This window comes from Acidovorax sp. T1, assembly GCF_002176815.1.
Lineage (GTDB): Bacteria > Pseudomonadota > Gammaproteobacteria > Burkholderiales > Burkholderiaceae_C > Acidovorax.
Genome location: NZ_CP021650.1, coordinates 1 through 53,370 on the forward strand (window position 1 = coordinate 1; position 53,370 = coordinate 53,370).

60 protein-coding genes and 1 pseudogene (1 of these 61 only partly in view) are annotated in these 53,370 nt (G+C 65.8%); 28 read left to right on the plus strand and 33 right to left on the minus strand.

Annotation, left to right across the window (positions count from 1 at the left end; translation table 11 throughout):
* Positions 1-241: 241 nt before the first annotated feature.
* Genes CCX87_RS19835 through traJ form a run of 7 tightly spaced genes read right to left on the minus strand, consistent with a single transcriptional unit; the run spans position 242 to position 12,170 of the window.
* Positions 242-4,588, minus strand: a complete 4,347-nt coding sequence (locus CCX87_RS19835) for a zincin-like metallopeptidase domain-containing protein (RefSeq protein WP_011117147.1) — start codon at positions 4,586-4,588, stop codon at positions 242-244.
* A 3-nt stretch (positions 4,589-4,591) separates the two neighbouring features.
* Positions 4,592-4,981, minus strand: a complete 390-nt coding sequence (locus CCX87_RS19840; RefSeq protein WP_006122510.1) for a protein TraD — start codon at positions 4,979-4,981, stop codon at positions 4,592-4,594.
* Between the two features lie 21 nt (positions 4,982-5,002).
* Positions 5,003-7,066, minus strand: coding sequence for a DNA topoisomerase III (locus tag CCX87_RS19845; protein ID WP_011114056.1), 2,064 nt, complete (start codon positions 7,064-7,066; stop codon positions 5,003-5,005).
* A gap of 11 nt (positions 7,067-7,077) precedes the next feature.
* Positions 7,078-7,614 (minus strand): conjugative transfer signal peptidase TraF, encoded by a 537-nt coding sequence (traF, locus tag CCX87_RS19850; RefSeq protein WP_006122512.1) that lies wholly within the window; start codon positions 7,612-7,614, stop codon positions 7,078-7,080.
* Positions 7,611-9,524, minus strand: a complete 1,914-nt coding sequence (locus tag CCX87_RS19855; protein ID WP_000694765.1) for a type IV secretory system conjugative DNA transfer family protein — start codon at positions 9,522-9,524, stop codon at positions 7,611-7,613. The genes traF and CCX87_RS19855 overlap by 4 nt, the downstream gene beginning before the upstream one ends.
* Entirely contained in the window at positions 9,521-11,761 is a 2,241-nt protein-coding gene (gene traI / locus CCX87_RS19860) for a TraI/MobA(P) family conjugative relaxase (RefSeq protein WP_011117146.1), read from the minus strand. The genes CCX87_RS19855 and traI overlap by 4 nt, the downstream gene beginning before the upstream one ends.
* Before the next feature lie 34 nt (positions 11,762-11,795).
* Positions 11,796-12,170, minus strand: coding sequence for a conjugal transfer transcriptional regulator TraJ (gene traJ / locus CCX87_RS19865; protein WP_000426567.1), 375 nt, complete (start codon positions 12,168-12,170; stop codon positions 11,796-11,798).
* A gap of 373 nt (positions 12,171-12,543) precedes the next feature.
* Between traJ and CCX87_RS19870 the strand changes: the two genes are divergently transcribed.
* Genes CCX87_RS19870 through CCX87_RS19880 form a run of 3 tightly spaced genes read left to right on the plus strand, consistent with a single transcriptional unit; the run spans position 12,544 to position 14,107 of the window.
* Complete coding sequence (locus CCX87_RS19870; protein ID WP_001127128.1) at positions 12,544-12,942, plus strand: TraK family protein; 399 nt, start codon at positions 12,544-12,546, stop codon at positions 12,940-12,942.
* Positions 12,942-13,667: a nucleotide-binding protein gene (locus CCX87_RS19875; RefSeq protein ID WP_001062597.1), complete on the plus strand. Its 726-nt coding sequence runs from the start codon at positions 12,942-12,944 to the stop codon at positions 13,665-13,667. Before CCX87_RS19870 ends, CCX87_RS19875 begins: the two co-directional genes overlap by 1 nt.
* The gene (locus CCX87_RS19880) at positions 13,667-14,107 is read left to right on the plus strand and encodes a conjugal transfer protein TraM (RefSeq protein ID WP_000718516.1); all 441 of its coding nucleotides are present in this window, start codon (positions 13,667-13,669) and stop codon (positions 14,105-14,107) included. The genes CCX87_RS19875 and CCX87_RS19880 overlap by 1 nt, the downstream gene beginning before the upstream one ends.
* A 202-nt stretch (positions 14,108-14,309) precedes the next feature.
* Here the strand turns inward: CCX87_RS19880 and kfrC are convergent, their stop codons facing one another.
* The 13 genes from kfrC to CCX87_RS19945 all read right to left on the minus strand — a co-directional run bounded on the left by kfrC (position 14,310) and on the right by CCX87_RS19945 (position 22,579).
* Positions 14,310-14,963 (minus strand): IncP plasmid survival protein KfrC, encoded by a 654-nt coding sequence (gene kfrC / locus CCX87_RS19885; protein WP_000826922.1) that lies wholly within the window; start codon positions 14,961-14,963, stop codon positions 14,310-14,312.
* 28 nt (positions 14,964-14,991) lie between these two features.
* Complete coding sequence (kfrB, locus tag CCX87_RS19890; protein WP_000664557.1) at positions 14,992-15,339, minus strand: IncP plasmid survival protein KfrB; 348 nt, start codon at positions 15,337-15,339, stop codon at positions 14,992-14,994.
* A 170-nt stretch (positions 15,340-15,509) separates the two neighbouring features.
* Positions 15,510-16,541, minus strand: coding sequence for a DNA-binding protein (locus CCX87_RS19895; RefSeq protein WP_011117145.1), 1,032 nt, complete (start codon positions 16,539-16,541; stop codon positions 15,510-15,512).
* 179 nt (positions 16,542-16,720) lie between these two features.
* Entirely contained in the window at positions 16,721-17,770 is a 1,050-nt protein-coding gene (locus tag CCX87_RS19900; protein ID WP_011114060.1) for a transcriptional repressor gene korB, read from the minus strand.
* Positions 17,767-18,531 carry a ParA family protein gene (locus CCX87_RS19905; RefSeq protein ID WP_000855329.1) on the minus strand — a complete coding sequence of 255 codons (765 nt, stop codon included), beginning with the start codon at positions 18,529-18,531 and terminating at the stop codon, positions 17,767-17,769. Before CCX87_RS19905 ends, CCX87_RS19900 begins: the two co-directional genes overlap by 4 nt.
* Positions 18,528-18,830, minus strand: a complete 303-nt coding sequence (locus CCX87_RS19910; protein WP_010890110.1) for a transcriptional regulator KorA — start codon at positions 18,828-18,830, stop codon at positions 18,528-18,530. The genes CCX87_RS19905 and CCX87_RS19910 overlap by 4 nt, the downstream gene beginning before the upstream one ends.
* Before the next feature lie 113 nt (positions 18,831-18,943).
* The gene (locus CCX87_RS19915) at positions 18,944-19,474 is read right to left on the minus strand and encodes a DUF2761 domain-containing protein (protein ID WP_011117143.1); all 531 of its coding nucleotides are present in this window, start codon (positions 19,472-19,474) and stop codon (positions 18,944-18,946) included.
* A gap of 1 nt (position 19,475) precedes the next feature.
* Positions 19,476-19,805, minus strand: a complete 330-nt coding sequence (gene kleE / locus CCX87_RS19920; RefSeq protein WP_010890113.1) for a KleE stable inheritance protein — start codon at positions 19,803-19,805, stop codon at positions 19,476-19,478.
* Between the two features lie 144 nt (positions 19,806-19,949).
* Positions 19,950-20,165, minus strand: coding sequence for a DUF2688 domain-containing protein (locus CCX87_RS19925; RefSeq protein WP_010890114.1), 216 nt, complete (start codon positions 20,163-20,165; stop codon positions 19,950-19,952).
* Positions 20,166-20,223: 58 nt separating this feature from the next.
* Positions 20,224-20,460 carry a stable inheritance protein KleA gene (kleA, locus tag CCX87_RS19930; RefSeq protein WP_000041932.1) on the minus strand — a complete coding sequence of 79 codons (237 nt, stop codon included), beginning with the start codon at positions 20,458-20,460 and terminating at the stop codon, positions 20,224-20,226.
* Between the two features lie 159 nt (positions 20,461-20,619).
* Positions 20,620-20,877 (minus strand): transcriptional repressor KorC, encoded by a 258-nt coding sequence (gene korC, locus CCX87_RS19935; RefSeq protein ID WP_011117141.1) that lies wholly within the window; start codon positions 20,875-20,877, stop codon positions 20,620-20,622.
* Between the two features lie 16 nt (positions 20,878-20,893).
* Positions 20,894-22,099, minus strand: a complete 1,206-nt coding sequence (locus CCX87_RS19940) for a protein KlcB (RefSeq protein ID WP_011405605.1) — start codon at positions 22,097-22,099, stop codon at positions 20,894-20,896.
* Between the two features lie 51 nt (positions 22,100-22,150).
* Positions 22,151-22,579, minus strand: coding sequence for an antirestriction protein (locus CCX87_RS19945; protein ID WP_001095942.1), 429 nt, complete (start codon positions 22,577-22,579; stop codon positions 22,151-22,153).
* 168 nt (positions 22,580-22,747) lie between these two features.
* Between CCX87_RS19945 and CCX87_RS19950 the strand changes: the two genes are divergently transcribed.
* Together CCX87_RS19950 and CCX87_RS19955 are read left to right on the plus strand one after the other, a co-directional pair.
* On the plus strand, positions 22,748-23,017 hold the full coding sequence (locus tag CCX87_RS19950; protein WP_001260984.1) for a ribbon-helix-helix domain-containing protein: 270 nt from the start codon (positions 22,748-22,750) through the stop codon (positions 23,015-23,017).
* A complete protein-coding gene (locus tag CCX87_RS19955) occupies positions 23,014-23,328 on the plus strand; it encodes a type II toxin-antitoxin system RelE/ParE family toxin (protein WP_011117139.1) in 315 nt (104 codons plus the stop codon). Before CCX87_RS19950 ends, CCX87_RS19955 begins: the two co-directional genes overlap by 4 nt.
* Before the next feature lie 1,322 nt (positions 23,329-24,650).
* Here the strand turns inward: CCX87_RS19955 and trfA are convergent.
* A complete protein-coding gene (gene trfA, locus CCX87_RS19970) occupies positions 24,651-25,871 on the minus strand; it encodes a plasmid replication initiator TrfA (protein WP_011114072.1) in 1,221 nt (406 codons plus the stop codon).
* Positions 25,872-25,917: 46 nt separating this feature from the next.
* Positions 25,918-26,259: a single-stranded DNA-binding protein gene (locus CCX87_RS19975; protein ID WP_000019167.1), complete on the minus strand. Its 342-nt coding sequence runs from the start codon at positions 26,257-26,259 to the stop codon at positions 25,918-25,920.
* 113 nt (positions 26,260-26,372) lie between these two features.
* Between CCX87_RS19975 and CCX87_RS19980 the strand changes: the two genes are divergently transcribed.
* The 18 genes from CCX87_RS19980 to CCX87_RS20065 all read left to right on the plus strand — a co-directional run bounded on the left by CCX87_RS19980 (position 26,373) and on the right by CCX87_RS20065 (position 41,245).
* A complete protein-coding gene (locus CCX87_RS19980; protein WP_010890126.1) occupies positions 26,373-26,735 on the plus strand; it encodes a transcriptional regulator in 363 nt (120 codons plus the stop codon).
* Between the two features lie 309 nt (positions 26,736-27,044).
* Positions 27,045-28,007, plus strand: a complete 963-nt coding sequence (gene trbB, locus CCX87_RS19985; protein WP_000132020.1) for a P-type conjugative transfer ATPase TrbB — start codon at positions 27,045-27,047, stop codon at positions 28,005-28,007.
* A 16-nt stretch (positions 28,008-28,023) separates the two neighbouring features.
* Complete coding sequence (gene trbC, locus CCX87_RS19990; RefSeq protein ID WP_011114046.1) at positions 28,024-28,488, plus strand: conjugal transfer system pilin TrbC; 465 nt, start codon at positions 28,024-28,026, stop codon at positions 28,486-28,488.
* Positions 28,489-28,491: 3 nt separating this feature from the next.
* Entirely contained in the window at positions 28,492-28,803 is a 312-nt protein-coding gene (locus CCX87_RS19995; protein WP_001207961.1) for a conjugal transfer protein TrbD, read from the plus strand.
* A complete protein-coding gene (locus CCX87_RS20000) occupies positions 28,800-31,358 on the plus strand; it encodes a VirB4 family type IV secretion/conjugal transfer ATPase (RefSeq protein ID WP_011114047.1) in 2,559 nt (852 codons plus the stop codon). Before CCX87_RS19995 ends, CCX87_RS20000 begins: the two co-directional genes overlap by 4 nt.
* Positions 31,355-32,137: a conjugal transfer protein TrbF gene (locus tag CCX87_RS20005; protein WP_006122481.1), complete on the plus strand. Its 783-nt coding sequence runs from the start codon at positions 31,355-31,357 to the stop codon at positions 32,135-32,137. The genes CCX87_RS20000 and CCX87_RS20005 overlap by 4 nt, the downstream gene beginning before the upstream one ends.
* Positions 32,138-32,154: 17 nt before the next feature.
* Positions 32,155-33,054 (plus strand): P-type conjugative transfer protein TrbG, encoded by a 900-nt coding sequence (gene trbG, locus CCX87_RS20010; protein WP_006122480.1) that lies wholly within the window; start codon positions 32,155-32,157, stop codon positions 33,052-33,054.
* 2 nt (positions 33,055-33,056) lie between these two features.
* Entirely contained in the window at positions 33,057-33,545 is a 489-nt protein-coding gene (locus CCX87_RS20015) for a conjugal transfer protein TrbH (RefSeq protein WP_006122479.1), read from the plus strand.
* 4 nt (positions 33,546-33,549) lie between these two features.
* Complete coding sequence (locus CCX87_RS20020; protein ID WP_011114050.1) at positions 33,550-34,971, plus strand: TrbI/VirB10 family protein; 1,422 nt, start codon at positions 33,550-33,552, stop codon at positions 34,969-34,971.
* A gap of 20 nt (positions 34,972-34,991) precedes the next feature.
* Positions 34,992-35,756: a P-type conjugative transfer protein TrbJ gene (trbJ, locus tag CCX87_RS20025; protein WP_010890135.1), complete on the plus strand. Its 765-nt coding sequence runs from the start codon at positions 34,992-34,994 to the stop codon at positions 35,754-35,756.
* 9 nt (positions 35,757-35,765) lie between these two features.
* A complete protein-coding gene (gene trbK, locus CCX87_RS20030) occupies positions 35,766-35,993 on the plus strand; it encodes an entry exclusion lipoprotein TrbK (protein WP_000644148.1) in 228 nt (75 codons plus the stop codon).
* A gap of 10 nt (positions 35,994-36,003) precedes the next feature.
* Positions 36,004-37,722 carry a P-type conjugative transfer protein TrbL gene (trbL, locus tag CCX87_RS20035; protein WP_011114051.1) on the plus strand — a complete coding sequence of 573 codons (1,719 nt, stop codon included), beginning with the start codon at positions 36,004-36,006 and terminating at the stop codon, positions 37,720-37,722.
* A gap of 17 nt (positions 37,723-37,739) precedes the next feature.
* Positions 37,740-38,327: a TrbM/KikA/MpfK family conjugal transfer protein gene (locus CCX87_RS20040; RefSeq protein WP_010890138.1), complete on the plus strand. Its 588-nt coding sequence runs from the start codon at positions 37,740-37,742 to the stop codon at positions 38,325-38,327.
* 13 nt (positions 38,328-38,340) lie between these two features.
* Positions 38,341-38,976 carry a transglycosylase SLT domain-containing protein gene (locus CCX87_RS20045; protein WP_011114052.1) on the plus strand — a complete coding sequence of 212 codons (636 nt, stop codon included), beginning with the start codon at positions 38,341-38,343 and terminating at the stop codon, positions 38,974-38,976.
* Positions 38,977-39,004: 28 nt separating this feature from the next.
* Entirely contained in the window at positions 39,005-39,271 is a 267-nt protein-coding gene (locus tag CCX87_RS20050; RefSeq protein ID WP_010890140.1) for a hypothetical protein, read from the plus strand.
* Positions 39,271-39,969: a TraX family protein gene (locus CCX87_RS20055; RefSeq protein ID WP_011114053.1), complete on the plus strand. Its 699-nt coding sequence runs from the start codon at positions 39,271-39,273 to the stop codon at positions 39,967-39,969. Before CCX87_RS20050 ends, CCX87_RS20055 begins: the two co-directional genes overlap by 1 nt.
* A gap of 15 nt (positions 39,970-39,984) precedes the next feature.
* Positions 39,985-40,416: an OmpA family protein gene (locus CCX87_RS20060; RefSeq protein ID WP_001665065.1), complete on the plus strand. Its 432-nt coding sequence runs from the start codon at positions 39,985-39,987 to the stop codon at positions 40,414-40,416.
* A 154-nt stretch (positions 40,417-40,570) separates the two neighbouring features.
* A complete protein-coding gene (locus CCX87_RS20065) occupies positions 40,571-41,245 on the plus strand; it encodes a DNA methylase (protein WP_011178411.1) in 675 nt (224 codons plus the stop codon).
* Between the two features lies 1 nt (position 41,246).
* On the opposite strand, the gene CCX87_RS20070 is transcribed toward CCX87_RS20065, so the two are convergent.
* Positions 41,247-41,906: a recombinase family protein gene (locus CCX87_RS20070; protein WP_011178412.1), complete on the minus strand. Its 660-nt coding sequence runs from the start codon at positions 41,904-41,906 to the stop codon at positions 41,247-41,249.
* Between the two features lie 372 nt (positions 41,907-42,278).
* On the opposite strand from CCX87_RS20070, the gene CCX87_RS20075 reads away from it, so the two are divergent.
* From CCX87_RS20075 to CCX87_RS20100, 5 genes and pseudogenes are all read left to right on the plus strand, one after another.
* On the plus strand, positions 42,279-42,506 hold the full coding sequence (locus CCX87_RS20075; RefSeq protein ID WP_031943320.1) for an antitoxin MazE family protein: 228 nt from the start codon (positions 42,279-42,281) through the stop codon (positions 42,504-42,506).
* Positions 42,506-42,826 carry a type II toxin-antitoxin system PemK/MazF family toxin gene (locus tag CCX87_RS20080; protein WP_021561444.1) on the plus strand — a complete coding sequence of 107 codons (321 nt, stop codon included), beginning with the start codon at positions 42,506-42,508 and terminating at the stop codon, positions 42,824-42,826. Before CCX87_RS20075 ends, CCX87_RS20080 begins: the two co-directional genes overlap by 1 nt.
* A gap of 235 nt (positions 42,827-43,061) precedes the next feature.
* Complete coding sequence (locus CCX87_RS20085; RefSeq protein ID WP_021561445.1) at positions 43,062-43,625, plus strand: recombinase family protein; 564 nt, start codon at positions 43,062-43,064, stop codon at positions 43,623-43,625.
* Between the two features lie 262 nt (positions 43,626-43,887).
* Positions 43,888-45,080 (plus strand): IS3 family transposase gene (locus CCX87_RS20095; protein WP_087748592.1). Its coding sequence is split into 2 segments (ribosomal slippage): positions 43,888-44,149 and positions 44,149-45,080, totalling 1,194 coding nucleotides; the frame shifts between segments, so codons are not numbered across the junction.
* 38 nt (positions 45,081-45,118) lie between these two features.
* Positions 45,119-45,352: pseudogene (locus CCX87_RS20100) on the plus strand (polyphosphate kinase 2); the annotation flags it as partial.
* A gap of 4 nt (positions 45,353-45,356) precedes the next feature.
* On the opposite strand, the gene phnE reads toward CCX87_RS20100, so the two are convergent.
* The 10 genes in view from phnE to CCX87_RS20150 are tightly spaced (at most 48 nt apart) and all read right to left on the minus strand, a layout consistent with a single transcriptional unit that may run on beyond the window.
* Complete coding sequence (gene phnE, locus CCX87_RS20105) at positions 45,357-46,157, minus strand: phosphonate ABC transporter, permease protein PhnE (protein WP_087748594.1); 801 nt, start codon at positions 46,155-46,157, stop codon at positions 45,357-45,359.
* Between the two features lie 22 nt (positions 46,158-46,179).
* Positions 46,180-47,127: a phosphonate ABC transporter substrate-binding protein gene (gene phnD / locus CCX87_RS20110; protein ID WP_087748595.1), complete on the minus strand. Its 948-nt coding sequence runs from the start codon at positions 47,125-47,127 to the stop codon at positions 46,180-46,182.
* A gap of 48 nt (positions 47,128-47,175) precedes the next feature.
* Positions 47,176-48,045, minus strand: a complete 870-nt coding sequence (gene phnC / locus CCX87_RS20115) for a phosphonate ABC transporter ATP-binding protein (RefSeq protein WP_087748596.1) — start codon at positions 48,043-48,045, stop codon at positions 47,176-47,178.
* Between the two features lie 44 nt (positions 48,046-48,089).
* Positions 48,090-48,905 (minus strand): endonuclease/exonuclease/phosphatase family protein, encoded by an 816-nt coding sequence (locus tag CCX87_RS20120; protein ID WP_157667159.1) that lies wholly within the window; start codon positions 48,903-48,905, stop codon positions 48,090-48,092.
* 28 nt (positions 48,906-48,933) lie between these two features.
* Positions 48,934-49,623 (minus strand): DapH/DapD/GlmU-related protein, encoded by a 690-nt coding sequence (locus CCX87_RS20125; RefSeq protein ID WP_087748598.1) that lies wholly within the window; start codon positions 49,621-49,623, stop codon positions 48,934-48,936.
* 13 nt (positions 49,624-49,636) lie between these two features.
* Positions 49,637-50,839: an alpha-D-ribose 1-methylphosphonate 5-triphosphate diphosphatase gene (locus tag CCX87_RS20130; RefSeq protein ID WP_198314824.1), complete on the minus strand. Its 1,203-nt coding sequence runs from the start codon at positions 50,837-50,839 to the stop codon at positions 49,637-49,639.
* A complete protein-coding gene (gene phnL / locus CCX87_RS20135; protein ID WP_087748599.1) occupies positions 50,836-51,591 on the minus strand; it encodes a phosphonate C-P lyase system protein PhnL in 756 nt (251 codons plus the stop codon). The genes CCX87_RS20130 and phnL overlap by 4 nt, the downstream gene beginning before the upstream one ends.
* Positions 51,588-52,379 (minus strand): phosphonate C-P lyase system protein PhnK, encoded by a 792-nt coding sequence (gene phnK / locus CCX87_RS20140; protein ID WP_087748600.1) that lies wholly within the window; start codon positions 52,377-52,379, stop codon positions 51,588-51,590. The genes phnL and phnK overlap by 4 nt, the downstream gene beginning before the upstream one ends.
* Entirely contained in the window at positions 52,376-52,861 is a 486-nt protein-coding gene (locus CCX87_RS20145) for a GNAT family N-acetyltransferase (protein WP_087748601.1), read from the minus strand. The genes phnK and CCX87_RS20145 overlap by 4 nt, the downstream gene beginning before the upstream one ends.
* Positions 52,858-53,370: the 3' portion of an alpha-D-ribose 1-methylphosphonate 5-phosphate C-P-lyase PhnJ gene (locus CCX87_RS20150; protein ID WP_087748602.1), read on the minus strand. The gene runs 402 nt beyond the window's last position; the window shows 513 of its 915 coding nt (coding positions 403-915); its start codon lies beyond the right edge, outside the window — the gene reads right to left on this strand; its stop codon occupies positions 52,858-52,860. The genes CCX87_RS20145 and CCX87_RS20150 overlap by 4 nt, the downstream gene beginning before the upstream one ends.

Genomic DNA, 53,370 nt, shown 5'->3' on the forward strand with positions numbered 1-53,370 from the left:
GGAAAGTCAATGAAATCAACGGTCTACCCAGACCACCCCCGCGCCAGTGCTAGCTTTGCGTACCGTCACTTATTGCACTGAAAACGAGGAGACCCCGAGCGAGGCGAAAAAAAACCGCCTCGGGGTGTCCGAGGCGGCAAGTCTGCATGCGGTTCAGGGAGGAAGAAACCGCGCCGGCGATCAGGGAGGAAAACCGCGCGGCCTGATGTGCAGCTCGGCCACTTTAGCCGGATTTTTCGACTTATCCGATGCGAGCGGCCCGCCGTGGGCGCTGCTCGATCTGCTGTTGCTTTTTCTCGACGTGCTTCTGCTCCTGGTGCTGCTGCTCGTCGCGCTGCACCTGGCTGATGGCCGCGCCGATCTGCCGCTTCACGCCCTCGATGCCCAGCTCGCTCTTGTGCGCCAAGTCGTTGAAGTCGGTGTGCTGCTTCATCGTGGACAGCGCCGCGATCTGCGCGCCGCTCAACATCGACGCCTTGAGCTTGGCCGCCTCGTCGCCGGCCAGCTCGACCTTGCCGGCGGCGGCGTCGGCAAGGCGCTGCTCGGCGCGCAGGTGGGTCTTGAAGCTGTCGGGCGTGATGGCGGGCAAGTCGCGCGGGTAGGTGTTCTCGGCCGGCGCGAAGATCGGGAAGATCGCCTTGCCGCCCACGGCCTGGGCGGCCGCCTCGGCCTTCTCCCGGCCGGGGTTGTTGCCGTGGGTCATGACCAGGTGCCGGTCGTCGTCGCCGGCGATGATGACCGGCTTGTCCGGGAACTTGGCGTGCAGCGCCTTCGCCACGGCCTCAAGGTTGCCGCTGTCGAAGGCGGCGACCGTGGCGTGGCCCACGGCCTCGGCCACCTGGGCCGCCGTGGCGTAGCCCTCCGAGATCACCAGCGCCGGCGCGGCCGCCAGGGCGTCCATGCCGCCGACCGGGTGGAAGCATCCTTCCTTCTTCGAGTCCTTGGCGAACCGCTTAGTGCCGTCCTCCTGGATGTATTGCATCGTCCATTGCTTGCCCTCTGCGTCGAAGGCCGGGATGTAGGTCTTCTGGCCTTCGCGGTCGGTCATCACGCCGGCCTGCGCCTGGATGCCTTTGGCTTGCAGGTAGGGCGTCGGCTGCTCGATGGGCACGAGGTCGGCCATCTGCCGACCGACGCGCTGCGCGGTGGCCTCCTGGGCCTTGTCCTGCTCGACGGCTCGCTGTGCCAGCTTCTCGGCCGCCTCGGCCTGGAGCTTGGCCTTCTCCTGGTCGCTCAAGGCGTAGCCCTTGCTCTTCCAGGTAATGTCCGTGCCGGTCTTGTTGTTGATGATCCGCCCGGCCGGGTGCCCGTCCAGGTGGCCCACGTAGAAGCCATCGAGCGCGCCCTTCTTGCCGCCCTCGACCGGCACGCGGTGCCGCTTGCCATCCATGATCGGGTGATCGCCCTGGGCGTTGCTGCCGGTGAACAGGCCGGCGCTGCGCATGGCCTCGGCGAACTCTTCCCTTGGCGTCATCGCTGGCCCTTGCTGGGCCTGCACGTTCTCGGGCTTCCAGCGTTCGAGCTTCGCCGCGTCGGCGCGCGGGCCGACATACCAGGACTTCGCGGCCTTGTCCCAAAGCGCGCCGGCGGCCTTGGCCGCGTTGCGCTGCTCGTAGGGCACGGCCAGGTACTGGCGGGCCTGCTGGGCCTGCTGCGCGGGCTTCTGCGCCTCGCCCTGGGCTTCGGGTGCCGGCTGGGCCGAACGCGGCTCTACGGCCGCTGTAGCGGCTCCCTGCGCCCATTTGGCGAAGGGAGCGGCATCGGTGCCCGGCGGCACGTACCAGGACTGTTGCTGCCGATCCCAACGCGCCCCGAGGCTCTTGGCCTCGTCCTTCTCCTTGTACGGCACGTTGATGTACTGCCGTTCGGGCTTCTCGGCCTGCGGCTGCGCCTGCTGCCGCTCGCGTTCCTGGCGCTCCAGCTCGGCCGCGCGGCGCTGCGCGTCGCTGTCGTTGAGCATGGCCGACGCCTCGGCGGTCTTGCGTGCCTCTTTAGCGGCTGAAATGTCCTCTTCGGTCGCGTTGGGGTCGCGCCGTACACGCTCTTCCTGCACGCGGGCCAGCTTGGCGGCGCGCTCGTGCTGGTTGTCGGTGCCCAGCGCATCGACCAGGTGCAGGCGCTCGGCCAGAGCCTCGGCCTGGCCCTCGGTGCGGGTGCCGGCGACGAAGGCAAAGGCGTCCTCGCCGAACTGCGCATCGGCCTTGCGCGCGTAGACCTGGAACGCCTGCGGCTCGATGCCGGCCTGGGCGGCATCGACGGTCTGGCCGTCCTGCTCGGCCACGCCGACGATGCGCAGCTCTCCGCTCCAGTCGGGCGGCAGCTCAACGCCAAGGTGTTGACGGGTCGCGTCGGCGAACGCCTGGCCGTCGATCTCGCCGGCGGCGAGCTGCCGGCGCGCGGCGGCGGCCTGCTCGATGCCCTGCACCGCGTCGGCAGGATGGGCGGCCAGCAGGGCGGCCGCCTGGTCGTTGGTCGGTGGGGTCATGTTCGCCTCCTGGTCTGCGACGGCCGCTTGCTGCTGGGTCAGCGCCGGCAGGGCCATCAACTGGTCGGGCGCGTAGTTGTTCAGCTCGTCCAGGCTGCGAACCTGGTGGGGTTCACCGTCCTGGTCGTGGAACGCAAAGATGCGCTGGCCGTCGCTCCACCTGGCTTCGGCGTCGATGCTCGACACGATCTGTTCGCCGTGCTGCTGGAGCTGCTGCGCGAGGTGGAGCTGTTCGGCCATGTTGGCGAACTCTTGCGCCAAGCCCTTGCGCTCCAGGTAGGCGTTGTCGGTGTCGGTGTGGCTCGGGTCGATGCCGAACACCGGCGACAGCCGGTCATGCGCGACCGCGTAGAACTGCTCGGGATCGGTGCCGGTGATGCTGCCCACGGTTTCGAGGCCACGGCTGCGCAAGGCGTCTTCCAGGGTGTCGCCCTGGAATGCCTGGTAGTGGCTGAAAGACACGTCCGGGTTGTCCAGGACTTCGGCAATGTCCACGGCCAGGGCCTGGGCCACGGCTTCGTCCTGGGCCTGGCTCTGCTGCTGGTCTTGCTCCTGAACCTGCTTCTGCTCGAAGGCCAGCACGTAGTCGTGAATCTTCTCGGCATCGGCGGCCGCGCGGAACACCTCCAGCGGCTCGTCTTGCAGCGCCTTGATCCACGAACCCACATAGGCGGCGTGCTGGCCCGGATCGTGGCCGATGCCCAGCTCGTCGCCGACGATCATGGAAGCGATCTCGGCGCGCAGCTCTTCCTTGGCGTACCCCTCGCTCCCGAACGGGTGCGCCAGGTCGCGGTCAAGGCGCGAAGCGTGGCCCGTCCAGTGGCCCAGCTCGTGCAGCGCGGTCGCGTAGTAGCGGTCGGAGCTGGGGAACTGGCCGCGCTCCGGCAGGGTGATGCTGTCGGTCGAAGGGCGGTAGAACGCCCGATCACCGGCGGCGTGGGTGATCGTCGCGCCCGAGGCTTTCAGGATGTGCTCGGCGCGCTCGACGGCGTTCCAAGTCTGTTCCTTCTTCGGCTGGAGCGGCGGCAGGCCGTCGATCTGCTCGCCGTTGAACACGGTCGCAAAGAACACGCGCGGCCGCTCCAGCATGACGGTTTCCTTGACCGGCTGGCCCTTCGCATCGAGGACGGGCCGGCCGCTGTCGTCCAGCTTGTCTTGCTCTTCGCTGAACTTCCAGTATTGAACCGGCGTGCCTTTCTCGCCCTTGCGAACCTGCGCGCCCACGGCGGCGGCCTGCTTGTAGGTCATCCAGCGCGCATCGCTGCGGCCCTGGGCCATCAGGTGGATGGCGTTGATCCCTTTGTACCGCTTGCCGGTGGTCGGGTTCATCGGCAGGTAGGCGTTGGGTTCGCCCGGCTCCCACGGCTTTTGCCACGGTGCGGTGCCGGCCTTGAGCTGCTCGATCAGCTTTTCGGCCACGACTTCGTGAAACGGCTTCTTCGGCTCCATGTTCTCGTCCCTTCGGAATAGCTCGTTGAACTGAGGGAAGTTCTGCTGTGTCCGGGAACGGTCGCGCAGGCCCTGGGCGACCATGCACACGATGTTGTGCAGGTCGTCGGCCTGCATGGGCCGCACGCGGGCGATGCAGGTTTCCGTGAATGACTGTTGGCCGCGCTGCTGCACCTGGTCGGCGACCTGGTGCTGGCTCGGCTCGATGCCCTCGCAGTGCAGGGCAAACACTTCCTCGGCGCGCACGTCCAGGGACTGGCCGGCATAGCGCCGGTTCACGTCATCCCATAGCGGCTTGAGGGTGGGTTCGTTGCGGGCGGCCGCCAGGCCGTCCAGCAAGGCGCGCTTCTCGCCCGGCGCGAAGGTGTTGGCCCCGTAGTGGCCTAGCACCTCGTGCCGCAGCGTCATCAGTAGGTCGCTGGCGCTCTCGACGTTCTGCAAGGGCACGTCCACGCGGCCACGGTAGGCGCGGCCGGCGTGCAGCGTCTCCTTGGGCACGTAGCCGCCCTTCATGTCGGCCGGCACCTCGGCCGCTCGCGGCCCGTACAGCTCGGCCGCGTCCTCGCGGAACTTGTAGGCCAGCTCCAGCGCGCCGGGGTAGTCGCGGACGAAAGCCCGCGTCACCCCTTGCGCCTCGGCTTTCGTGATCGGCATGGGTCAGCCCTCCGAAGCCTTGCGCGCGGCGGCCTGGGCAACCGTCTCGCCGGGCCGCAGGTCGTACAGCTCGCGGGCGTTCGTGGTGGTGATGAACGGCGGGATGTCGGCGCTCGGGCCTTCGTCGTCCAGGAATGCCGGCTCCAGCGCGCCATCGACTTCCACCAGGTCGTCGCCGCTCGCGGCGGCGTCCTGCTCGGACAGCGCGTCCTCCACGAACGCGCCCACGCGCTCGGCTTCGTCGGGGTCGAACTCGACCTGGAAGCCGGGCGTCAGCGCGTCGGCCATCTTCTCGCGCACGGCCTCGCGGCCGGCGGCGTCGTCGTCAACCGGCGGCAGGACGGCCAGCGGCTCGTCGTGGGCGGCGGTGTTGGTGGTGGTTTGCTCGTTCATGGTCGATCTCCTTCGCTGTGGTCATTCGGATGCCGGGCCGTTGCGGCCCTTGCTGTAGTCGGGCCGACCCTTGAGGTCGGGGTAGGTCTGCTTGCATGTGGGGAAGTTGCTGCAACCCCACCAGAATTGCCCCTTCTTCTTGCTCGGCCGGCGCGACAAGCCGCTGCCGCAGGCCATGCACTTGTGAAGGGATGACACCGGCGCGGCTTCCTTGCCGCCGGCGATGGTCACGGCTCCGCTGTTGGCCTTCGCCACCTGGTCGCGGATGAACGTCTCTTGCTTCGTGATGAAGGCGTCCAGGGCGGCCGTGCCCTGCTCGACGCCTTTCAGCATCCGCTCGTAGAGCGCGGTCAGCACCGGGCTTTTCACAACCTCGGGCAGCGCGTCGATGACGCTGCGGCCGAGGGTCGTGCTGATGATCTGCTTGCCTTTGACGGCCAGGAACTCGCGCCGCTTCAACTCGGAAATGATCGACGCGCGGGTGGCCGACGTGCCGATGCCGTCGCCCTCGCGCAGCATCTTCTTGTGCTCGGCATCGCTGACGAACTTGTGGATGTTCTCCATCGCGCGGATCAGCGTGCCCTCGGTAAAGCGCGCTGGCGGCTTCGTCTTGGCGTCCTTGCGGGTGGCGTCCGTGCAGGTCACGGCGTCGCCCTGGGCCATCGACGGCAGGGCCTGCGTGCCGCTGTCGTCGTCCTCGTCCTTCTCGCCTTCCTCGTCGGCCTGGCTGTACACGTCACGCCAGCCGTTGCGCGTGACTACCTTGCCGCTCGCGGCGAAGTTCTCGCCCGCGATCTCGACGCCCACGGTGGTCTGCATGTACTCGTGCAGCGGGTAGAACTGCGCCAGGTAGGCGCGCACGATCAGGTCGTAGATGTTGCGCTCGCGCTCGCTGAGGGCGGCCTTGCTGCCCTTCTGCATGGTCGGCACGATGCCGTGGTGCGCGGTGATCTTCGAGTCGTCCCACGTCTTGGACTTGATACGCGGATCGGCACCATCGACCAGGCCGGCCAGTTCGGGGTTGACGTGCTTGATCGCCTCCAGCACGCGCGGCGCGTCGGCGTGCTGCGACTCCGGCAGGTAGGCGCAGTCGGTGCGCGGGTACGAGGTCAGCTTGTGCGTCTCGTAGAGCGCCTGGCAGGTGTTCAGCACGTCCTCGGCGCTGTAGCCGAACTTGGCCGAGGCCAGTGCCGTAATGTCGGACAGGGCGAAGGCCAGCGGCTGGTTCTGCTTCTTGGCCTCCTGTTTGTACGCGGCGATGGTGCCCGGCTGGCCCTTGACGGCGGCCACCAGGGCGTCGGCGACGGCGGTATCGACAAGGCGGCCTTCGCTGTCCAGGCCGGCTTGATCCTCCTTCGCCTTCCATGCGGCGGCGAAGCTGCCGCCGGCGTGCTGCACCACCGCCCGGATGGTGTGGTACGGCACGGCCTTGAATGCCTCGATCTCGCGGTCGCGGGCGACCACGAGGGCCAGCGTCGGCGTCTGCACGCGGCCCACGGTCAGCAGGGCGCGCGAGCCGCCGCGCTGCGCGCGCAGCGTGTACGCGCGGCTGAGGTTCATGCCGATCAGCCAGTCGGCGCGCTGCCGCCCGCGTGCAGCGTCGGCCCAGCCTGCATAGGTGGTGTTCTCCTTCAACGCGGCCAGGCCGCGCTTGACGGAAACGGAGTCCTGCGCGCTCACCCAAAAGCGGCGCACCGGCTTGCTGTTGCGGAAGTGCTCCAGCACTTCGTCAACCAGCAACTGGCCTTCGCGGTCGGGGTCGCCGGCGTTGACGATCTCCTTGGCCTCCTTGAGCAGCTTGCCGATCACGGCGAGCTGCTTCTTCGCGTCGTCCTTGGGCTTGAGAATCCAGCTCTCGGGGATGATGGGCAGCTCATCGACGCGCCAGACCTTCTTGCCGGACTGGCCGCGCGGCACGTCATCGGGCGTGTACTCGTCGGGGTCGGCCTGTTCGAGCATGTGCCCGAAGCACCAGGTCACTTTGTCGGTGCCGCACTCGATGAAGCCGTCGCCCTTGCCGGTCGCGCCCAGCTCGCCGGCGATGGCCTTGGCGACGGACGGCTTTTCTGCGATGAAAAGGCGCATGGTGTGTCTCCCTACCAGGTGATGACCGGACGGATCACGGTCTTGATTTGCGAACGATTGATCGGGCCGAAGTAGCGGCCGTCGAAGGATGTGGCGCTCACGTCCGACATAAGCAGCACCTCGGAATTGCCGAGCGTGTAGCTGTTGGACTGATAGCGCGGCAGCGGCCGACCGGCCTTGTCGGCCTTGATCGGCGCGCTGAGGGGCAGCAGCTCGCCGTTGACGCGCACGCCGTCATCGGCGACGGCGACGGCATCGTCTTTAGCGGCTAAAACGCGCTTCATCATGTAGCCGTAGCCGCCCTGGCAGAAGCCGGCCCCGATGTAGCCCCTCTCCTTGGCGTCATCGAACACGCCGAGCTGCGGCGGGCAGAAGAGGACGTAGGCCCCCTTCTCCACCGGCGCGCTGCTCGTCCAGTACAGGCCGACCGGAATGCTCTTGGTGGTGTTCACGCGGGCACCGGCGGCATAGCCGCCGGCGGCCAGCAGCAGGGCGGCCACGCCCGCGATGACGACGCCTGCCGCGATGCGTTTCAGGATGCGGCTCATATCGTGATGCCCTCCCCTTCCGTCTCGGCCTGTGCGACGGCGCGCAGGCGGTCGCTGACCTTGGGCGCAGGGATCGCGGCGCGTGCCGAGAACACTGGGTCTTTGAAGTACAGGGGTTGCTTGCCGTAGATCGCCGGGTAGCCCGCGACGTAGATCACCATGTCGCCGGCTTCTTCGATCTCGCCCTGGGCGTTCTTCTTTGGCCCCGGCATGCGCAGGCATTCGTCGGGCGTCAGCAAGGGCCGCTGCACTTCCTGGTAAGTGCGCGACACCTGGCCCAGCATCGCCGCCGTGCGGCGGCCGCTGGTCGTGATCTGCTCCTTCACCACGGTGGTCTGCCCGGTGAGGCGGGACAGGTGTTCGGCCGTCTCGACGCGGTTGGGCGGGTAGGCGTTCTGCACGTGGCAGTTCGACGTGATGCTTTCGTCGTGGCCGTAGCCCGTCTCGCGGCTCTTGAGCTGGTTAATGTCCTGGCAGATGAGGTAGCACTTGATGCCGTAGCCGGCCACGAAGGCCAGCGACTCTTGCATGATCTCCAGCTTCCCGAGGCTCGGGAACTCGTCCAGCATCATCAAGAGCCGGTGCTTGTAGTGCGCCACCGGCCGGCCGCCCTCGAAGTCCATCTTGTCGGCCAGCAGGCGCACGATCATGTTCACCATGACGCGCACCAGCGGCCGCAGGCGGGCCTTATCGTTGGGCTGGGTGACGATGTAGAGGCTTACCGGGTCGTCCTCGTGCATCAACTGCTTGATGCGGAAGTCCGACCGGCTGACGTTGCGGGCCACCACGGGGTCGCGGTACAGGGCCAGGTACGACTTGGCCGTGGACAGCACCGATCCGGCTTCTTCCTCGGGCCGATCCATCATGTCGCGGGCCGCCGAGCCGATGGCGTGATGGTTCTGGCCGTCTACGTGCCCGTAGGTCGCCATTTCCATCCAAAGCTCGCCAATGTCCCGGTTCGGGTCGGCCAGCATCGCATCGACGGACGGCAGCGTGGCGGTGCCGCCATCGTCCTTGGCCTTGTACAGCGCGTGCAGGATCACGCCGACCAGGAGCGCGAAGGCGGTCTTCTGCCAGTGCGAGTCCAGGCCCTTGCCGTCCGGGTCAACGATCAGCGTGGCAAGGTTCTGCACGTCACCCACCTCGTATTCGGTGCCGAGGCGGATTTCGTCCAGCGGATTCCAGCAGACGCCGCCCGAGGTGCTGGCCGGCTCGAAGCGCAGCACCTTGTTCTTGGCGTGCTTCTGCCGCCAGCCGGCGGTCAAGGCCCACAACTCGCCCTTCAAGTCGGTGATGACGCTGCTCGCGCCCCACGACAGCAGCGTGGGCACCACCAGGCCGACGCCCTTGCCCGAGCGCGTGGGCGCGTAGGTCAGCACGTGCTCGGGGCCGCTGTGCCGCAGGTAGAAGAAATTGCCGTCCTTGTCCTGCCAGCCGCCCACGTACACGCCGGTAGCCGTGGGTGCGGCCTTGCCGGTGACGATCTCCAGGACGTTGCGCTCGCGTGGCAGCAGGCCGGCCGCCTGAATGTCCTTCTTCTCGGCCCAGCGGGCCGAGCCGTGCAGGTACTCGTTCGCCTTCGAGCTGTTGGACGTGACGACCTTCGCCACGGCCACGCCCAGCAGGCCCACGGTCGAAACCAGCATCCCCATGCTGCCGGCCTTCATGATCTCGTCCGGGTACTGGCTGTACCACTTGTACGTCCAGTGCAGGATCGACCAGGGCGCGTACACGTGGCCCACGTTGGGGCCGAGGGTCGCGTGATAGGCGAACGTGTGGGCGAAGAACTGCGTCGCGGCCTGGAGGCCGCCGACCATCGAGGCCGCGCCCAGCACCGGCAGCAGCTTGCTCGGCTTCGGTTTGGCGGTTCGGACTTGCGGCCCTACCGCGTTGTTCATCTTGATCTTCATCTACTCCTTCCTTTCGACGTTTTGATGGAGCCTTTCGCGGTGATCGAGACGGCATCGCCGACCGCGATGCGCGTCAAGCGCCGGGCCGTGGCCTGGTCGATGGGCATAACCATGACCTCATCACCTCGTTTCAAGAGGGCCAGCGCCTGGCCCTCGATAGTCCTGGTGCCCTGGAACGTGAGCGCACCATCACCGGCAGTATATCGGGAATGCTTCGGTATATCGAAACCTTTTAGGCGCTTTGCCTCGCGTTCGGCGATGTACTTGTCGGCGGCGGCGACGCCCGGCGGCGTCTGGCCTACTCCTGTTCCTGGCCGAGAAATTCCCCGTCGCAGTGCGTGATCTGGTTGGGTTCCTTGCTGCTCCACGTGACGAGGAACATCACGCGGCAATAGCACTTCACTTCCGCCGGCGATGCGAACCACACCGAGTTCGGACAGTGCTCGCAAACGGTGCTGGCTTTGGGGCGGCGGTTTTCTTCCAAGGCGTCCAACGTCGGGCTTCCGGTGGACGGTGGCGGCGTGAAGGCCGGCGTCGGCGCGGTCGCCTCGGCCGGCGGCTGGCCGGCCGTCGCCTGCTCGGGCGACGGCTGCGGCTCCGGTAGCGTGCTGGTCGGCAGCGGGCCGCTGTCCAGGGCCGCCAGCGCCGCGTCCAGTTCGTCCTCGATGCTCTGGTCTTTCGGTTCGCTCATGGGTGTTCTCCTTGTTCAAAAGCGCCTGCCGCCGGCTCTCAAGAGCCGGATCGGTGAAGGTGATGGGTAGCTGGGAATCGACGGCGGCGCGGATCATCTGCGCCTTGAACTCCACCGTGCCGTTGACGGTGATGCGGTTGCCGTAGCGTTGCATCGCCAGGCGCAGGGCTTCTTGCAGCCCTTCGCGCGTGGCCTCGCGGGAGACTTGCAGGCGGTCACCGTCATCGCGCACGGCGCTCATGCCGGCGCGGAAGATGATCGTCCCCTTCTTCGTGATGTTGTCCACCGCCGGCGCGTGGCCGGGCTTCGCCTGGCCCTCGCCCCGGATGGTGTTGCCCTTGAGGCCCTGGGCCGCCTCGCGGGCGCGCAGGGCGGCCAGGGCGTCGGCGCCGCCGTGCTGCGCCTCCTTCTTGAGCCAGTCGGCCCACGTGCGCCGGCGGTGCTCGGCGTAGAGGGCCGTGCGCTCCTGCTGGAACTGCTTGTTGATCGCCTGGATTTCGCTGCGCAGGGCCTTGCTCGCCTGGGCGTACAGCAGCTTCTTGTTCGCGCGGCCCTCGCCGACCACCTTAATCGTGGCGCGGCGCAGGCGGTTCGACCTCTTGGCCGCCTCGATCAGCCGATCCTTGCGATGCCGGGCGCGCTCCAGGGCCTGGGCGCGCGCCGTGGTCAAGTTCTGCTGCTCGGCCTTGTACTTCGCGTACAGCTCCACGGTGTTGACGCGAAGGCGGATGGGGTCTTTGCGGTACTGCCGCTTCGCGGTGGTTTGCGCCTGCCGTTCGGGCGAAGCCTCGAACGGGCCAAGCCGCGCCTCCAGGCTCGGCTTGGAAAGGTCGCGGGCTACTGTGCTCGCCTTCACCATCGTTCCGTCGCCGGCCTCGAACACGAGGCCATTGGCGCGGACGCGCAGCTCCATTCCGTTGTCGCGCATGACCTGGTGCAGTTCCTGCCAGGACTGCGCGCCCTTGATCTCGTCCAGGCACTCGCGCTTGACCCAGCCGACCAGGCTTTCAACGCCGGCATGCCGCTCCATGTCGGCGGCCCGGCCCTCCGCGCCGCGCTTGCGCGGCTCGTGGTTGTCGCGCTCCAGGCCGTAGTCGCGCTCCAGGGCCGTGCAGAGTTCCGCCAGCGCCCGGTGCGGGTAGTACGGCTCGTGCATCGTGTGCCGCGTCGGGTGAATCTTGTTGATGGCGATGTGGATGTGCAGGTTGTCGGTGTCGTTGTGGACGGCACTGATTCGCTGATGCTCGCCATAACCCAGCCCGACGCAGATGCGTTCCTCAATCGCGCGCAAGGTGTCGGCGCTGGGCTGCTCGCCGGCCCGGAAGCTGACGATCAGGTGGTAGGTCTTGTCGCCCTTCGCGCGGGTGTTCGTGTGCTGGGTCGCCAGCACCTCCGTGATGGCGTCCTGGATGGAACCGGCTTCGCAGTTCGTCGCCTGCACGTGGCCCAGCCGGTGGTCTTTGCTTTGGGCGTCGGTGATGTAGTTCGCCAGGCCCGCGAAGTCGCTCTTGCCAAGCGAGCGCATCGGCACGTGCTTGGCGATCATGGCCGCCCCTCCGGCTTTTTAGCCGCTAAAGAAGTCAAGGCTCGGCCCTCGGCTGAACCACGGCCTTCATGATCCGGCTCATTTCGTCCTGGGTGGCCTCGATCCGGCCCAGCAGGGCCAGGATGGTCGCCTCGCCGAACTGGAGCGTTCGCACGTCATCGGTCAGCCAGAGCTTGAGCAGGCCGCCAAGGCGGCCAAGGTCGCCGTTGACGCGCACCAGCTCGCGCACGTGCTGGTAGTCCATGACGCCCTTGATCTGGTAGCCCTGGCCCACGTCGCGCAGATAGCGCGCCACGCTGACGCCCGCCCTCTTGGCGTTCGCCTCGATCTCGTCTTTCTCTTCGGGGAACACCGGCACCCGCAGGTGCTGCCGCCGCCGGCGGCCGTGTTCCTTTTCGTCGTTCTCCATGCCTCGCCTCGTCTCTCATGCCGGCGGTAGCCGGCTGCCTCGCAGAGCAGGATGACCCGTTGAGCGCCCCCGGCGCGAATAAGGGACAGTGAAGATAGATAACCGGCTCGCCGGTTAGCTAACTTCACACATCCTGCCCGCCTTACGGCGTTAATAACACCAAGGAAAGTCTACACCAGCCATTACGATTTATCCGCAACTATCGCGCTATCAGGCCGCAAAAGCAGCAACGGATATAGCGAAACCCGCCACAATGGCCCATAATGCCGCTATCGAAGCGTGCCAATGCACGCCGATAGCGGACTTTTTGCGTTTCCGTAGCGCCGCTTAGTAGCGTTACATTTGCGATGAGAGGATTAGATGGACGAACACGATGCCAAAGACCTACCCCGAAGAGCTGGCTGAATGGGTGAAGGGACGGGAAGCCAAGAAGCCGCGCCAGGACAAGCACGTGGTCGCGTTCCTGGCCGTCAAGAGCGACGTTCAAGCGGCGCTCGATGCGGGCTATGCGATGAAAACGATCTGGGAGCACATGAAGGAAACCGGCCGGCTGCGCTGTCGGTACGAAACCTTCACCCAGCACGTGAAGCGGTACATCAAGGCCGCGCCGGTAGCTTCCCCGCCGCCTCCCGCCACTCCCCCGGACAGCCAGCCCAAGGGCGCGAAGCCCGAGCCGAAGGCCGCCCCGCCGGCCTCGGAATCCAAGAGTGAGCCGCCCAAGATCGGCGGCTTCACGTTTGATGCGACTCCAAAGAAAGAGGATTTACTGTAATGGCGAAAATTCACATGGTTCTGCAAGGCAAGGGCGGCGTCGGCAAGTCGATGATCGCGGCCACCATCGCGCAGTACAAAGCCGGCAAGGGACAGAAGCCGCTTTGCATCGACACCGATCCGGTGAACGCGACGTTCGAGGGCTACAAAGCCCTCAACGTGCGCCGGCTCAACATCATGGACGGCGACGAGATCAACACCCGGAATTTCGACGCCCTGGTCGAGATGATCGCGTCGGCCGAGGGCGACGTCATCATCGACAACGGGGCCAGCTCGTTCGTGCCGCTGTCGCACTACCTCATCAGCAACCAGGTGCCGGCGCTGCTCCAGGACATGGGCCACGAACTCGTGGTGCATACGGTCGTCACCGGCGGCCAGGCCCTGGTGGACACGGTGAGCGGCTTCGCCCAGCTCGCCAGCCAGTTCCCGGCCGAATGCCTGTTCGTGGTCTGGCTGAACCCGTATTGGGGGCCAATCGAGCACGAGGGCAAGGGGTTCGAGCAGTTGAAGGCGTACACGGCCAACAAGGGCCGTGTGTCCGCCATCATCCAGATTCCGGCGCTGAAAGAGGAAACCTACGGCCGCGACTTCGCCGAAATGCTCCAGGATCGGCGCACCTTCGATGAGGCCCTGGCCGATTCGGCGCTCACGATCATGACGCGGCAGCGGCTCAAGATCGTGAAAACCCAGCTCTTCGCCCAGCTCGAAAACGCGGCGGTGCTCTGATGGCGGCCGACGACAAGATCGAGGAGCTGATACGGGAGATCGCGGCCAAGCACGGCATCGCCGTGGGCCGCGACGATCCGATCTTGATCCTCCAGACCATCAACATGAAGCTGATGCAGGACAGCGCATCGGCCCAGCAGGAAATCTTGGACGCCTTCAAGTCGGAACTGGAGTCCATCGCCCACCGATGGGGTGATGACGCCAAGGGAAAGGCGGAAAGGACGCTCAACGCGGCGTTGGCGGCCAGCAAGGACGCCATGACGCGGGGAATGCAGGAGGGCGCGAAGGCGGCCGCCGAGGCCGTGCGGCGTGAGGTTGAGGCGGTGACGGCGCAGCTCGTCGCGCCGATCCGCGAGGCGCGGCGCGTCGCCATGATGAACATGGTCGCGGCCGGCATGGCGGTCGTGGCCGCCGGCCTGGCCCTGTGGGCCTCGCTGTAGATGGCGATGCGGGATCTCATCGTCAGAACTGGCGATGGTCGACCGCGCCGGCGGCATCGCCAGGTTCGGCGATGCTGGCCAGCTCCCGGCATCGTCGCTTGTGACGATGCTGCAGGATGATTCCGCCAGGCCCTCGGCGGGCCTCCCTCGCCAGAAATGGCGATGCTCGAGAAAAAAGCCCGGCGACCGCCGGGCTTCGTTTTTATGCGGGCCTGGCTGACAGGCCCAAGGACTGCGATCTCCCTGGCCGCTCCTGGGCCTGGGATTGCTTGCGCTCCTGCTCCTGCTTGCGCATCAGCAGCTCATGCCGGCGGGCGGCCTCGCGCATGGCATCCCAATCGGAAGCCAGCTCGGGGTTCTCGGCGCGCATCTTGCGCGTCGCCAGCTCTTCGATCTTCGGCGAGTGCAGGCCCATGCCTTCCTTGATCTCGCGGACGGCCTCCAGGCGCGCGTGAAGCGTCTGCAAGCGGGCCTGCTGCTGCGCCTGCTGGTTCTGCCAGGCTCGCTTAGAGCCGGGCAAGGAAAGCCGGCCAGGCGCGGACGCCTGGGTCTGCTGCAAGCGGGCCTGCTGCCGGTCGATCAGGTTTTCTAGCCTGTCCTCGATGTGCTCCACCTGGTCGTGCTTGGCCTGCACGTAGAGCGCCAGGGTTTCGGGGTAGGACTGCTCGACCGGGGCCGCCTCTAGGGTGGCCTGCTGCTCGATCTCGGCCGCCTGGGCGGCCTCCAGCAAGTCGGCTCCGGTGTCCTCGCGCGAAGCGCCGAAGGCGGCACCGCCGAGGGTGGCCGGCGCGCTGACGCGGGCCGGCTTGGTGGCGCGGCTCTCGGTGCCGCTGCCGGGGATGGTGAGTCGTTTCAAGGGCGTGCCTCCTTTTTAGCCGCTAAAGCTACATGGAGCGCCCCCGCGTCAGTTTCGGGGCCTCTGCGGCGACTGCCGCCTTGCCCTGGGCGTTGTAGCTGATGCTCTTTGCGCTCCCAATTTCAGGTACTTTATCGAAATCTGACCGAGCGTGCATGACAAAGTTCTTGCCGATCTGCTGGTACACGTTGGTGGCGTCGGCATGAACGATCACGCCGGCGTGGGTCTGCTTCTTGTCGGCCGCTTGGGCCGTGTACAGGTTGTAGATGCCGGGCTTCAACGCGCCCGCCTTGTCTACTTTCTGATTCGTCCAAGCGCCGTCCTTTTCGGCCTGAACGATGCGTTGACCGTTCATGACCAAGAGGCGTTCTTTCATCGGGCACTCCTATGGTTGCCGTGGTTCTCAAAAGGGTGATGGTGGCCCCATGCAAGCCGCGCTCCAACAAAAAAGCCGACCTCGGCAAAGCGAGGCCGGCTCTTCCCAGCGGCCGGGTTGTGCGTTTTGTCAGGGTTCCAGGGTAATTTTAAGGAAAACCAACCGATTTATCAGGTCTTTTTGCGTCCGCCGCTGGTCGGATCGGCCGCCCGGCCTTGCGCCATGACGGTTTCCAGGGCCTCCAGCCGGCCGCGAAGCCCGGCCGCTTCCTCGCGGGCCTGGGCAGCGTCGCGCTTCGCCTGGTCGCGCTCGCCCTGGGCGGCGGTCAGCCGCTCGGCCTGGCGGTGTGCCTCGGCCGCCATCGCCTTGCGCTGCTCCTGGTGGGCCTGCTCGGCCGCCTCGGCCTTGGCCTGCACCTTCACCAGCTCCGCGCGCACCTGGTCGCGCTCGGCGGCGGCCGCCTCGGTGGCCTTCCGCTGCTCGGCCTGAGCGGCGCGCGCCTGGTCGGTCGCCTGGTTCGCCCGCTCCAGGTCGGCACGCAGCTCGCCGGCGCGGCGCTCGATCTCGGCGGTACGGCTGTTCGCGGCCGCGAGGTCGGCCCGCAGGGCCTCCACCTGGTCGGCGCTGGCCGTGGCCCTCTCCTGGGCCTTGTCGCGCTCTGCGCGCGCCTGGCGGGCTTCCTGATGGGCGTGATCCAGCTCCGTGCGCAGCTCGCCGGCCCTGGCCTCGGCCGTGGCCGCGCGCTCGCTGGTCGCCGCGAGCTTGCCGCGCAGCTCGTCGGCCTCGCCCTTGGCGGCCGCCTCGACGGCCTCCAGGGCCGCGACGCGGGCCTTGGCCTCGTCCAGCTCGCCGGTGAGCTGGTCGGCCAGCTCTGCGGCTTCCTGGCGCGCTGCTTCCGTCTCCTGGCGCACGGCCTCCAGCGCCTCGCGCTCGGCGGCCAGGCGGTTGTTCGCCATTTCCAGCGCCACGGCCCACAAGTCGCCGCCCAGCTCGGCCAGCTTGTCGGTGATCGCCTGCGGTGCCGGCTCGCGGATCGGGGCGGCCTGGCTGGCCTTGCGTGCGCGCCACTCGTTCATCGCCTCGCTGATGGTGGTGAAGCTGCCGCTGCCGAGCTGCTTGCGCACGTTCGCCAGCGTGGGGTTCTGGCCGGCCGCGTCCAGTTCGTCGGCCACCGCAAATATCTGCTCCTTCGAGATCGCCATGTCGGGCCTCCTTTGGCCGGTTGTATGTTGTAGCGTGTAGCATACTACAACATACAACACTACGCAAGCGGTTTAGCTGAACTTTTTTTAGCGGCTAAAACGCGGGCAAAAAAAAGCCCCGCTCGATGGCGGGGCGATGGGTGGGGGTCGGTGGTCGGCGATGCCCGGCGCTGGGCGTGTCAGCCCTCCAGCAGCGCGACAAGCTGCACGGTGCCAAGGTCGGCCTCGAACTCCTGGCCGTCATCCTCGTATTTGAGCCAGGCCCAGCCCTCGGCCGGGGGCCGGCGGTTGAGGATCAGCCGTGCCGGCCGGTCGTCGTGCTTGACCTGGATGATGGCCTTCTTGAGCTTGTCGGGGTCGGCCTCCTTCGGCTCCTTCTTCCCCTTGGCGTCATCATCCTGCGGCCCCTGCTCGCCGTCGCCGGCCTCGGCGTCGGTCTTGCCGGTCAGCGCATCGACGGTGTTGGGATCACGGTCGCCGTCCTCGTGACTGCGCTTGTCCTCCAGGAACTCGCGCAGCAGCTTCACCGAGCCGCGCGTCAGCTCCTGGCTGTCGTCGGCCAGCCAGGCGGCCACCTCGTCGGGGTTCTTCTTGTAGGCCGTCACCAGCTCGTTGATGACAGTCACGTCCTTGCCCCGGCCGCTATTGAACGCCTCGGCAATGGGTTCGGGCAAGTCCAGCAGCGTGACGTGCTGCGTGACGAAGGCCGGCGACTTGCCGATCTCCTTGGCGATCTCGCCCTTCTTCTTGCCCTTCGCCAGCTCGCGGCCGATGAAGTCGGCGATCTCACGCGCCGTCAGCTCATTGCGTTGCAGGTTCTCGATAACCTGGTCGGCCTCGTTGTAGTCGTTGTCGATGAAGGCCGGGATCGTGGTCTTGTGCGCCCACTTCGAGCCGCGATAGCGCCGCGCGCCGTGGTTGATGAGGTAGCGCCCCGGTGCGTCCGGGTTCTCGCGCACGCTGATGGGCGACTTCACGCCGCGCGCTTTGATCGTCTCGCCGATCTCCGCGATGCTCTCCGGCGAGAAGCCGGGGTTGTCGGCCGTGCGCGGCTGGTGCGGGTCTTCGTCGATCAGGTCAAGCGGCAGCTCCTGCGGGCCTGCGCCGCCGGCGTTGGCCGCCGGCTGCTCGTTCAGCAGGCCGGCCAGGTCGCCCAGCCCGTCCAGGCCCAGCCCGGACGATTGCGGCTTGTCCTGCTCCTTCTTCTTGGCGTTGGTCTTGGCGCTCATTGCGCGATCTCCATCTTCGTGAACACGTAATCCGCCAGCGCACGCACCTCCTGGGTGGCCTTCCGCGCGGCGGTCTTCTTGATCTTCCACACCGGCATCTGCTCGCCCAGCGCCTCGGCGATGCTGTCACGCGCGCCGATGCTGAACGGCAAGATGAGCTGCGGGTATGCCTGCTGCAACGTCGCCAGGTTGTTGACGTGGCGCGGCTTCCGCGCGTCCACCTTGTTCGGCACCATGCCGAGGAAGCGCAGCTTGGGGTTCTGCTTGCGCAGGTTGCTGATGACCGCGACCATCTTCTTCATGCCCTGCAAGCTGTACGCCTCCATTTCGATGGGCGACAGCATGTAGTCGGCCGTCAGCACGGCCGCCGTCATGGCGACGCCAAGGGAGGGGGCCGTGTCGATCAGGCACACGTCGAAGAACTCGCCCAGCGCGGCCACACTGGCCCGCAGCGCGGCGGCCGCCTGGGAAAGCTCCATCTTGTCCAGGTTCGCCAGGTTGGCGTCTGCCGCGATCAGCGCCAGGCTCTCGCCCTCGCGCTTGCCGAACCAATACCGCAGGTCATCGGTGTCGCCGGTGAACAACTGGCTGGCGAGGTAGCCCGATTGGTACGCCGACAGCGTGAACGATGCGTTGCCCTGGGTGTCCAGGTCGATCACGGCCACGCGAAGGCCGCGCTCCAGGAAGTCGAATGCCAGGTGGCAGGTGGCGAACGTCTTGCCTTGACCGCCCTTCTGAATTGCCGTGACCAGTGTTTTCATGACTTGGGTTCCTGTTTCCTCTTGGCGTCTGCTTCCCACTTCTTGACGATGAACGCTTGATGCTCCGGCAGTACCGCCGTCACTCGCTCGAAGCCCTCGGGGAGCTGTTCCCCTGCTGCTGCCCATACGCGACTGACCGCCTGCGACACCGCCCCCTTGGTCAGCCCCAGCGAAGTGACAAACTCCGCCTGGGGCCGGCCATCGACCAGCACGCCGCGCGCTATGTCGATGGTCTGCTGCCCGATCTCCAGCCCCTTGATGGCCGTCTGGAATTGGGCTTCGGTTAGCCGTTTCTTCATGGATTGCACCCATAACACTCCACACCCGGTTTGTTGAACAAATGGCGGTGCCAGCCGCCGACCATGTGCAGAAGTTTAGCTAAACCATGCGAAGCCGTCAAGCGTTTTAGCGGCTAAAAATTTGTTCGCGCCTTGTCGATGGCCGATGCCGTTGCGGCCGTCGCCCGCGCCTGTCGCCAGTGGTCGGAATCCACCGCGCACGCGCAAAGCGTGGCCCCGTCCTGGTCGTAGAACACGGCCGGCCGGCCCTCCACCTTCGCCTCGATGCGCAGCGCCTTGGCAGGCAGGCCCAGCCCGTCCGCGATGACGGCCAGGGTGGCGCGCTGCAAGGCCAACTCTTCCCCCTTGGCGTCAATGAGCTGTGCCGCATGGGCGGCACTCAGGAAGAACGTCATCAGCGGGCCTACGGTGCGCGTGCCGCCGCTGGCAAAGCACACGTCGAAGGAACCGCCGCCCACGTGCGGATCGACGCCCTCCACGAGACGCCAGGGGTCAAGGCCCCATTCTTCGGATTGCGCGCTGTACCAGTAGGCCGGCGCGTCGCCGTTCAAGTCGCTGTCCGCGTACTCGCGCACCAGGACGGCCACGCGGCCAGTGGTCGGCTCCACGAAGCCAGGCGGGTAGGGGAGGGTCTGCTTTGCCATGTCAAAGCCCTTTCGGTTTGTAGATCGAAACGAAGTAGGTGATCGCGGTCAGTGCCGCGAAGTACGCCAGGAACGACCAGCCGGCATACACGCCAGGCGTGTTCCAGTGGTAGAGCATCCGCACGAACTGGAAGAAGGTGATGATCGCCAGCACCCACTTGAGCACCGGCCAGACCAGCACGGTCGCCACCCATACGAACTTGACCAGGCCGGCCACCAGGCCCCGGCCTTCGGCCTTGGGTGCGGCAGGCGCAGCAGCGGGCGCGGCAGGCTGCACCGGCTCGGGAGCCGGCGGCTTGCTCGCCCTGGGGAACTTGACGATGTTGGACATGGCTTGACCCTCCACGCGGTTACGTGTTGAATGCTGGATGCTCCCACTCGGAAGCATGGTTACGGTGTGCCAGCACCAGGCCAAGCGCCCCGGATCACTCCGGGGCGTTCCTCCACCTGGGGCCGTCGAACGTGTGGAATGCCGTCATTGCAGCGTCGCTCCGCTCATGCGTCGCACGGCCGCCGCCAGCAGCATTTCCGTCAGCTCGTTATCTTCCTCCGGCGTGATGCAGCCGCCGCAGATGCTGCCGAACTTCTCGCGGGCATCATCGGCGCCGATGATGGTGTGGCTCAAGGTTCGGATGCTCTTGCCGCAGCGCCGGCAGCACGTCTCGATGATCTCGATCTTGCCTTTGCTCATGGGACTGTTTCCTCTTGGCGTTCCGTTGATGACCCGGCCGAAGCCGGGCCGCCTTCCCTTACCAGCCGACGCTGCGCTTGGCCTGCTCGACCGCTTGGCTCGACCATTCGCCCTTGGCACTGGCCTCCAGGCTCAAGGCGGCGAAATAGGCTTTGCCGCGCAGCTCTTCCGCCTGCTTCACCAGCTCGGCCGCCTCGGCCATCGTGGCCTCGATCTGGTCGCGGCGGGCTTGGAAGTCGGTGGCTTCCACATTCGGCAGGGCGTCAACCCAAGGCATGATCTTGTTCTTGCTCATCGGAACCTCTCCGGTAATCGACCTGGGCGGAATGCCCGGCCTTCAAGTGCTATATTAGGACAAAATGTCCTAGCCTGTCAAGCACTTTAGCTAAACTATTTTCGCTTTACCGTAGTCCGATGCCTAGCACTTTAGCCGCTAAAGCCTCTTTCCCTGGCGTCAAGCCTCTTTCCAGATCAGCCCGAGGCCGGCGTAGTCGCACAGCAGCGCCCACGCGGCATAAGGGATCGGCGTGTCCTCGCCCACCCATCGCCGGATCGTCCGGTCGCCCTTCGGGCCGAGGCCCAGCACCTTCGCGGCTTTGCCGCCGGTGAGGCCCGCCAGGCGCAGCACCTCGCGCACCTCTTCGCCGCTCGGCTGCGCCCACCGCTCGGCCGGCTTCAAGCACTCCAGCCGGATATTGGCGTCGTTCGTCATTCGTTTCTTCTCCTGGTCACGTGATAAGCCGCAGTTGGTCGAATCCGTAGATCGACTGAATGCAGCTCGGGTCTGAATCCACCACACGGCGGCCCGCGCGGTTGGTCTTGTATGTCACCGGCCGGTCGTCATGCGCCCACACCTGGCGGGTGTCTGGATGCACCTTCACGATGATGACGCGCTTGCCGATCTCCTTGGCGAACACCGGATGGTGGACGCTCACGATCTCGCACCGTTGGCCTGGTGCGGGCGTGAACTCCACCAGGTCGGCCGGGCCTGCATCGCCATTCCTGGCGGTGCTGCAGGATGCTTCGCCTGCGCCCGGCATCGTCGCTTCTGGCGATACAGGCCCAGCCTCGGCCTTGCAATCGTCAGCTTTGGCGGTGCTGCAGCGCATCGCCGTTTCCGCCGATGCGGGATCTCGCTCGCGGCCCCCGGCCTTTCCCTTGGCGTTCGACCTGGCGGCCCTGGCCGCCTTGACCTTGCCCGCCGCCTCGGCCGCCCAGCGCCGCGCGATGAACGCCTTGTGCGCCGGCAGCACCACATCGACCAAGACGAAGCCCGGCGGGATCGTCACGGTCGCCGGCTCGCGCCGCGCCGGCGGCACCAGGCCGGCCAGCCAATCGGGCAGGGGAGCGTCGGCCAAGCGGTCGCGGTAGTTGGCCTCGATCAACACCGGCCGCTTCTTCTCGGCCAGCATGGCCGTCAGGATGCCGCGCGCAACCTCGTCCACGGTCATGCAGCCCCGCGCCGTGTCGAAGTGCGAGCGATAGCCCGTCGCCGAGATAAACGGCCTGTCCAGGTCAACCGCGTGGAACTGAAAATGCGCGTTGAGCGGCCCGCCATAACCGGCCTCGTACTCCACCAGGGCGCGCACGTCGCCCGCCACGGCCAGGAACTGGCCGCGCTGGCCCCACAAGGGCACGTCCCCCGGCACCGCAGCGCAATGCCGCTCGATGACGCGGCCGGCGGCCTCGTCGTCGGCCATGCACCCGAAGTTCGTGCCGCCGTTCAGCTTCCAGATGATCGCCTCGTATCGGTCGCCGGCCAGCTCGGCCGCCGCCCCGTCGCCGCGCATGACAGCCGCGTCGATCTCCACCACGGCCGCAACGGCCGCAGCCAGCAGGCCGTCACGGTCTGCCGGCAGCTCGGCCAGCAGCTCGGCCGCCGGCGCGCTCCAGTCCTGGCCCGCCTGGGCCGGTTGCTTTGTTCGCTTCGCCATCGCTTGACGTGCTCCTGGTGCAGCCCCGGCCGGAGCCGGGGCCGCCCCTCATCAGTCAATAGCCCGGTAGATCGCAGCGGCCTCGGGGTGGCCGGCCGCGAAGCCGCGCAGGAAGTGATAGCGGTCGATCAGGGCGTCGGCCGCGTCCGTGCCGGCGATCTCGGCCGCGAGCTGGCCGAGCGCGAACAGGGTTGCGACAATGCCGGCGGCGTCGGCCGACAGTTCGCCCCGGAAGCCGTTGCCGTCTACCTCGATCTCCAGGCGCTCGGCCAGGTCGGGGGCCAGGTAGAAACCGCCGTCCGACAGGGTGTAGTAGTGCCAATACGCGCCGTTGTAGCGTTCGCAGAGCCGGCGCAGCCAGGCGTACACAAGGGCCTCGCCGCGCATCATCAGGCGCGGGCCGAAGTAGGTAGGCAAGAAGTCGAGGCGCTGGGCCTCGGCGACCAGGGAAGCGGTGACGGGTTGGTCTTGGGTGTTCATCGGAACTCTCCGGTAGTTGACCTGGGCGACATGCCCGGCCTTCAAGACGTATATTAGGACAAAATGTCCTAACCTGTCAAGCACTTTAGCTAAACTTTAGCCGCTAAACTGGACTTCGTCCCCTTGGAGTGATAGGATTGAATCCTATTGAACCGAATGGAGGCCGCCATGCGAACCACCCAGCAACTGAGCATCACCCTGCCGAACGACATGGCCGACGTGGTGAAAACGAAGGTCAAGACCGGGGAGTACGCGAGCGAAAGCGAGGTCATCCGCGACGGCCTGCGTGCGCTACTCGCGCGTGATCGCGCCGTCGAGTCCTGGCTTCACAACCAGGTCGGCCCGGCGTATGACGCCCTGAAAGCCGATCCCTCCCGAGCCGTCACCGCCGACCAGGTGCGCGCCCGCCTGGCCGCCGAGCATGCGAAGGCGCAATGAGCTACGCGGTCGTCTTCTCGCCCGAGGCCGAAGAGCAGCTTGCCGAGCTGTACCGCTACATCGCGGCGGCGGCGTCGCCTGACGTTGCCGCTCGCTACACCGAGGCAATCGTCACCTATTGCGAAAGCCTGCGCACGTTTCCACTGCGCGGCACCATGCGCGACGATGTGCGGCCCGGCCTGCGCATCACGAACTACCGCAAGCGCGCCGTGATCGCCTTCGATGTGGCCGGCGATCTGGTTTCCATCATCGGCGTGTTCTACGGCGGGCAGGACTACGAGTCGATCCTGCACGACGACGCGGACGACTGAATTCCCCCGCTTCTTGACACTTGAGGGGCGCAATCACGCCCTGGGCCTGGCAGGCCGACCCCTCCCTTGGCGTTCAACCTTGCGGCCTTCGAGCTGGAGCCATCTTCCGACTTGGCGACGGCGCAGGAGTCACCGCGGCCTTGACAGTTGGGGAGTCCAGAGGGGGCCTTGGCCCCCTTTGGAAGAGCACGAACTTCTGCCAGGCGCTTGCGCCTGGCTATGGTCAGCCGTAGCGCCGTAGGCGCTCCATTCTTGGGGTGAAGGCCGTAGGCCGAGGGGCAACGCCCCTGGGGGGATGGGAGGCCGCTTTAGCGGCCGGGTGGGATCGAGAAGGGGGGGCACCCCCCTTCGGCGGCCGATTATTCTGCGGGGCACCTTGGGCCGGTTTGCCGCTTTTTTCGACACCCGGTTATAACAACTAGGTTTAATATAAAGGTTATGAAGGGTTAAAAGCCGGTTAGCTTGACCGGAAAACGCGCGCAAGCCGTTGATACGCCAAGGAAAAGGCTCGAAGGGCCGCCCCTCAAGTGTCAATGGATAAGCCCCTCAAGGGTCAATAGTCTGCCCGTCAAGTGTCAAGGATCGCGCCCCTCATCTGTCAGCACCCCCGCCCCTCAAGTGTCAGTACGGCAAGGGCCTTGCCAACAGGCTTATCCACAACTTCTGTGGATAAAGCCAGCCCGATCAAGCACATAGGCCGCCTCGACGGCCTCCGGCGCGGCTCCAGCCGGCCGATTTCGAGGCCGGCCCCTCATCTGTCAGCATCGCGCCGGGGTGCGCTGCCCCCCAAGTGTCAAGAAACGCCCCTCAACTGTCACCAGCCGGCGTTTTGTCCCCAAACGATCCACAAGGCCGACCAGGCAGCGCCGGCCCTCTATGGCCCCGAGAAGGGGCCAGAAAGGCCCGCCAGGGCCTCGTAGCCTAGCGGCGAGGGCCACCGGCCCGGTGAGCGTCGGGAAGGCGCTGGAAGCCCGCCAGGGGCGAGACGGGCGGCCGTGGCCGCCTGGCTCGATGCGTAGCACGACATAGCCGGTTCTCGCGGCCGCCGGCCGGGAGAATCCCCCGCAGCTTGGCCCCTCAAATGTCAAAGAGCGGATCTCATCGTCGGAAGTGGCGATGGGGCCCTCGGGGCATCGTTGGATGTGGCGATGGTCGACCGTGGCCAGGACGTGGCCAGGACGTGGCCAGCCTCGCCGGAAGTGACGATGCTGCAGCTCGACGTGCGCGAGCTGGTGCGCGGTACTGCCTCGCCGGAAGTGGCGATGCTCGAGAAAAAAAGCCGCCTCGATCTCGGGCGGCTCCAGGGGAGGGCAGGGGGGCGATCACCGCTTGCAATGCACCAGGTCGTCGTTCACCCACGCACTTTCGACCAGGCCGTTTTCGCGCAGCTCGTCGCACGCTTCGCCTACCTGCTCGCGCCACTTCTTCGGCCGGGTGGAATCCGAGCCGCACATCAGCCGGAACGTCTCCAGCTTAAGCGGGTACGGCTCCTTGTGGGTGGCGAAGTAGTCGAACATGCGCCGCGCGGTGGGCGACAGCTTGCGGTACTTCTCCCACACGAATTTCGTGTAGTGGTCGCCGGCGAACAGCACCACGATTTCGGCGTCGATCTCGACCTGGCAGCGCGACGTGCGCTTGCCGCGATCCAGGACGCGGAAGCGCCGGATCAGCGACACCGATTCGAGCCGGCCGATGCGTTGGGATGAGAACTGCATGGCCGACGCCTGGAGCCGCGTCAGGCATTCCTCGGCCCTTGTGTAGTACCGACCGTTGATTGACCAGTCCAAGTCCTGGCAAAGCTCGTAGAACGTGAAGGAAACCGGCTCTCCGAGCGCGGTGCGCTTCGCGTACTCCAGCACCTGGGCGAATACCAGCTCGTCGTCGTCGGCGCGCAGTTCGATCCCGGTGTAGGTGATCTCCACGTCTTTGTTGACGTGGTAGATCGACTGGCCTTGCAGCGCGGCGCGCGGCACCTTCTTGTTGCGGACGGTGAAGATCGCCGACCGCCCGAAGTCGTTGGGCAGTGCCCGCATGTGATCCGGCCAGGGAGCCAGGTCGAACAGCGAGAGCTGCATGTCCTTGATCTGCTGCTTCGTGTGCTTGAGCAAGGCCGTCTGCTTGGCCTCGCTGACCTTCTCGGCCAGCTCACCGCCGGCCGTTCGCTTCTTGGTCGCCATCGCACTACTCCGTTTGTCCTGGGCCAGCGCGCCGATCTGCTCGGCCATCTTGTTCACGGCGGTGCGCGGTTCGGGCGGCAGGCCCATCGTGCGCGCAAGCTCGGCCGATTCCTGCGCCATGCGCTCGGATCGCTCGACGGCGGCACTTGCCGGCGTCGGTAGCTTCGGCGGCAAAGCCGCCTCGTTGTCGCCGGCCGTGGCCGGCAGCTCGAAGAGGGAACCGGCGGGGCGGAAGGCCCCGCCGGCGCTGCCCGAGTCCCTGCGAGCGGCGGCGGTACGGGCGGCAAGGTCGGTGGCGTCGGCTTCGCTAAGCCCGCCCTCGATGAGCTTGCGCCTGTATTCCTGCTCGTTGAACTCGTTCTGCATCTAATCTCCCTCCTAGCATACTGCCCGGCCGTGGCCGGGCCTGGCCTTACTGGCCGCCGCCTGGCGCTTTGGTGTCCAGGTATTCGATTTCCTCGGCGATGAAATCGAACCCGTATTCGGTCTTGCCGTCCTTCTCGTACTTCGTCGGCTCGATGCGGCCCTGGACGAACACCTTGGAGCCTTTGCCCAGGTACTTGCCCGCGTTCTCGGCCAGGCCGCCGAACGACTTGATGCGGAAGAAGTCCGTCTGCTCCTGCTTCGCACCGGCTGCGTTGCGCCACACGCGATTGACAGCCAGGTCGAAAACGGCGCGGGCGCTGTTTTCGCTATGGCGAACGTCGGTATCGCGGGTAAGATTACCGATAAACTGGAACAGGTTGTGGCTCATTCGTCATGCTCCTTTCGCTAATGGAGTCGTCAGTTTAGCTAAACCTGCGTCCGTGGTCAAGAACTTTAGCGGCTAAAATTTTCTGCCGCCCGCACCGAGAAGGCATACGGGCCTTGTACAACTACATCTTCTTCACGAACGTGCTCCGGCTGCTCGATGAGCGGCACATGACGAAAAAGGAGCTATCGGACAGGTCGGGGGTTTCGATCTCCTTCCTGTCCGATCTCACTACTGGCAAAGCCAACCCCTCCCTAAAGGTGATGGAGGACATTGCGCAGGCCCTTGAAACTCCCCTGCCGCTCCTGCTTGAATCGACCGACCTGGACAAAGAAGCCCTTGACGCCCTGGCCGGCGGCAAGGCACCCCGAAGCCTGCCGCCAGGCTTCGAGCGCGTGGCGGCCGTGCTGCCAGAACACCAGGCGTTCATCGTCAAGAAGTGGGGCGAAGCGACAAGGAAGAAACTTAGAGGGAGTTGACGCCAGGATGTGAGAAGGGAAGGGAAGCGGCGCGGAACTGAGCCACAAGAGCCAGCCAAGTTTTAGCCGCTAAAGCCCGCCGGGGTGGCTCAACCCCCGGACAACCCATAACGCAAACGCCACGGGTTCGGCGCGAGGGCGCACGGAGCATGCGCCGCGTTGTCGCCTCTTTCGCCCCTGCAATCCGCGATGCAACGTCGCGGCCGAAGTCACCCTTGTGCGCTTCGGTGTTGCGGTCGAAATTAGTTCGGTATATCGTATGAGCCTGTATAGAATGCGCGAAACGCAACGGCATACAGGGCATACGGAATGACCGACCAGAAACCAGAACACAACAGCATCAAGGAACGGGCGAAGAAGAAGCTCGAACGCGACATGGGGCCGGAGCTGCTGGCCGCCCTCAACGATCCCAAGACCGTTGAAATCATGCTCAACGCGGACGGCAAGCTCTGGCTCGAACGCCTGGGCGAGCCGATGAAGTGCATCGGCACGCTGCGCGTCGCGCAGGCGCAAGCCATCATCGAAACCATCGCGGGCTACCACGGCAAGGAAGTCACGCGCTCCAAGCCGATCCTGGAAGGCGAGCTGCCCCTTGATGGCAGTCGCTTCGCCGGCCAGCTCCCGCCGGTTGTGCCCGCACCCACCTTCGCCATTCGGAAGAAGGCCGTCGCCATCTTCACGCTCGATCAGTACGTCGAACGCGGAATCATGACCGCGCCGCAGCGCGAGGCATTGATTGCAGCGGTGCGCGCGCACCGGAACATCCTTGTGATCGGCGGCACCGGCTCGGGCAAGACCACGCTGGTGAACGCGATCATCAACGAGATGGTGATTCAAGACCCGACCGAGCGGGTTTTCATCATCGAGGACACCGGCGAAATCCAGTGCGCCGCCGAGAACTACGTCCAGTACCACACCAGCATCGACGTGAACATGACGGCGCTGCTGAAAACCACCCTCCGCATGCGCCCCGACCGAATCCTGGTCGGCGAGGTGCGCGGCCCCGAAGCCCTTGATCTGTTGATGGCCTGGAACACCGGGCACGAAGGAGGTGCTGCAACCCTGCACGCAAACAACGCCAAAGCTGGATTGGATCGGCTCGCCATGCTCATCAGCATGCACCCCGATTCCCCGAAACCCATTGAACCGCTTATCGGCGAGGCGGTTCACGTGGTTGTTCATATCGCCCGCGTCGAAGGCTCGCGGCGCATCCAGGAAATCTTGGAGGTTTCCGGGTTCGCCAACGGCCAGTACATCACCAAAACCCTCTGACTAGGAGTTACGACCAATGCAAGCAACCTTCCCGGCATTCCGCCTCAACCGCAACGCCCTGTTCTACATGGGCCTCTTCGCCCTCCTGGCGTTCTTCCTGCTGGCCCCCCAGCACGCATTCGCCTCCGAGGGCACCGGCGGCTCTCTGCCGTATGAGAGCTGGCTGACCAACCTCCGCAACTCCGTCACCGGCCCGGTGGCCTTCGCGCTGTCGATCATCGGCATCGTGGTCGCCGGCGGCATCCTGATCTTCGGCGGCGAACTCAACGGCTTCTTCCGCACGTTGATCTTCATCGTCCTGGTCATGGCCCTGCTGGTCGGCGCGCAGAACATGATGAGCACGTTCTTCGGCCGTGGCGCGGAAATCGCCGCCCTGACCGATGGCGCGCTGCACCAGGTCAAGGTCGCCGCGCTGGACGTGGCCGGCTTCCCCGGCGAAGCCGTCATGCGCTGGGCCGAGCGCGGCCACATCGCGGGGTAAGTCATGGCTCTGCGCGCGATCCCCATCCGTAGGGCCGGCAACCGAGAAAACCTGTTCATGGGCGGGGATCGTGAGCTGGTGATGTTCTCGGGCCTGCTGGCCGGCGCGCTGATTTTCAGCGCCCAAGAAGTGAGGGCAACGGTGTTCGGCATCGCCTTGTGGTTCGGCGCGCTCTTCGCGCTGCGCCTCATGGCGAAGGCCGATCCGAAGCTGCGACACGTGTACCTGCGGCACCGCCGGTACAAGCCGTACTACCCGGCTCGCAGCACGCCCTTCCGTGACAACACGCCGAGTCAAGGGAAGCAATACAAATGATCGAAGCAATCGCAATTGCCATTGCTGTGCTCGGTGCGGTTCTGTTGCTCATCCTCTTTGCCCGCATCCGGGCTGTCGATGCCGAGCTGAAGCTCAAGAAGCATCGCGCCAAGGATGCCGGCCTGGCCGATCTGCTCAATTACGCCGCCGTGGTCGATGACGGCGTGATCGTGGGCAAGAACGGCTCCTTTATGGCCGCCTGGCTGTACAAGGGGGATGACAACGCCAGCAGCACCGAGGAACAGCGGGAAATGGTGTCGTTCCGCATCAACCAGGCCCTGGCGGGCCTGGGGAACGGCTGGATGGTGCATGTCGATGCTGTGCGTCGGCCTGCGCCGAACTACTCGGAGCGGGGCGTGTCATCGTTCCCCGACTCCGTTTCCTTCGCCATTGACGAGGAACGCCGGCGCTTGTTCGAGGGCCTGGGCGCGATGTTCGAGGGCTACTTTGTCCTGACCGTCACGTGGTTCCCGCCAGTGCTGGCCCAGCGCAAGTTTGTCGAACTCATGTTCGATGACGATGCGGTGGCTCCCGACCATACGGCGCGCACTACGGGCCTGATTGCGCAGTTCAAGCGCGAGATCACCAGCCTGGAATCGCGCCTGTCCTCGGCGGTCAAGATGACGCGCCTGCGCGGCCAAAAAGTCGTGTCGGAAGAGGGCAGGGAAGTCACGCACGATGACTTCCTGAGCTGGTTGCAGTTCTGCGTGACGGGCCTCCATCACCCGGTCATGCTGCCCAGCAATCCGATGTACCTCGATGCGGTAATCGGCGGGCAAGAGCTGTGGGGCGGCGTCGTGCCCAAGATCGGGCGCAAGTTCATCCAGGTGGTCGCCATCGAAGGCTTCCCCTTGGAGTCAACGCCTGGGGTGCTCTCGGCCCTGGCCGAGCTGCCCAGCGAATACCGCTGGTCGAGCCGCTTCATCTTCATGGATCAGCACGAGTCCTTGAAGCACCTGGACAAGTTCCGCAAGAAGTGGAAGCAGAAGATTCGCGGCTTCTTCGATCAGGTGTTCAACACGAATACCGGCTCGATCAACCAGGACGCGGCCGCGATGGTCGGCGACGCCGAGGCGGCCATCGCCGAGGTCAACAGCGGCTTGGTGGCGGCCGGCTACTACACCAGCGTGGTCGTGCTGATGGACGAGGATCGGGAGCGCCTGGCGGCCTCCGCGCTCCTGGTCGAGAAGGCCGTCAACCGCCTGGCCTTCGCGGCCCGTATCGAGACGATCAACACGCTCGATGCGTACCTGGGCAGCTTGCCCGGCCACGGCGTCGAGAACGTGCGCCGGCCGCTCATCAACACGATGAACCTGGCCGACCTGCTGCCGACAAGCTCGATCTGGACGGGCAGCGCCACGGCTCCGTGCCCGATGTACCCGCCGCTGTCGCCGGCGCTCATGCACTGCGTGACGGTGGGCGCTACGCCGTTCCGCCTGAACCTGCACGTGCGCGACCTGGGCCACACCTTCATGTTCGGCCCGACCGGCGCAGGCAAATCGACGCACCTGGGCATCATCGCCGCGCAGCTCCGTCGCTACGCCGGCATGTCGATCTACGCCTTCGACAAGGGCATGTCGATGTACCCACTCGCGGCCGGCATCCGCGCGGCCACGAAGGGCAAGAGCGGCCTGCATTTCACGGTGGCCGCCGACGATGACCGCCTGGCGTTCTGCCCGCTCCAGTTCCTCGAAACGAAGGGGGATAGGGCCTGGGCGATGGAGTGGATCGACACCATCCTGGCGTTGAACGGCGTCAACACCACGCCGGCGCAGCGCAACGAGATCGGCAACGCGATCATGAGCATGCACGCCAGCGGCGCGCGCACGCTCTCCGAGTTCTCGGTGACGATTCAGGACGAGGCGATCCGCGAGGCCATCAAGCAGTACACGGTGGACGGCTCGATGGGCCACCTGCTCGACGCCGAAGAGGACGGCCTGTCGCTGTCCGACTTCACGGTGTTCGAGATCGAAGAGCTGATGAACCTGGGCGAGAAGTTCGCGCTGCCGGTGCTGCTCTACCTGTTCCGCCGCATCGAGCGCGCACTGAAAGGCCAGCCCTCCGTCATCATCCTGGACGAAGCCTGGTTGATGCTGGGCCACCCCGCGTTCCGCGCCAAGATCAGGGAATGGCTCAAGGTGCTGCGCAAGGCCAACTGCCTTGTGCTGATGGCGACGCAAAGCCTCTCCGACGCGGCCAACTCGGGCATCTTGGACGTGATCGTGGAATCGACCGCGACCAAGATTTTCCTGCCCAACGTCTACGCCAGGGATGAGGACACATCGGCGCTCTATCGCCGTATGGGCCTCAACGCGCGTCAGATCGAAATCCTGGCGACTGCCATTCCGAAGCGTCAGTACTACTACGTCTCGGAGAACGGCCGCCGTCTCTATGACCTTGCCCTGGGGCCGATGGCCCTGGCCTTCGTCGGTGCGTCCGACAAGGAATCGGTCGCCACCATCAAGAGCCTCGAAGCCAAGTTCGGCCACGAATGGGTGCATGAGTGGCTGGCCGGCCGTGGGCTGAATCTCAACGACTACCTGGAGGCCGCATGAGCATCGCCGACACCCTCAAGGGCTTGATCTTCAAGAAGCCCGCCAACTCCGCCGAGCCGCGCGATCCGCGCCGCTCGAAGGAACCGCTCGCCGGCGGCCGCCGTGCGGGCGAGGCCGAGAACCCCTACCTGGCCGCGCGCCGCACCTGGAACGATCACGTGGGCGGCGTCGTCTCGCAGCGCCAAACCTGGCAGGTGATCGGCATCCTGTCGCTGTTGATCGCGCTGGCCGGCGTGGGTGGCGTGATCCACATCGGCAGCCAGTCGAAGTTCATCCCCTACGTGGTCGAGGTGGACAAGCTGGGCCAGACGGTGGCCGCCGGCCCGGTGCAGGCCGCAGGGAAGGCCGATCCGCGTGTCATCCACGCCGCCGTTGCGGACTGGATGAGCTGCGCGCGCATGGTGTCGCCTGACGTGGCCTTGCAGCGCAAGTGCGTGTTCAAGGCGTACTCGATGCTCGCCCCCAACGATCCGGCGACGCCAAAGATGAACGAGTGGTTGAACGGCACGCCCGATTCCAGCCCGTTCAAGCGCGCCGAGAAGGAAATGGTCAGCGTCGAGATCAAGACCGTCATCCCGCAAACGCCCGACACCTGGCAAGTCGAGTGGGTGGAAACCACGCGCGACCGCCAAGGCACGCTGAAAGGTCAGCCCGTCACCTGGCGCGCGCTCGTGACTACCTACATCGCCGAGGTCACGCCCAACACCACCGATGAGCAACTGCGGAACAACCCGTTGAGCATCTACGTGCGTGATTACTCCTGGTCCCGCATCCAATGAATTCGAGGTCATCCACCATGAAGAAAACCCTCTCCGCTTTGATCGTGGGCGCTGCTGTGGCGGTGCCCTCCCTGGCTCTGGCCGCCCCTGGCGACGACATTGCCGACAAGTATTTCAACAAGACCAACCCGACGCTGACCGCTCAAGAGCGCGCGGCGCTCGCCATCGCCAAACGGTGGGAAGCGGGGTCGGCGACCGGCATCAAGCCGGTGGCCGGCTCGGGCGGTGCCATCAAGTTCGTGTACGGCGCGCAGCAGCCGAGCATCGTTTGCGCGGTGCTCCAGGTGTGCGACGTGGCCTTGCAGCCCGGCGAACAAGTGAACTCGATCAACCTGGGCGACACGGCCAGGTGGACGGTGGAACCGGCCATCACCGGCAGCGGCGCGACCGAGGTTCAGCACCTCATCATCAAGCCGATGGACGTGGGCCTCGAAACCAGCCTGGTTGTGACCACGAACCGCCGCAGCTACCACTTCCGCCTGCGCTCGCATCGCACCGAGTACATGCCGCAAGTCTCGTTCACGTACCCCGAGGAAGCGCAAGCCAAGTGGGACGCGATCCAGCGCCGCGAGAAGCAGGAACGCACCGACAACACCCTGCCGGCGACGGGCGAGTACCTGGGCGATCTCTCGTTCGACTATGAGCTGTCCGGGTCGGCGAGCTGGAAGCCTGTGCGCGTCTACAACGATGGCCGCAAGACCATCATCGAAATGCCCGGCACGATGCAGCAGACCGAAGCGCCGACGCTCCTGGTCGTGCGCAAAGAGGGCGGCTTGTTCACCGACGACGAAACGGTGCTGGTCAATTACCGCGTGCAGGGCAATCGCTACATCGTGGACACGGTGTTTGACCGCGCGATCCTGATTGCCGGTGTTGGCAGTAGCCAAGACCGCGTGACCATCAGCCGGAGGAAGTGACCATGCGCAAGATCGTCTCTCTCGCGCTGCTCGCCCTCGCCCTGGGCCTCGGCGGCTGCGCAACCACCAGCCAGTACGGCAACTTCGTCCAGTCGGCCGCGCTCGATCAGCAGAAGCTCGCCACCGACGCGGTGCAGCAGCTCGCCACGCTGTACGCGCCGGCGCGCACGCGCCTGGAGCTGCAACAGCCGACGCCCGATCCGTTCGGCCAGGCGCTCGTCAAGTCGCTGCGCGACAAGGGCTATGCCCTCCTGGAGTACGCCCCGGCCGGCGCTTCCACGCAGGCCCCGGCCTCGGCGGCATCGCAGGCGAGCGCACCGGCCACCACGGCCGCGTCGGGCGGCCTGCCGTTGCGCTACGTGCTCGACCAGGCTGGCGACTCGAACCTGTACCGCCTGACCTTGATGGTCGGCAATCAATCCATCACCCGCCCTTACCTGGCGCAAAACGGCACGTTCGCGCCGGCCGGGTACTGGGTGCGCAAGGAGTGACGCCATGACAGAAAACGCCGATCAGATGGCACCTGACGCTTCGCCTGGCGAAGTGTCCAAGAAGGCGGGCGTCCGTCGCGTCAACAACATGCCCATGTACATCCTCGGCGGCGTCCTGCTGTCGTTCGTGCTGGTCATGGCCCTGGTCGCGGCGGATCGCGCGGCCAAGCAGAACGCGCCGGCGGACGGCCCCAAGGAGAAGGCCGGCAACACGTCGATGTTCGCCAAGGAGATCGCAGGCGACAAGACCGGCGGCTTGATCGAGCCGGCAAGCCCGCTCAAGGTGCCCGACATGCCGACCGGCCCGGCGTCGGCTCCGCTGGAGATCGCGCGGCCGTCCAACCCGGACGCGCCGCCGGCCCCGCCGGCCAACCCCGGCAACCCGGGCCAGCCGGTGAACGACGACGAGGCCCAGCGCATCCGCATGGCGAAGATGCAGATGTTCGGCGAAGCCGTGAAGGCCAAGACCACCGTGCGCGTGGATGCCCCGCGTAGCAACGGCTCCGCGCCGGGTGGCCCGAGCACCTACACCGGCACGCCGCAGACGCGCGATGAAATGCTGAACCGCATCGCAGCGGTGCAGCAGCAAATCGACGCGCAGCGCAGCAACGATCCGACCGCCGCCTATCAAGCACGCCTGGCGCAGATTCGCGGCATGGGCGTCGGTGGTGGCGGCGCGGCTCCGGCCGCCGGCGGCATGGGCGCGGGCGGTGCGCCGCAGCTCCTGCAAACCTCGACCAGCGGCGGCGGGCGCAACAGCATGGCGCAGTTCGGCCAAGGTGGGCAGGGCGACCGCTGGAAGCTGGATTCGCAGCCGGAAGCGCCGCGCACACCGTTCGAGCTGCGCGCGGGCTTCGTCGTGCCGGCCACGCTCATTTCGGGCATCAACTCCGATCTGCCGGGCCAAATCATGGCCCAGGTCGCGCAGGACGTGTACGACACACCGACCGGCAAGCACCTGTTGATCCCGCAGGGATCGCGCCTCGTCGGCTCGTATTCGAGCGACGTGGCCTACGGCCAAGCGCGCGTGCTGGTTGCGTGGCAACGCATCGTGTTCCCCGATGGCAAGGCGATGGACATTGGCGCGATGCCAGGCGCGGACAGCGCGGGATACGCGGGCTTCCACGACCAGGTGAACAACCACTATGTGCGCCTGTTCGGCTCGGCCTTCCTCATGTCCGGCGTGACAGCAGGCATCACCTACAGCCAACGCCAGAACCAGGCCACAAACACCTATGGCGCACCGAGCGCCAGCAGTGCCCTAAGCGAAGCCCTCGGCCAGCAGCTCGGCCAGGTTACGGCGCAACTCATCGCCAAGAACCTGAGCATTTCGCCGACGCTGGAAATTCGGCCGGGGTATCGCTTCAACGTCGTGGTCACGAAGGACATGACGTTTTCCAAGCCGTACCGTTCCTTCGATTACTAACGCCATAGGAGAAAAGCACCATGAAGCCGAAGTTTTTAGCCGCTAAATTGGCCCTCGTCATTGCTGTTTCGAGCACGCTGGCGGTCACACCTGTGCAGGCTGGCATCCCCGTCATCGACGGCACCAACCTGTCGCAGAACATCATGACGGCCATCGAATCGGTGGCCCAGACGCTCAAGCAAATTGAGCAGTACAGCACCCAGCTCCAGCAGTATCAAAACCAACTCCAGAACACGATGGCCCCGGCCGCGTATATCTGGGATCAGGCGCAATCGACCATCAACGGGTTGATGAACGCGGTCAACACGCTGGATTACTACAAGACCCAACTCGGCAGCCTGGACAGCTACATCGGCAAGTTCCAGGACGTGAACTACTACAAGAACTCGCCGTGCTTTACGGCGGCAGGGTGCTCCGACGCGGAACGCGCAGCACTTCGGAATGTGGCCCAGCTCGCGAGCGAGTCGCAGAAGAAGGCCAACGATGCCTTGTTCAAGGGCCTCGATAGGCAGCAAACGAATCTCACGGCCGATGCAGCGACGTTGCAGCGTCTTCAATCGGCAGCGCAGGGCGCGCAGGGCCAAATGCAGGCCATCGGCTACGCCAACCAGCTCGCCAGCCAGCAGGCCAACCAGCTCTTGCAGATTCGTGGCCTGCTGATCGCGCAGCAGAACGCGATGGCAACCAAGATGCAGGCCGACGCCGACAAGGAAGCCCAGCAGGCGGCAGCGGCCGCACAACTGCGCCAGGGCAGCTACCGGGCCAGCCCGGCGCGCACCTGGTAAGGGGGATTCATGAAAGCAATCAAGGCTCTGTCCTTGGCCTCGGCCGCCCTCGTGGCGGCCTTGGTCGCCGGCTGCGACAACAAGCCGGCCACGGCCCCCATGCCGGAAGTGAACGACGAGAACTGCAAGCCCGAGAACATCGCCAAGATCGAGGACAAGGGCGTCCAGCAGGCTTTTTCGTCGCTGTGCTTGCGTCGTGGTGGGGATTTCAAGCCCAGCCCGAAACGCGAATGGTGAGGTGCTGACGATGAGAATGCCAGCCAATCTAAAAACCCTCGCCCTGCCGCTGTTCGTCTGGCTGGCGTTCTTCGCGGTCGATGCCCACGCGGCCATCGACAACGCCGGCGTGTTCGATAGCGTGCTGGATCGCTACCAGGCCGCCGCGAGCGGCTGGGCCGGTGTCATCACCACGGCCGCAACCTGGCTCTTCTGGACGCTGGTTGTGATCTCGATGGTCTGGACGTTCGGCATGATGGCCTTGCGCAAGGCCGACATTGGCGAGTTCTTCGCGGAGTTCGTCCGCTTCACGATCTTTACCGGCTTCTTCTGGTGGGCGCTGACCAACGGCCCTAACTTCGCCTCGTCCATCTATGCGTCGTTGCGGCAGCTCGCCGGCAACGCGACGGGCCTGGGCAATGCTCTGTCGCCCTCGGGCATCGTGGACGTGGGCTTTGCGATCTTCGACAAGGTGATGGATCAGTCCTCGGTGTGGTCGCCGGTGGACAGCATGGCCGGCATCCTCATGGCCGTGGCGATCCTGGTCATCCTGGCCCTGGTCGGTGTGAATATGCTTCTGCTGCTCGCGTCGGGCTGGGTGCTCGCCTACGGCGGCGTGTTCTTCCTCGGCTTCGGTGGTTCGCGCTGGACTTCCGACATGGCGATCAACTACTACAAGGTCGTCCTGGGCGTGGCCGCGCAGCTCTTCGCAATGGTGCTCCTGGTGGGCATCGGCAAGACCTTCCTCGATGACTACTACTCGCGCATGAGCGCCGGCATCAGCCTCAAGGAAATGGGCGTGATGCTGATCGTCGTCATCATCCTCTTGGCGTTGGTCAACAAGATTCCGCCGCTCATCGCCGGGATCATCACCGGCGCGAGCGTGGGCGGTGCCGGCATCGGCCAGTTCGGTGCAGGCGCTGCGTTGGGTGCCGCAGGCATGGCAGCAGCAGCGGCCGCGACCGGCGGCGCCGCTCTGGCCGCCGGCGCAGCCTCGGCCGCCGGTGGTGCCTCTGCCGTCATGGCCGCCTTCTCGAAGGCCAATGAGAACGTGTCGGCAGGCACGGACGTTATGTCGGCCTTCTCGGGCGGCGGCAGCTCGGGCGGCGGTGCGGGCGGCGGCGGCGACGCCGGCACCGGCAGCACGCCCTTCGCTCAGGCTGCGGGCTTTAGCGGCAGCTCCGGCGGTGGCTCTTCGTCGGGTGGCGGCAGCCCCTCGACCGGCAGCAGCTCGGGCAGCTCGAAGGGCGGCGATAAGGGCGGCGGCAAAGCCGACGCCGGCGGCCAGGGCAGCAGCTCGACGGCCAGCACCGGCAGCAGTGCCGACAAGGCCGCCAAGAACGAACCCAAGCCCGCCGGCGGGGCAGGGCAAGGGCAGCAGGCCGCACCGGGCAGCACCGGCCCCGGCTTGCTCGCATCGGCCGCATCGGCCCTCGGCACGGCCGGCCGCATCGCCGCCGACGCCGGCGCGAACTTGGCGAAGGGAACCGCCGATGTTGCCAAGGCCAAAGCCGCGAGCCTGCGCGAAGCCGCAGCCGAGCGGATCGCCGACACCACTGGCGGAAAGATCGCCGCCGCGATCAAGGCGCAAGGAAGCGGCACGGCCGAGAACATCGACGTGCCCGACCAGCAGCCCGCGCCGAGCTTCGGCGACAACAGCCTGGCAGGCGGCCCCGCCGATGCCGATCCCGAGTCCGAAGTAGCTGCGTTCGCCAACCGCGAGCAAGGCCGCGACGGCACAACTGCGTAACCAAGGAGAGTCCAACCATGAAGAAGAAACTGTTTGCCCTGGCCGCCCTCGTGGCAGCCCTCGGATCGACCGCCGGCACGGCCAGCGCGCAAGACGTGCTGACCGGCGACACGCGCCTGGCCTGCGAGGCGATCCTGTGCCTGTCGTCGGGCACGCGCCCGAGCGAATGCACGCCGTCGCTGTCGCGGTACTTCAACATCACGAAGCGCAAGCTGTCGGACACGATCCGCGCCCGCCTGAACTTCCTCCAGCTTTGCCCGGTGGCGAGCCAGACGCCGGAAATGCAGTCGCTCGTGTCGGCGATCTCGCGCGGCGCTGGCCGTTGCGACGCGCAGTCGCTGAACTCGACGTTGGTGATGTGGACGGGCGGCTACGACGATGGGCGCACGTACATCAGCAACCAGTTGCCTGACTACTGCGGGGCCTACACCGGCCACGCCTACACCGACTTCGCCAGCAGCGGCACGCTGCCGCGCTATGTCGGGACGCCAGAGCGGGGCGGGTATTGGGTCGAAGCGCGCGACTATGACCGCGCCTTGGCCGAGTACAACGAACGCATCCGGCGCGAGGACGAAGAGCGCCGCCGTCAGTCCTGGCTGAACTGAGGGAGGGGAGGGCATGCCGTTCTTCGCCGATCTGCCGCCGCAGCTCCAGGAGCGCGTCGTCTGCTCGATCTCGGCCGCCGTCAAGTACGAGGTGCCGGTCAACATCGTGTTGGCCGTCGCCGAGAAAGAGGGCGGCAAGCCGGGCCAGTGGGTGCGCAACTCGAATGGCACGCATGACGTTGGCCCGATGCAGTTCAACACCGCGTACCTGGGCGACCTGGCCCGATACGGCATCACGGCGAACGATGTGGCGGCTGCCGGCTGCTACTCGTTCGACCTGGCCGCCTGGCGGCTGCGGATGCACATCCGCAACGACAAGGGCGACCTCTGGACGAAGGCGGCGAACTACCACTCGCGCACGCCGCAGTACAACGCGGTGTACCGGGCCGACTTGATGCGCAAGGCGTCGAAGTGGGCCGATTGGCTCGAAGCTCGGTTCGTCACGCTTGACGTGACGAAGGCCGGGGCCACGCCCTCGACGCCCAGCCAGCCCGCGACGGTGGCCCAGCGGGCGACGCCGGCGGCCAGGCCGGCACCAGCACCCCAGCAGGCCGCCCCAGCGGCCGCAGCAGCTCGCAGCGTGTCGGTGGCCGGCTACGTGCCCCGCACGGTGTCTTTCAACACTTCACGCGAGGGGTCGGCCGAGTAGGCCGGCTCTTCCGATTTAGCGGCTAAACATGGACAAATTCCACGCCTTCATGATGCGGTACACGCTGGGCGTCGGCCGGTTGCTTCAAGCCTATTGCAAGTGGGCGGAAGGACAGGCCAAGAACCAGCTCGATTTGCTTCTGCTGGGCCTCGGCCCGATCTTCGCCTTGGGCCTTCTGCTGTGGGCGCTGCCGGCGTGGATCGGCAAGCCCATCGCCTTCGTGCTCTCACTGCCAGCGCTCTACATCATCTTCCTGGTGCTGCGCGCCTACGCGATTCGCGGGGGCCGGCGCTGATGAAGGCCCTGCGGATTCCTGATGGAACCGTCGAAGCGTTGAAGTGGCTCGCACTGGTTCTCATGACCGGCGATCACGTCAACAAGTACCTGTTCAACGCGACGCTGCCGGTGCTGTTCGAGGCCGGCCGCGTGGCGCTCCCCCTTTTCGTGTTCGTCCTGGCCTACAACCTGGCCCGGCCGGGCACGCTCGAACGCGGCGTGTACGGCCGCACCATGTCGCGCCTGGCGATGTTCGGCGCGCTGGCCTCCGTGCCCTTCGTGGCCCTCGGCGGCCTGTACGCCGGTTGGTGGCCGCTCAACGTGATGTTCACGCTGCTGGTCGTCACGGCCACGGCTTACCTGGTCGAACGTGGCGGCAAGCTGCACCTGGCGGCCGCCGGCGTGGTGTTCCTGGTCGGCGGCAGCTCGGTCGAATATTGGTGGCCGGCCGTGGCTTTCGGCCTGGCGGTGTGGTCGTACACGCGCCGGCCGAGCTGGGCCGCCGCGGCGGTCGCGGTGCTGGCCTGCGCGGCCCTGTGGTTCGTCAATCGCAACCTGTGGGCCTTGGCAGCCCTGCCGGTGCTCTTCCTGGCCTCGCGGGTGGATGTGCGCGTGCCGCGCCTGCGCTGGGCCTTCTACGCCTATTACCCGCTGCACCTGGCCTCGCTCTGGTTGATCCGCATCCCCATGAGCAAGGCCGGCTACCTGTTCTTCTGATTGGAGTCCTGCCCCATGCGAAAACCCGTTCTTCTGGCCCTCTCTCTGGCGTTCCTGGTCAGCGCGCAAAGCGCACTGGCCGCCGGCGACGCCGGCAACTTCGGCACGCCGATCAAGTCCGGCGTATCGGTGTCCTTCCCCGACAGCAGCGCGACATTCCAGCCGACGCCAGAGGCCCTGGAGCTGCTGGCCGACGCTAGGAATGCGGCGATCATCTACATCAGCGGGCGCACCAGCACACTACGGCCCAGCGCGGCCGATGAGGCCCTTGCACTACGCCGTGCGCTCTCGGCCAGGTCGTACTTGGTGGCGCGCGGCGTCTCGCCGCTCAAGATCATGGTGAACTTCGCATCGGCCGCCGATTTCGTGGCAGACAACTCGACGGCCGAGGGCCGGCGCGAGAACCAGCGCGTGGACATTGAGGTGGTCTACATCCCCACCTACTGAGCGATCCGGCATCGCCATTCCTGGCGGTGCTGCAGGACGCTCCAGCAGCTTCGCATCGTCGGCTCTGACGATGCAGGCCCGGCCGGCTTCCCTTGACAGCATCGCCATTTCTGACGATGCTGGCCAAGTCCCGATTTACTCCAGGAAGAAGGCCATGAGATACCCCGGCGGCAAGGGCGGTGCCGGCGTCTACCAGACGATCATCAACAACATCCCGCCTCACGACACGTACATCGAAACGCACCTGGGCGGCGGCAACATCCTGGAGCGCAAGCGGCCCGCTGCCCGCAGCGTCGGCATCGACGTTGATCCCGAGGTGATCGAGGTCTGGCAGCAGCTCGACGTGCCCGGCCTGGAGCTGCACCACGGCGACGCCGTGGCCTGGCTGGAGTCCCACCAGTTCACCGGCTCCGAGTTCGTCTACGCCGATCCGCCCTACGTGATGGACAGCCGGCGCGGCGGCAAGCTATACCGCCACGAATACGACGACGCCGACCACGTGCGGCTGCTCGACGTGCTGGCCGGCTTGCCGTGCGCGGTGATGGTGTCGGGCTACAGCTCAACGATCTATGACAGCTCTCCCTTGGCGTCATGGAGAACCATCGACTTCAACGCGATGACGCGCGGCGGCATCGCTATCGAACGGCTGTGGATGAACTACCCCGAGCCGGCCGAGCTGCACGATCTGCGCTACCTCGGCAGCAACTTCCGCGAGCGCGAGCGCATCAAGCGGAAGAAAGCCCGCTGGCAAGCGAAGCTCGCCAAGCTCGATCCGCTGGAGCGGGCGGCGATCATGGAATGCCTGCGCGAGCTGGAGGCGGCCGAGTAGGTCACGCCTGCGCCTGGTTGTGCAGCGCCCATACGCGCTTGACCTGGCTTTCACTGCACCCGGCCAGCCTGGCCGTCTCTGGAATGCTGTGGCCTGCGCTGCGCAGCGCCACGATGCGTTCATGCACCTTTGTGTTGGCCTTGCGGCCGGTGTAGCGGCCGGCGTCCTTCGCCAGCTCGACGCCCTGCCGCTGCCGCTCGCGGCGATCCTCGTAGTCGTCGCGGGCCATCTGCAACGCCAGCTTCAAAAGCATGTCCTGGATCGACTCCAGCACCACCTTTGCCACGCCCTTCGCCTCGGCGGCCAGGTCGGATAGATCGACCACGCCAGGGACAGCCAGGCGCGCGCCCTGGGCGCGGATCGAGGCCACGAGGCGTTCGGCCTCGGGCAGCGGCAGGCGGCTGATGCGGTCGATCTTCTCCGCAACGACGACTTCACCGGGTTGCAGGTCGCCGATCATGCGCAGCAGCTCGGCGCGATCGGCGCGAGCGCCCGAAGCCTTCTCGCGGTAGATGCCGGCGACGTAGAAGCCGGCGGCCCTGGTGCTCTCCACGATGGCGGCCTGCCTGGTCAAGTCCTGCTCGTCGGTGCTGACGCGCAAGTAGATGCGCGCGACCTTGAAAGCGACGCCGGCGGCCTGGTGCTCGGTCGGCGTCCGCATGATGCGGTCGGCACCTTCGACCAGGCCATCGCCGCCGACGCGCAGCGGTGGCGTCTTGGCGAGCGCCTGGCGCGCTGCGCGTGACTGGCGCGGCATGGCCGCAATCTGTGTTTCCTGGGCGGTGCGCGGCGTGATGATCGCGCTGCGCTTCGCCTTGGTCTTGCCTTGTCATTTTCAGAAGACGTCTGCACCAGTTCATGAGGCTGGCCGCCCCGTGTGCAGCCGACTTCTGACCGGGTCGTGTCAGCAGTCCTATGCACGAAACTCCAAGAAGGGCGGAAATTGCGCAGAACTTCCCTGCACGACGTTGCGGAACGGCTTGGCTTGCGCTATGGTTTCATGCGCAGTATCATGTAACCATACATGCAACCAATGGAGAGCACCATGCCATCAATTCACGAATCAAAGGTAGCCCGACACCGCGAACGGATGCGCGCGGCGGGGCTGCGGCCTGTGCAGTTTTGGGTGCCGGACACCCGTTCGCCTGAGTTCACGGCGCAAGTGCGCAAGCAATGCCAAAGCCTGAAGGGCGACCCAGCAGAAGCAGAGGTTTTGCGCTTCACCGAAGAGGCGGCATCGCACGTTGAGGGCTGGGAGTGATGCAGCGAGGCGACCTCGTGACGGTTTCATTGCAGGGTGACTACGGCAAACCACGACCAGCCCTGATCGTTCAATCAGACCTACTAACCGACTTGGAAAGCGTTGTGCTGTGCCCAGTGACAAGCGACCTGCGCAATGCCGCGTTTCGCGTCACCGTGGAACCGAATCCAGCTAACGGGCTGCGCGCACTATCGCAAGTTATGGTGGACAAGCTCTCGACGCTACCGCGCACCAAAATCAGTGAACCGTTTGGCCGCCTCGACGATGAGCGAATGAAAGCAATAGATAGGGCGCTCCTGTTGGTCGTTGGCGTTATTTGACCCGGTGCCGGAAAAATCTGGGATTCCGGCTTACTCGGTATCGCGCCGGAATTTTCGGCGGTTCCGGCTTAAGTCGGTTCGCTGTTCCATTGCGCCGGGATGGCGGCACATGCGCCGCCTTGTCCGTCAAACGATCATTAGTCGGCCAAGCCGGTCACTGTCCGGCAATGCGCTTGAATAACGGGTTGTCGGACATTATGATAGGCGGACGGAAAAACGGACAAAAGGGGCGGTAATGGCACTCATCGGCTATGCGCGGGTATCGACGGCTGAACAGGACACCGCCTTGCAGACGGATGCACTGCGCAAGGCGGGCTGCGAGCGCGTCTTTGAGGACACGGCTTCCGGGGCCAAGGCCGACAGGCCCGGCTTGGCCGCCGCGCTGGCCTATCTGCGCGACGGCGACGTGCTGGCCGTCTGGCGGCTGGATCGGCTCGGGCGCTCGATGCCACACCTCATCGAGACAATCGGCGCGCTGGAAGCGCGTGGCGTCGGCTTCCGGTCGCTGACAGAAAGCATTGACACCACCACACCGGGCGGGCGGCTCATCTTCCACGTGTTCGGCGCGCTGGGCCAGTTCGAGCGCGACTTGATCCGTGAGCGCACCAAGGCCGGGCTGACCGCTGCCGCCGCTCGCGGGCGCAAGGGCGGGCGCAAGCCGGTTGTCACTGCCGACAAGTTGCAGCGGGCGCAGGAGCATATTGCCAACGGGCTGAACGTCCGGGAGGCTGCTACACGGCTCAAGGTGAGCAAGACGGCCCTATACGCCGCGCTGCAAGGCGGGAGCGAGCAACCATGAGCCGCAAGCAAAGCAGTGCCTTCGTCACGACCAGAAAGGGCTTTTGCTATCTCACGGTCAAAGTCGGCAGGAGCAATTACAACATCATGCGGATTCGCAATTACACGCTTGAGCCGCAGGACAAGCGAGACATGCGCCGGTTGTATCCCGACTATCTCTTTGACTGGAAGAAGATCGGCCAGCAGCTTGCCGAAAAGATGACCTTGCCCCCGGAAAGTGGAGTTCTTGAGCCTTGTTCAAAATACGACCAAGGAGTCAAGAAATGTCAGACAAGCAAGTTCGAGCGCAGTACACGCGGGAATACAAATTGGAGGCGGTGCGTCAGGTCAAGGGTGGGCAATCCATTGCTGCCACAGCCAAGGTATTGGGTATCCCCAAGGCCAGCCTGAGCAACTGGGTACGCCGCGGCGCCAAGGGTGATGTGGGCGGTGTAGGAGACAGACCTGCATCCGTCACGCCTGAGCAAATGGAGCTGGCGCGCCTGCGTGCTGAGGTTGCCAGGCTTCGAATGGAGCGAGACATCGCAAAAAAAGCCGCGGCGTACTTCGCGCAGGACACGCTGCGAGGTACGCCTGGATTTACCAAATGAGAAACCAGTATCCAGTGAGCATCTCCTGCGAAGTGCTGGAGGTCAGCGCCAGTGGCTATTTTGTCTGGCAGCGCCGCCGTGACGCTGCTCGCCCAGGGCCTGCTGGCCGCCATAGCGACGAAGCCTTACTGGCCCACATGCGTGCAATTCACATAGAGGTCAAGCAGGAGTACGGCTGGCCGCGTATGCACAAGGAGCTGCTTGCACGCGGGATTCGTGTCGGTAAAGAGCGGGTACGTCACCTGATGCAGCAGCACGGCATCAAAGCCAAGACCAAGCGCAAATTCGTGGTGACCACGGATAGCCGGCACAGTCTGCCGGTGGCGCCCGACCTCGTGCAGCGGCGCTTCAATCCCGAGGCGCCCAACCGGTTGTGGAGTGGCGACATCACCTACATCGCTACCGACGAGGGGTGGTTGTACCTGGCGGGCGTCATTGATTTGTTCAGCCGTCAGGTGGTGGGCTGGAGCATGCAAGCCCATATGCAAGCCAGTCTAGTCAAGGATGCGCTCACCATGGCGTGGTTCCGGCGCCGCCCTGAGGCTGGCCTCATCTTCCACAGCGACCGTGGCAGTCAATATTGCAGCCACGAATTCCAGGACACGCTACGTGTCTGGGAGATGCGCTCATCGATGAGCAGGAAGGGTAACTGCTGGGACAATGCACCGACCGAAAGCTTCTGGGGCAGATTGAAAACGGCCAGCCTGTACGGCAGGAAGTTCGCTACCCGGCGTGAGGCCATGGACGCGGTGCTGGACTGGATGGCTTTCTACAATCACCGACGATTGCATTCGACGCTGGGATACCTCAGCCCGATGCAATATGAGCAACGCTGGTACGAGGCACAGCGTAAAAAGGCCGCGTAATCCGTGGGCTAAGAACTCCAGCAAACAGGGGCAAGGTCACCAAGGCCAAGGAGGTGATGCTGGAGCGCACCCACATCCCCGAATCCCCCTGGTGGGTGGTGCAGGCCAACGACAAGAAAAAGGCCCGCCTGAACTGCATTGCCCACCTGCTGGAGCAAATGCCCTACAACGAGGTGGAGCGCACCACCATCACCCTGCCAGAACGCGAGCGCCACGAAGACTACGTGCGCCAGGCCGTGCCAGCCGACATGATGGTGCCGGAGCGTTACTGATCGGTCAGATCAGCGACTTGCGGATGCGGGCGGACACCAGGTCGATCAGGCTGACGGTGACCACGACGATGATCATCACCGCCGCGGTCTGGGCGTACTGAAAACCGCGGATGATTTCCCACAGCACCACACCAATGCCCCCCGCGCCCACCATGCCCACCACCGAGGCAGAGCGCACGTTGGACTCGAAGCGGTAAAGCGCAAACGAAATCCACAGCGGCATGACCTGCGGAATCACGCCGTAGACGATTTCGTGCAGCAACCCCGCCCCGGTGGAGCGGATGCCTTCCACCGGTTGCGGGTCGATGGCCTCCACCGCTTCGGAAAACAGCTTGGCCAGCACCCCGGCGGTGTGGATCCACAACGCCAGCACACCGGCAAACGGCCCCAGGCCCACGGCCACCACGAACAGCATGGCAAACACCATCTCGTTGATGGCCCGCGCGGCGTCCATCAACCGGCGCACGGGCTGGTGAATCCAGGCCGGCGCGATGTTGCTGGAGGCCAGCAGCGCCAACGGCACCGAGGTCACCACCGCCAGGGCCGTGCCCCACAGCGCAATCTGCAGGGTGACCACCATCTCGTCGATGTACATGCGCCAGTCGGCAAAGTTGGGCGGAAAGAACTCGGCCAGGTAGGTGGCCATGTTGCCCGAGTCCCGCCACAGGTCCAGCGGGCGCATGTCGGCACCCCGCCAGGAGGCCGCCAGCAAGGCCAGAACCACCCCCCAGCCCCCATACCAGAGCCAGCCTTTGCGGGGTTCGTTCAACACAGGGGTGCCCAAGGGGGCAAGAGAAGTGGTCATGGCCTGTTCCCGGGGGCTGTCGTCAGTTCTTCAGGGCGGCCAGCTGCTTGTCGATCTCGGCCAGCTTGGCTTGTTTGTCGGCGTCGGACAGGGTGGTGTCGGCCTCCAGCTTGTTGCGCTTGCCAAACAGGTCCAGTTGGCGAATGGGCACCAGCTGGGCGTTGGTGGACGGTTTGAAGCCGGAGATCTTGTTGATCTTCATCAGCACCTCTTTCTCACGCGCGTCCGTCTTGCCGTAGTTGAAGAGGAAATCCTTCAGCTTGGCCTGGGTGGCTTCGGGCAGGTCCTTGCGCCACACCAGGGGGTCGGACGGGATCAGGGGTGAGGTCCAGACGATGCGCAACTCCTTGAACTTTTCGGGGTAGTTGGCCTTCAGGCGCTCCAGGTTTACGCTGCTGTTGGTGGCCACGTCCACCTGTTTGTTGGCCACGGCCAGCGCGTTGGTCTCGTGGTTGGCGTTGCGCACCACCTTGAAATGGCTCTTGGCGTCGATCTTATTCTGGGCAAACACATAGAAGCCCGGGACCACAAAGCCCGAGGTGGAGTTGGGATCGCCATTGCCAAAGCTGTAGCTTTTGCCGTTCTTCAGCACTTCGTCCAGGCCCTGGATGGGGCTGTCCTTGTGCACGATCAGGTGCGAGTAGTAGCCCTGGGTGCCGTCGGCGTTGACCATCTGGGCAAACACTTCGCCGTTGGCGCGGTCCACCGCTTCAATGGCCGATTTGTTGCCATACCAGGCCAACTGCACCTTGTTGAAGCGCATGCCTTCGATGATGCCGGCGTAGTCCGACGAAAAGAACGCCTTGACCGTGAAGCCGGTCTTCTTGGCCATGTCGTCCAGCAGCGGCTGCCAGTCGGCTTTGAGGGACTGGCTGGACTCGGTGGAAATGATCCCGAAATTGATGTCTTCGGCGTGTGCCAAGGTCAGGCCCAGGGCAAAGCCCATGGCCACCGCAAGTTTCTTCAGCATGTGAACTCCAGTGATGAAAGGGGAAAAACGGGGAAGCAGGAAAAGCGTTCAGGCCGCTTGCGCCAGGGGCAAGGGCATGCCCGCCCATGCGGGCGACGGCGAACCGGGGCTGGGTGCGGCAACCTCCGTGGCATTCACGGGCGGCAACAGTTCTTCCACCTGCACGCCATACAGCTCGCGCAGCAACGACGGGGTCAGGGCCGCAGAGGGGCCGTCGTACACCACCCGCCCTTGGTGAAGGGCCACCACCCGGGGGCAGTACTTCATGGCGACGTCCACCTGGTGCAGCGACACCACCACGGTGACGCGGTCCTCGCGGTTGACGCGGGCCAGAATGTCCATGACCTTGCGAGACGACTCGGGGTCCAGCGAAGCAATGGGCTCGTCCGCCAGCACCACCCGTGCGCCCTGCACCAAGGTGCGTGCAATGGCGGCCCGCTGCTGTTGCCCACCCGACAGGGTGGATGCGCGCTGGGCGTGGCATTCGGCAATGCCAACACGGCCCAGGGCTTCCAGAGCCAGGTGCTTTTCATGGGTCTTGAACCAACGCACCCAGCCGCGCCACAGCGGCGTGCGGTGCAACAAGCCCACCAGCACATTGGTCAACACGGGCAACCGGTCCACCAGGTTGAACTGCTGGAACACAAAACCCACCTGCGATCGCACCCGGCGAATGTCGCGGCTCAGCACCCCTTGGCGCTGCACGCACTGCCCTTCAATTTCAATCAGCGATTCGCTGTCGGCGTCGGCCACCACCAACCCGGCCACATGGCGCAGCAGCGTGGACTTGCCCGAACCCGACGCGCCAATGAGGGCCACCATTTCGCCCTGCTGGATGTTCAGGTGAATGTCACGCAGCGCGTGTTTGCCGTTGGCAAAATGCTTGTTCAGGTTTTGAATGCGCAGGGCGGTGGACATGGGCTCACTCCGTGGATGGCAAGTCGTCTAGACAACTCGCAGTGTCAAAGCCCTGTGTGACAGGCATTTGAAGCTTGCGAGAAGCTTTTGTGGCACCCATCCAGCACCCCCTCCACCAGCACCCCGGCGTGGTCACTGGGCATGACCCCCACCCGTGCGTCAATGCCATCCAACACCACCCGTGCCGCACGCCAGGTCAGCGCCGGGCAGGGTCGGTCCACCACATGGTCCAGGTCCTGCGAAGCAGCGCCCGAGGCGGGGCAGGTGCTTTTGGGGTGCAGCCCCACCGAAGCAGCCACATCACGCCAGCCCTCCACGCCCATGGGGCCGCGCAAAGACGGGTCTTCCAACGGCACATTCAAGTCCCCGCACACCAGCAGTGGTGCATGGGCAGGCCACCCGTCAACGGCGTGTGTCAGCAAGGTCTGCCACTGCAACTGTCGCAGCGCAGGCCCTCTCTCACAGGGGCCGAGGTGGGTGAGATGGGTGTTGACCAACCGAAGCGGCTGACCGTGGACGTTCAGGTCACAGCACAACGCCAGTCGCTCCCCATCGGCACCGATGGAGGGCAATGGCCAGAGCCGCTGCTGTGCCACGGGCCACCGGCTCAGCACGGCCAAGCCAGACTCGCTGTCCACCCATTGGCCGCTCATCCACCGGCGCTTGCGGCGTGCGGGGGCAAAGACCAGGTGCATGCCCAGCGCCTGGGCCAGGGTGCGTCCCGTGTGCACCCCCACCTGAGGGGCGTGGAACACCTCCTGCAAGGCCACCACATCGGCCTGGAGTGCCCGCAACTGGTGGACCATGGCCTGAAGGCGAAGGGCATAGGGGCCATCGCCTTTCCAGGTGTTCAGCGTCACCAGCCGCCAGGGGCGGCCAGCGGACGCATCAGGACTGCACGGCGGGCCCATACCGGTGCAGAAAGCGGCGCAGGTCCGAAAAATCGGGCAGGCGTTCTGCCAGGGTCTGGTGGTCCCAGTCCCACCAGGCGGTGGCCTCCAGGGCCTGGGCAATGTCGCGCGCAAAACGCATGCGCAACACCCGCGCCGTGGCCCCGGCCACGATGGCATACGCCGGCACATCCTTGGTCACCACGGCGTTGCTGCCCACCACGGCCCCATGTCCGATGCGCACCCCCGGCATGATGACCGCGCCATGCCCGATCCAGGTGTCGTGCCCGATGCTCACGCGCTGACGCCGCCGCCATTCAAAAAACACGTCGTCATCGGCATCGGCCAGGCCATAGCGGCTGAGCCGGTAAGTGAAGTGGTGCAGGCTGGGACGCTCCATGGGATGGAAGCCCGGGTTGATGCGCACCATGGCTGCGATGTTGGAGAACTTGCCGATGTCGGTGGACATCAGCTCGCAGCCCCGACCGATGTAGCTGTAGTCGTCCAGCACGCTGTCGCCCATGTGGACGGCATCGCCCACTTCGGTGTAGCGGCCCAGCAGGCTGTCCTGCACCACCGCGGTGGGCGACAGCGAGGGTGCTTCGGTCAGGCGGGGGCGTGGCTCGACGTTGTGGGCCGCCACGTGGGTGAAGCGGCTCGCGGCGGGAGAGGGAGCGGTTGCGGTCATGGCCTACACCGGTTCAAAGCACCCGCTGGCCTTCGCGCCACACGGCCCGCACCACGGCGTGGTGGTGGCCGTCGGCCACCTCGACCACGCGCACCTGCACCAGATCGGCCCGCAGGCCCACGGCCAGTTCGCCCCGATCGTTCAAGCCCACCGAACGGGCGGGGTTGCGGGTGACGGTGGCCACGGCCTGCGGCAGGCTCAGGGGCCCTTCGTCCACCAACTGCAGGGCAGCGGTCAGCAGGCTGCCGGGCACGTAGTCGCTGGAGAGAATGTCCAGCAGCCCCAGGCGGGCCAAGTGCGACGCCGCCACGTTGCCCGAGTGCGAGCCCCCGCGGACCACGTTGGGCCCGCCCATCACGGTGGCCATGCCACGCTCACGGGCGGCGCGCGCCGCCAGCTCGGTGGTGGGGAACTCGCTCACGCTCACGCCTTCGGCATGCGCCTCTTCCACATGGGCCAGCGTGGTGTCGTCGTGGCTGGCCAGGGCAATGCCGCGGCTGTGGGCGTAGTCCACAAAATGGCGACGGTGGGGGCGCACGTAACGCTCCTGCATCTCGGCGGCTTCGGCCACCTTGCGCAGGAACTTTTCTTCGCTCCAGCCTTTTTTGCCCAGGTAGTAGACCTTGGCGTGGGTCAGGTCCTCCCACTGGCGCTGGCCTGGGGTGTGGTCCATCAGCGAGATGATGCCCACCCGGGGGTTGTCAATAAAAGGAGCAAACAAGTCAATGGTGTTGGGCGCAGGAAGCTCGCAGCGAACATGAAAGTGGTGATCCGCCCGCAACAACCCACGGTCCATGCAGCGTTGCAAGTTGTCCACCACCCCGGTCCAGGCGCTGCCGCGCAGGCTCTCGGTGTCGGCCTCGCCCACGCCCAGCGCGTCGAACACCGTGGTGATGCCCGCGGCGGCAATCTCGGCGTCGTGGGCCAGCAGGGCGGGCAGCTCGGGCCAGTTCACCTTGGGCCGGGGCATCAGGTGCCGCTCGAAGTTGTCGGTGTGGATTTCCACCAGCCCGGGCAACAGGTAGTCGCCCGCCAGGTCCAGCGCCCCCAGGGGCACCGCAGCGCCGCTGTCCACGGCGGCAATGCGCCCGTGGCGGACCTGCAAGGAACCGGTCACCACCTCGTCGGCCAGCACCAGGCGGGCGTTGGCCAAGGACAGTTCCGGGGCATTCAGTGCCGAAGGATCGGCCAGGGGCAGTTCACGGGGGGCGTTCATGCGGACTCTCCGGTCAAGGCAGGTTCAGACGTGTGGCGGAACGACGCCACGGGCACGCGGCGGGTGGCCACGGCATCGGCCACGGCGCGGTCGTGAAAAATGCCCAGCAACGCCGCACCGCGTGCACGGGCCTCGCCGATCAGCTCGATCACCGTCTGGGTGTTGGCCGCATCCAGCGAGGCGGTAGGCTCGTCGAGCAGCAGCAGCGGGCGGGGTTTGATGAGGCTGCGCGCAATGTTCACGCGCTGCTGCTCGCCACCCGAGAAGGTGGCGGGCGGCAAGGCCCACAGACGCTCGGGGATGCGCAGCCGTGCCAGCCACTGGCGGGCCTGTTCGCGGGCGGCTTCCAGGGCTTCGGGGTCTCCCGCTGCGTCTTCGGCCAGCGGTTCGGCCACCACGTCCAAGGCCGACACGCGGGGAATGACGCGCAAGAACTGGCTCACGTACCCGATGGTGTGCTGCCGCAGCGACACCAGCTCGCGTGGGGTGGCCTGGGCCACGTTCAGGCGCTGGCCATCGGCCTGGCGCACCCAGATGTCACCCGCTGTCGCGCGGTAGTTGGCGTACACCAGCTTGAGCAGCGTGCTTTTGCCCATGCCCGAAGGGCCATCGAGCACCACGCATTCGCCCGCGTGCAGGCTGAAGTCGGCCCGGTCAAACACCGGCAGCACCGCGCCGTGCTGGTGGTGCAGGGTGAATCGCTTGGCCACGCCGACCAGTTCCAGGATGGGTTGGGATTCGCAAGGGGTCATGGTTGCAGCACCGAAGAAACCAGCAGTTGGGTGTAGGGGTGTTGGGGGTCGTCCAGCACCTGATCGGTCAGGCCCTGCTCCACCACGCGGCCCCGCTGCATGACCATCATGCGGTGGGCCAGCAGGCGGGCCACGGCCAGGTCGTGGGTGACGATGACCACGGCCAGCCCCATCTGGCGGGTGAGCTGGCGCAGCAGGTCCAGCAGCCGGGCCTGCACCGACACGTCCAGGCCCGAGGTGGGCTCGTCCATGAAGACCAGCCGCGGTTGGGTGACCAAGTTGCGGGCAATTTGCAGGCGCTGGCGCATGCCGCCCGAAAAGGTGCGGGGCGTGTCGTCCATGCGTGCAGGGTCGATTTCGACCCGCTGCAACCACTCCGTGGCCGTCTGGCGCAACTGGCCATAGTGCAGCTGGCCCAGGCCCATGAGCCGCTCGCACACGTTGGCCCCGGCGGACACGTCCATGCGCAGGCCGTCGGCGGCGTGCTGGTGCACAAAGCCCCAATCGGTGCGGGCCAGCAGGCGCTGCTGGGCTTCGGTCAGGGCGTGCACGTCCTGCAGGCCCACGCCGTGCATGTCAAACCACACCTGCCCGGCGTCGGGCATCAGGCGGGCGGCCACGCAGTTGAGCAGCGTGGTCTTGCCCGAGCCGGATTCGCCCACCACGGCCAGCACCTCACCGGGCCAGAGTTCGAAGCTGGCTTCGTGCAGGGCCACCTGGCTCCCGTAGCGCTTGTGCAGCCCGCTGACGCGCAGCAGGGGCCGCGGTGACATCTGAGAATGCGTCATGACGGCTCCTTGGGCGTCTGAGGAAACGGCTGTTGGGGGTCGATGGCAAAACTGACCCCGTGACGTTGAAAACCCAGCGACTCGTAAAACGCATGGGCCGCCTCGCGCCGCGCGTTGGACGACAGCGCCAGCTTGTAGCAACCCGCGGCAGCGGCTTCGGCCACCGCGTGGGCCATGAGCTGACGGCCCAGGCCCTGGCCGCGGCGCTGTGCGGTCACCACCACGTCTTCGGCAATGGCCGACGGGGCCCCGCCGTGCGCCAGGTTGTGCATGACCAGCAGCGCGTAGGTGGCCACCACCTCGTTGCCCTCGCACGCCACGAACAGGCGGTAGTGGGGGTAACGCGCAAACTGCGCCAGCATGGCCTCGGCCTGCGCCAGCGTGAGGGTGTCGGCGTCGGCCAACCCGGGTTGCTGGTACAGCGCCAGCACGGCGGGCAGGTCAGCGGCCTGGGCCTGCCGGATCTGGAGGGCGGAGGTCATGCCTGCCCCTCCTCTGCGGTGGGTTGCGTGGTGCACGCAGCGGCTTCGGACGCCTGTGCGTCCTGCTGCGCCGACTGACGCTCGGCGCAGTGGTCCGAGTCGGAGCAGACGTGCAGGCGGGTGCCCGCGTCGTCGGTGATGATTTCGTCCAGGAAGGTGTCGGTGGCCCCGCACAGGGCACAGGGCACATCCCAGCGCTGCACCTCGAAGGGATGGTCGTCAAACCCCAGGCTTTCCACCGGGGTGTACGGCGGCACGGCGTAGATGCGTTTTTCGCGCCCGGCCCCGAACAGCTGCAAGGCCGGGTTGAGGTGCATCTTGGGGTTGTCGAAGCTGGGAATGGGCGAGGGCGACATGACGTAGCGCCCGTTCACCCGCACCGGGTGGTCGTAGGTGGTGGCAATGTGGCCATGGCGGGCGATGTCCTCGTACAGCTTCACGTGGATCAACCCGTACTCGCCCAGCGCGTGCAGGGTGCGGGTTTCGGCCTCGCGGGGCTCCAGCCGTTG

Excerpts from the sequence above, each read along its gene's own strand:
- CCX87_RS20060 (WP_001665065.1), top strand. The coding sequence starts at position 39,985 with ATGCGAAAACCCGTTCTTCTGGCCCTCTCTCTGGCGTTCCTGGTCAGC.
- phnL (WP_087748599.1), bottom strand. The coding sequence starts at position 51,591 with ATGACCCCTTGCGAATCCCAACCCATCCTGGAACTGGTCGGCGTGGCC.
- CCX87_RS19895 (WP_011117145.1), bottom strand. The coding sequence starts at position 16,541 with ATGGCGATCTCGAAGGAGCAGATATTTGCGGTGGCCGACGAACTGGAC.
- CCX87_RS19950 (WP_001260984.1), top strand. The coding sequence starts at position 22,748 with ATGCGAACCACCCAGCAACTGAGCATCACCCTGCCGAACGACATGGCC.
- CCX87_RS19975 (WP_000019167.1), bottom strand. The coding sequence starts at position 26,259 with ATGAGCCACAACCTGTTCCAGTTTATCGGTAATCTTACCCGCGATACC.
- trbK (WP_000644148.1), top strand. The coding sequence starts at position 35,766 with ATGAAAGCAATCAAGGCTCTGTCCTTGGCCTCGGCCGCCCTCGTGGCG.
- trbL (WP_011114051.1), top strand. The coding sequence starts at position 36,004 with ATGAGAATGCCAGCCAATCTAAAAACCCTCGCCCTGCCGCTGTTCGTC.
- phnE (WP_087748594.1), bottom strand. The coding sequence starts at position 46,157 with ATGACCACTTCTCTTGCCCCCTTGGGCACCCCTGTGTTGAACGAACCC.
- CCX87_RS19925 (WP_010890114.1), bottom strand. The coding sequence starts at position 20,165 with ATGAGCAAAGGCAAGATCGAGATCATCGAGACGTGCTGCCGGCGCTGC.
- korC (WP_011117141.1), bottom strand. The coding sequence starts at position 20,877 with ATGACGAACGACGCCAATATCCGGCTGGAGTGCTTGAAGCCGGCCGAG.
- phnC (WP_087748596.1), bottom strand. The coding sequence starts at position 48,045 with ATGTCCACCGCCCTGCGCATTCAAAACCTGAACAAGCATTTTGCCAAC.
- CCX87_RS19915 (WP_011117143.1), bottom strand. The coding sequence starts at position 19,474 with ATGGCAAAGCAGACCCTCCCCTACCCGCCTGGCTTCGTGGAGCCGACC.
- CCX87_RS19945 (WP_001095942.1), bottom strand. The coding sequence starts at position 22,579 with ATGAACACCCAAGACCAACCCGTCACCGCTTCCCTGGTCGCCGAGGCC.
- kleE (WP_010890113.1), bottom strand. The coding sequence starts at position 19,805 with ATGTCCAACATCGTCAAGTTCCCCAGGGCGAGCAAGCCGCCGGCTCCC.
- CCX87_RS19845 (WP_011114056.1), bottom strand. The coding sequence starts at position 7,066 with ATGCGCCTTTTCATCGCAGAAAAGCCGTCCGTCGCCAAGGCCATCGCC.
- CCX87_RS19910 (WP_010890110.1), bottom strand. The coding sequence starts at position 18,830 with ATGAAGAAACGGCTAACCGAAGCCCAATTCCAGACGGCCATCAAGGGG.
- CCX87_RS20020 (WP_011114050.1), top strand. The coding sequence starts at position 33,550 with ATGACAGAAAACGCCGATCAGATGGCACCTGACGCTTCGCCTGGCGAA.
- phnK (WP_087748600.1), bottom strand. The coding sequence starts at position 52,379 with ATGACGCATTCTCAGATGTCACCGCGGCCCCTGCTGCGCGTCAGCGGG.
- CCX87_RS20080 (WP_021561444.1), top strand. The coding sequence starts at position 42,506 with ATGCAGCGAGGCGACCTCGTGACGGTTTCATTGCAGGGTGACTACGGC.
- CCX87_RS20125 (WP_087748598.1), bottom strand. The coding sequence starts at position 49,623 with ATGACCGCAACCGCTCCCTCTCCCGCCGCGAGCCGCTTCACCCACGTG.
- CCX87_RS20070 (WP_011178412.1), bottom strand. The coding sequence starts at position 41,906 with ATGCGGACGCCGACCGAGCACCAGGCCGCCGGCGTCGCTTTCAAGGTC.
- CCX87_RS19995 (WP_001207961.1), top strand. The coding sequence starts at position 28,492 with ATGGCTCTGCGCGCGATCCCCATCCGTAGGGCCGGCAACCGAGAAAAC.
- CCX87_RS20050 (WP_010890140.1), top strand. The coding sequence starts at position 39,005 with ATGGACAAATTCCACGCCTTCATGATGCGGTACACGCTGGGCGTCGGC.
- CCX87_RS19900 (WP_011114060.1), bottom strand. The coding sequence starts at position 17,770 with ATGAGCGCCAAGACCAACGCCAAGAAGAAGGAGCAGGACAAGCCGCAA.
- CCX87_RS19880 (WP_000718516.1), top strand. The coding sequence starts at position 13,667 with ATGGCGGCCGACGACAAGATCGAGGAGCTGATACGGGAGATCGCGGCC.
- CCX87_RS20075 (WP_031943320.1), top strand. The coding sequence starts at position 42,279 with ATGGAGAGCACCATGCCATCAATTCACGAATCAAAGGTAGCCCGACAC.
- CCX87_RS20130 (WP_198314824.1), bottom strand. The coding sequence starts at position 50,839 with ATGAACGCCCCCCGTGAACTGCCCCTGGCCGATCCTTCGGCACTGAAT.
- CCX87_RS20055 (WP_011114053.1), top strand. The coding sequence starts at position 39,271 with ATGAAGGCCCTGCGGATTCCTGATGGAACCGTCGAAGCGTTGAAGTGG.
- trfA (WP_011114072.1), bottom strand. The coding sequence starts at position 25,871 with ATGCAGAACGAGTTCAACGAGCAGGAATACAGGCGCAAGCTCATCGAG.
- CCX87_RS20000 (WP_011114047.1), top strand. The coding sequence starts at position 28,800 with ATGATCGAAGCAATCGCAATTGCCATTGCTGTGCTCGGTGCGGTTCTG.
- trbJ (WP_010890135.1), top strand. The coding sequence starts at position 34,992 with ATGAAGCCGAAGTTTTTAGCCGCTAAATTGGCCCTCGTCATTGCTGTT.
- traJ (WP_000426567.1), bottom strand. The coding sequence starts at position 12,170 with ATGGAGAACGACGAAAAGGAACACGGCCGCCGGCGGCGGCAGCACCTG.
- phnD (WP_087748595.1), bottom strand. The coding sequence starts at position 47,127 with ATGCTGAAGAAACTTGCGGTGGCCATGGGCTTTGCCCTGGGCCTGACC.
- CCX87_RS19875 (WP_001062597.1), top strand. The coding sequence starts at position 12,942 with ATGGCGAAAATTCACATGGTTCTGCAAGGCAAGGGCGGCGTCGGCAAG.
- CCX87_RS19870 (WP_001127128.1), top strand. The coding sequence starts at position 12,544 with ATGCCAAAGACCTACCCCGAAGAGCTGGCTGAATGGGTGAAGGGACGG.
- trbC (WP_011114046.1), top strand. The coding sequence starts at position 28,024 with ATGCAAGCAACCTTCCCGGCATTCCGCCTCAACCGCAACGCCCTGTTC.
- CCX87_RS20085 (WP_021561445.1), top strand. The coding sequence starts at position 43,062 with ATGGCACTCATCGGCTATGCGCGGGTATCGACGGCTGAACAGGACACC.
- CCX87_RS19840 (WP_006122510.1), bottom strand. The coding sequence starts at position 4,981 with ATGAACGAGCAAACCACCACCAACACCGCCGCCCACGACGAGCCGCTG.
- CCX87_RS19905 (WP_000855329.1), bottom strand. The coding sequence starts at position 18,531 with ATGAAAACACTGGTCACGGCAATTCAGAAGGGCGGTCAAGGCAAGACG.
- CCX87_RS19835 (WP_011117147.1), bottom strand. The coding sequence starts at position 4,588 with ATGCCGATCACGAAAGCCGAGGCGCAAGGGGTGACGCGGGCTTTCGTC.
- CCX87_RS19855 (WP_000694765.1), bottom strand. The coding sequence starts at position 9,524 with ATGAAGATCAAGATGAACAACGCGGTAGGGCCGCAAGTCCGAACCGCC.
- traI (WP_011117146.1), bottom strand. The coding sequence starts at position 11,761 with ATGATCGCCAAGCACGTGCCGATGCGCTCGCTTGGCAAGAGCGACTTC.
- CCX87_RS19940 (WP_011405605.1), bottom strand. The coding sequence starts at position 22,099 with ATGGCGAAGCGAACAAAGCAACCGGCCCAGGCGGGCCAGGACTGGAGC.
- trbG (WP_006122480.1), top strand. The coding sequence starts at position 32,155 with ATGAAGAAAACCCTCTCCGCTTTGATCGTGGGCGCTGCTGTGGCGGTG.
- traF (WP_006122512.1), bottom strand. The coding sequence starts at position 7,614 with ATGAGCCGCATCCTGAAACGCATCGCGGCAGGCGTCGTCATCGCGGGC.
- CCX87_RS20065 (WP_011178411.1), top strand. The coding sequence starts at position 40,571 with ATGAGATACCCCGGCGGCAAGGGCGGTGCCGGCGTCTACCAGACGATC.
- CCX87_RS20040 (WP_010890138.1), top strand. The coding sequence starts at position 37,740 with ATGAAGAAGAAACTGTTTGCCCTGGCCGCCCTCGTGGCAGCCCTCGGA.
- kleA (WP_000041932.1), bottom strand. The coding sequence starts at position 20,460 with ATGAGCAAGAACAAGATCATGCCTTGGGTTGACGCCCTGCCGAATGTG.
- CCX87_RS20015 (WP_006122479.1), top strand. The coding sequence starts at position 33,057 with ATGCGCAAGATCGTCTCTCTCGCGCTGCTCGCCCTCGCCCTGGGCCTC.
- CCX87_RS20145 (WP_087748601.1), bottom strand. The coding sequence starts at position 52,861 with ATGACCTCCGCCCTCCAGATCCGGCAGGCCCAGGCCGCTGACCTGCCC.
- CCX87_RS20005 (WP_006122481.1), top strand. The coding sequence starts at position 31,355 with ATGAGCATCGCCGACACCCTCAAGGGCTTGATCTTCAAGAAGCCCGCC.
- CCX87_RS20045 (WP_011114052.1), top strand. The coding sequence starts at position 38,341 with ATGCCGTTCTTCGCCGATCTGCCGCCGCAGCTCCAGGAGCGCGTCGTC.
- trbB (WP_000132020.1), top strand. The coding sequence starts at position 27,045 with ATGACCGACCAGAAACCAGAACACAACAGCATCAAGGAACGGGCGAAG.
- kfrB (WP_000664557.1), bottom strand. The coding sequence starts at position 15,339 with ATGAAAGAACGCCTCTTGGTCATGAACGGTCAACGCATCGTTCAGGCC.
- CCX87_RS19955 (WP_011117139.1), top strand. The coding sequence starts at position 23,014 with ATGAGCTACGCGGTCGTCTTCTCGCCCGAGGCCGAAGAGCAGCTTGCC.